Below are 55631 nucleotides of genomic sequence, written 5' to 3' on the forward strand. Positions count from 1 at the left end.
AATTGCGCCCGAACAGCGGCAGCGCGGTATGCGTGAAGCCCTTGAATGGCGGGGAGTTCATGAATCGTGAGATCGGTCTGGGATTGCTCAGGTCCGATATGTCCATGATGAATGCGCCGCCATCCAGGTAACCCAGGTAGCAGCGGTCGGGCCGTTGCGGGTAGACGTTGGTGTTGTGGGCGCGGAAGCCCGAATCGAATTCCGGAGCAAGGCGCTCGGGGGGCGGAGCATCGTCGCCTTGCATGGTTCCCGGCAGGTGCCAGCGTCCTATGGCCTTGGGCGAAGTCGGATTGCTGACGTCGACTATGCGATAGACCTGGTCATCCTTGGGGTTGTGTGGAACCAATTCGGGATCGCCGCAAGCCATGTGGACTGTCGTGCCGTCCACGAACCAAAGGCAGTGCGCGCCACGGGAGTGGGGAGCGGAGGCGTCGAAGTGAGACAGCAACCGGGGCTTCTCGGGCTGGCTGATGTCGAAGAGATCGAATCCCGCGGGCTTGAGACCTGGCTGGCTGACCTGGTAGGCCACCGCCATGAGATTGCCGCTGATTTCCAGCGAGTTCGAACGTACATTGGCGTGCGGAAGATCGGTTTGGACCAGTACGCGCGGATGACGGGGGTCGGAGACGTCGACGGCGGTGAAATTCTTGGGTGCGCCTTCGTGCGCCAGCCACAGGACACGCCGCCCATCCGGCAGGCACTGCATGGCAATGCCTTCGCCTACGCCGCCGAAACCGCCCAGGGTGTCTTGCGATAGCAGGCGCATGTTGCGCTGCTGAGGATAAAAGGTTTTTTGCATACCTTGGGTTTCCTTAAGATTGAGCGGTTGCCGAGCCGGATTCGACGGGACTGGCCTTGTCGTACCATTCCAGTATCTGTTTGCCGGTCATGAAGCGGACGCCTTCATGTCCAGCTATGTATGTCAGAGCGTTCTCCAGGTGCTTGATGCGATGGGGGACGCCGCTGAGGAAAGGGTGGACGGCAATCGCCATCACGCGGACACGTTCTTCGCCTTCCATGTACAGGCGATCGAAGCTGTCTCGTACGCGCGTATAGAACTCTTCGGAGCGATGGTGCTGAACCGCCATCATGGGAACATCGTTGAGTTCCACGGAGTAGGGCATGGCGACCATCGGGCCGGTGGCCGTCTTCAGGCGGCACGGTTCGTCGTCCAGGACCCAGTCGCCGATATACCGTATGCCGGCCGCATGAAGCAGATCGACGCTGTCCAGGGTTTCGGTCAGTCCGGGGCCTAGCCAGCCAACGGGAGCATTGCCCGTGAAACCGCGTATGGCGTCCACCGTCTTGGCGATCATTTCAGCCTGGTCGTCGACCGCGTGCGTCGGCATCTGGATATAGCCGTGCCCCATGAATTCCCAACCGGCGTCATGCGCCGCCTGAGCCACCCGCGGGTAGCTGGAGCACACCATGCCATTGATGGAAAGCGTCGGGACGACGCCCAGCTTATCGAACAAGGCCTTCATGCGCCAGAATCCCACCCGCATGCCATATTCATGCCAGGCCCAATTGGGCACGTCGGGAAAGGGCGTGACGCCGGTAGGCGCCGGCAATACCTGACGGGCCATGGGACGGGCAATGTCCCAGTGCTCCACATTGACGATAGGCCACACGATAATGCGGGCGTTTTCGGGGCGGCTTAAAGGCGGGCGATCGATGATGGCCGAATAAGGCAACCGTTCGGCAGGTGTTGTGGGGAAATTTTCATTCATAATATGGAAGTTTTCTAAGTGCGGTAATATGGATGGCAAGTATTTTTGAATCAATGCCATCAATCTAGATAGCTGCTACGGCAGTGTCAATGCCTATTCTTTGTAATTCCACTATATGGATAATTTGCTTGAAGCGGGACCCGCTGGCCGGGCGGCCGTGCCCGGGACCCAGGCCATCCGCCGCTTGGTCGATGTGCTGAAGGTGCTGGCGGAATACCAGGAAGCCGGTCTGCGATTTGTCGAAGTGGCCGAGCTTTGCGGCCTGCAGCAGCCGACGGCCCATCGCATGCTGAAAGCCTTGCAGGCGGAGCAGATGGTGGAGCGTGATGCCGCCACTCGCCGCTATCGGCTGGGCCCGCTGGCGTTCGAGCTGGGCATTGCGGCCGCGCCGCAGTTCAATTTGCTGGAGATGAGCGCGCCGTCACTGCGCAGGCTGGCCGAGGAAAGCGGCGACACCGCTTTCCTGTTCATCCGCCGAGGCAACGATGCCGTTTGCATTGATCGCGTCCTGGGTCACTACTCCATTCAGACTCCGGTTGTAACCATAGGCAGCAGGCAGCCGCTGGGCGTCAATGCGGGCGGACTGGCCATGTTGCTGGCCTTGTCTTCGTCCGAAGTCGATACGATTCTGGCTTCGGTGGCGATGCGGCTGGGCGTGTACGGCAACTGCGACGAAGCCGACATTCGCAGGCTGGTGGCGCGTGGGCGGGAGCTGGGCTACGCCAGCATCGGTGAAATGGCCGTTCCCGGCGTTACCGCCATGGGCTTGGCCGTTATAACGCAATTCGGATCCCCCGCAGCCGCCCTTACCATGGCCGCGACGACCAGCCGTATGACGCCGCAACGGCAGGCGGAGCTTCTTCCCGTGCTGCGGGCCGAGGTGGACCTGTTGGCCGGCCTGCTGTACCGGCGCTAGCTTGTCTGTAGCCAAGACGATCCGGCCGGAAAACGCTTGCGCTTTCCGACCGGATCATGCGGACCAGGAATCATTCGAGCGTTATGCCGGAATCCTTGACCACGCCTTTCCATAATTCAGCTTCATTGCCGATTTTCTCCGCAAACTGACCGATGGTGCCGCCGCCGGCTTCGGCTCCCTGATTTGCCAGTGCCTGTTTCACTTCGGCAAGCTCCAGGATCGCATTCACTTCTTTATTCAGTTTTTCGATAATTGCCGGCGGCGTGCCCTGCGGTGCCAGGATGCCCGTCCACAGGCTGATGTCGTAGCCGGCAACTCCCGCTTCGGCCATGCCAGGCAGCTCTGGCAAGAGGGCGCTGCGGTCCTTGGTGGACACCGCCAGCAGCGTGATGCGATCGTTGCCTCGATGCGGAAGCACGGCGGACAGCGTCGGCATGGCTGCGTGCAGCGTGCCTCCCATCAGGTCGGTCACCACGGCGGCGCTGCCTTTATACGGAACGTGGTTCATGCTGATGCCGGACTTGGACAAAAGCAGCGCCATGGCCAGGTGGGTGGATGAGCCCACGCCGGCCGATCCATAGTTCGCCGTGTCAGGATGGCTTTTGGCATACTCCACCAGTTCCGCCATCGTGTCGGCCTTCAACGAGGGGCTGGCGGCGACGACCAGCGGCACAGTGGCCACCTGGCTCACAGGGGAAAAATCCTTTAGCGCATCGTATGAAACCTTGGGATTGACGGCAGGGTACTGCACGATCTCCGAGCTGGATCCCAGCAGCAAGGTATAGCCGTCGGGCGCCGCGCGCGCCACTTGAGCCGCCCCGATGCTGCCGCCGGCGCCGGCGCGATTTTCCACCACGACCGACTGGCCCAGCCGGGTCGACAGGTGCTGGGCCAGAATTCGTCCGACCACGTCGGAACCGCCTCCGGGCCCGAATGGCACGATTAGGCGTATCGCCTGATTGGGCCATGATTGAACTTGGTTGGCTGCGTTGGCTGCCGCAGTGGGAATTACCGCCAAGGCCAGCGCGATAACGGCAATTTTTAAACCGGGGGGGCGGGTAAGCTTCATTGTCTTCTCCTTATGGGGCGGGGTGCCTATCTATGGGGCGTAAACCCAGATTTCTGTTTGTATTACGGCCTCGCTCACCGGAAGGCGAGGTGACTTCATGCCGGTGATGGGTAAGGCAATGCCCGGCAGTGCGCGCTGCCACGCACGGCAACTGGGCAGGAAATCACGCATGTCGGTGTGCATCTGGCTGATCCTGACGACATTGCGCAAGCTGGCGCCATGAGCCTCGCATAAAGCGGCAAACGACTCGATCAGCCATGCGGTCTGCTCTTCCGCCAGACTGCCGCGGTAGCCGGACTGGCGGACCTGGGCGGCGCCGACGGCTTGGCCGTCCTGAATCGCCATCGCACCTGAGAAAGCCAGAAAATCGCCGATGCGAACCACTGCGGGATAGTTGAAGCAGTAGGCTTCCACGCATGCGGCCGTCGGCCGCATGCCGATCTCCGGCGTACCTTCATAAGCAATCAGGTTGATTTCTATGCGGGCATCCGCAATGGCGAAGCCCGGGTCGGCCGTTGGAATAATCGTTGTGGCGGGCGGGCTGCCTTCGAATGCCTTGACCCATACCTGGTTCATGGCGGGCAAATCATCCAGATCCGACAACCCTATCGTCGCTTTCCTGACATGGCGTAGCGATAGCCCGGCGGCAGCGAGTGCGGGAACGAGCTTGTTCTGAATCAGGTATTCAGTTTCCAATTGAATACGGTTGCCTTTCCATAAATGCCCCGCGGGCACTTTCGCCGAATCCGCGATGCCATCCAGGTCGCCAGGCCCTTGCGCCGCCATGAAACCGGCCACGAACACCCATCCGTTTACTTTGATGATGGGCGCGAAAGCGGATGTGGCGGGGATGTCCAGCTTTTCGGGAAATAACGTTTCGATGGGACCGGCCCGATTGGAGGCCGCGATAAGGTCCATCGCCATCGTTGTTCCGGGCTGCGCCAGCCCCGGCACCAGCAAGGAAGTGCTGGGGGCGCTTACGGAACAACGCTGCTTGCGTAATTGATGGAAAAACGGAACCGCTCGCCAGTCCGAGAAAAACTGGTCGGCGCGCACGATACGGTCGACTCCCGAGCCACCGCTATCCAACAGTGCCGCTGCCTGGCTCCATATCGATGCCGCTTCTTCCGCCGCTCGGGGAGCGTTCAGCAGCACGCTGCCGGTAGGGGGCGCCAGATCGGGAAGCAGCCCATTCAGGAAGATGAAATCCCCGGCGCTTGTGCCTGGGGCAAATTCCACGGGATCCCGCCCTACGGTATAACGCCCGAGCGGTTCGGGGGCACGGAAGGCTTGGTTCATGCTTGACTCCGGTTTGCCTTGGATGGGCGGCGTTGCCGTCAGCGCCAGGCAGGTTGTGAATCAATAAAATCCATATAATGGATATTTATTCGAAGTAGGCTGGCGCAGCCTGCGTAGCCCATCCTTCTTTAATTCAATGTTATGAAGATAGGATTACAGGGACTGAGCAAGACAAGGTCAACACCTAGTCACAATATATCCACGTATTGGATATAAATTGGCATTGAAGGATGGCGCCGCGAGGAATCCAGCGGCAAACCTACCAGCGATCCCCGATGTATACGCTGCGTTGCCGCTGATCCGCAAACCAGTCGGCCAGTTGCCCGACCAAGGCGCGGGTGCGCGCCGATAGATTCTGGCGTGTCGGATAGACGGCAACGATATTGGCCGCCGGCAGAGTCCAGCCGGTCAATACCTGCCTGAGCCGGCCCGAGCGCAGATAAGCGGCGGCTTCCCATTCGGATCTGAGCAGAATCCCATGGCCATCCAAGGCCCATTCCAGCGCGGCCGCGCCATCGTTGGTGCTGACGCGTCCGCGCACTTTCAGGGTTTCCGTTCGCGCCCCCGCCGACAAGTGCCAGCTTCCGTAGGTTTCATCGCTTTCGCGTATCACTATGCAATCGTGCGATTGCAGGTCTGAGGGGCGCATGGGTTCGCCCGCCCTTTGAAGGTACTGCGGCGAGGCACATAGCAGCCGCCGGTTGAAGGCTATGGTGCGCGTGGTCAGGCGGGAGTCGGGGATATCGCCAAAACGAATAGCAAGGTCGAACCCGTCCTCGACCAGGTTCACGGGACGGTCGCTCAGGTGCAACTGGACTTCCACTTGTGGAAAATCGCGTATGAACCGGGACACCGCCGGAACGATATGGCGCCTGCCGAAACCCAAAGTCGCATGGACCCGCAACAAGCCGCGCGGGACGGCATGGCCGCCGGCAATGGTCTGCTCCAGCACGTTCAACTCGTCGATCAAGGTCGAGCCTTCGGCCAGATAAGCCTCGCCTTCGGCGGTCAGGCTGATGCGCCGTGTCGTGCGATTCATCAGCCGGACACCCAGTCGCTGTTCCAGCGCGGCCAGCCTTTTGCTGACGGTCGACGGCGTTACACCCAATTCCTGGGCGGCTCGGGCCAAGGTGGCGTATTTTGCCACCATCACGAAAAAGCCGAGATCGGAAATGGGATCCATAGGTGTAGGGCGTAAATTGATTATGTCGTGAAAGTAAATAATGTAATGGATTTTTTGACACTATGAACTTTAATTCTCATATTATCATTGCCCTATAGCGATGTTTCCATTGAATTTTAAGGTTATGTGATGCCAGCGCGCACCTTGTATCAGAAGCTTGTGGATGCGCATACGGTGGCCAGGCTGGACGATCAGAATGTGCTGCTGTATGCCGACCTTCATTTAATGAATGAATACACCAGTCCCCAGGCGTTTGCGGGGCTGCATGAACAGGGGCGCCCCGTGTACGCTCCGGAGCAGAATGTGGCGGTGGTCAGCCACATCATTCCGACGCATCCGGTCCGGCCCCGCGTCATCGCCGATCCGGCATCCGCCCTGCAAGCCAGCAACCTGAAGCGCAACTGCCATCGCCATGGCATACCCTTGTTCGACACGAACGATGTCTTGCAGGGCATCGAGCATGTCGTCGCGCCGGAGCACGGGATGATACGGCCGGGCATGGTCGTCATTTGCGGAGACAGCCATACCACCACCTACGGCGCCCTGGGCGCCCTGGGTTTCGGCATCGGCACCTCCGACGTCGAGCATGTGCTGGCTACGCAGACCCTGGTGTATCGTCCGGCGGAAAATATGCGCATATGCGTGGATGGCCTCTTGCCCCTGGGTACCACCGCCAAGGATCTTATATTGATGATCATCAGCCGCATCGGGGCGCAGGGCGCGCGCGGCTATGTCGTCGAATTTTGCGGCTCGGCCATCGATGCGCTCTCCGTCGAGGCGCGTTTCACCTTATGCAATATGACCGTGGAAGCAGGGGCCAGGGGGGCGCTGATCGCGCCGGATAAGCGGGCGGTCGACTATGTGCTGTCCAGAGCGCCGGATATTGCCGGCGATGTGCGTCGAAAGGCTGAAGAGCATTGGGCCACGCTGGCCAGCGACGCCGATGCCATTTTCGATTGCGAGTACCGATACGATGCGGACAAGGTGGCCCCTTATGTCACTTGGGGCACCAGCCCCGACCAGGCCATGCCAATAGATGGCGCCGTGCCCATAGTCGACGACTCGACCGATGACGTAGCCCGGGCATCGATGCAGCAGGCTTTGCGGTATGCGGGGCTGCGCGGCGGCGCATCCTTGCAGGGCATGCCGGTGCAGCATGTTTTCATTGGCTCGTGCACAAACGGCCGGATTGAAGACCTTCGCGCAGTGGCTCAGGTAGTCCGGGGCAAACGGGTGGCCGACGGGGTCAGGGCGATGGTCGTTCCGGGATCCGGCGCCGTCCGTGACCAGGCCGAACAGGAAGGCATAGCCGACGTGCTCATCCGGGCGGGGTTCGAATGGCGGCAGCCCGGCTGCTCAATGTGTTTGGCAATGAACGACGACGTACTGGCCTCGGGCCAGCGCTGCGCATCGACCACCAACCGGAATTTCGAGGGACGCCAGGGACGCGGCGCCATCACGCACCTGATGAGCCCCGCCATGGCCGCCGCGGCGGCCATAACCGGCGTGATTACCGACGTTCGCACTCTTTCCACGCAGGAAGCCGTATGAATGAAAATCATTTTATTAGCGGCGTGGCGGCCCCTTTGCCACTGGCCAACCTGGACACCGACCAGATCATGCCCAAGCAATTTTTGCGCGGCATCGATAAAAACGGCCTGGACATCGGTGTTTTTTACGATATGCGCTTCGATGAGCAAGGCCGCAAGCGCGATGATTTCGTCTTGAATCGGCCGGAATATGCGCAAACCCGCGTGCTGGTGGCGGGCTCGAATTTTGGTTGTGGTTCCAGCCGCGAGCACGCCGTATGGGGCTTGCAGCAATTCGGCATACAGGCGGTGATCGCGTCCAGCTTCGCCGAGATTTTTCATGCCAACGCCATTAATAATCGGCTGTTGCCGGTGGTGTTGAGCGAGCCTGAAGTCCAGGCCATCATGGCCGACGCCAGCCGGCCTTCAACTGCCGAGGTGTCTATAAATATACAGGCCATGACTGTGCGCAGCCACAGTTGTACAGCCCCTTTTACCTTGGCCGACCGGCATCGCCATATGTTTCTGGAAGGCCTGGACATGATAGGCGCCACGCTGGAATACAAGCCCGCCATCGACGCTTTTGCACTGGAGCATTGGCAGAGTTACCCTTGGCTGAAACACGTTGCGGGTCGAACTCGCGCGCGATTGAATCAGGATTAGACAGGGATAATCCAGCCAAAAAAAGCCAGGCTTGCGCCTGGCTTTTTTTTGCGTGCGAATCAGCTTTGGGGAGGCAGCGTTGCAATGAACGAAGGCCGCGTCTGCAGCTTTTCGTCAAGCCGTTGCAGGTTTCCGTACTTGGATCGCCAATTGAGCTCGGAGAAGCGCAAGTCCAGATAACCCAGCGCACACCCGACAGCCACGTCGGCCAAACTGAAATTGACACCCATGCAGAAAGGCTGGTCGTCCAGGCTTTTATCCATGGAATCAAGCGCTACGGTTATTTTGCCGTGCTGGCGGTCTATCCATTGCTGGCTGCGCAGCTCGGCCGGACGCTTGTTGATCTCAATATTGATGGCAACCGCGGCGTCGAGAACGCCATCGGCGATGGCTTCCCAGCATTTGGTTGCCGCCCGGTCCCGGCCTTGCTGGGGAATAAGGCGGCCAACCGGCGAGAGCGTATCCAGGTATTCAACAATGACCCGGGAATCGAACAGGCTGCCGTTATCGTCCATAAGCAGACAGGGCACTTTCCCCAGGGGATTGTGGACTTGTATTTGTGTATTTTCGGCCCACACATTCTCGAGTACGAATTCGTAATCGAGTTTTTTCTCGGCCATTACGACGCGCACTTTGCGAACGTAAGGACTAGTGAGCGAACCAATAAGTTTCATGGCAAAGTTCGGAAGTTACAGGCAAAAAAAGTATAGCAGGATACCGTCGCGTATTCGGCGCGAATGAACGGACAAAACCGCCACCTAAGGGTATACCTATGCAATGTGTCGTTTATATGCTTATTCCGCCCCAAGGGTGTGACATTTCGGCCGAAGTCGAGTAAAGGGGACGTACCCATGCCGCGTCAAAGCTGTTCAGCTTTTATTCAGAATGAAAGCGGGGCGGGCCATGGATGTTAGAATCCGGGCTGGATTTTATTTATATATATCGCAATGCAAATAGCCCCGCAATTAAGCCATCTTAATGCCTTGTCGCCTCTGGATGGCCGTTACGCCGCCAAAGGACAGGTACTACGCCATACCTTGTCCGAAGCGGCTTTCATGGCCCATCGAGTCGAAGTCGAGGTTGCCTGGCTGGTGGGCCTATCGGAAGCCGGCCTGCCCGAGCTGCGGCCTTTCTCCGCCGAATCCAAAGCTTTGCTGAAAACGCTGGTCGACGATTTCTCGGAAGACGATGCGGCGCGCATCAAGGAAATTGAAAAGACCACCAATCATGATGTCAAGGCGGTCGAGTACTGGCTGAAAGACCGCGTGGCGGGTAACGCGCAACTGGCCGCCGCGGCCGAGTTCATTCATTTCGCCTGCACGTCCGAAGACATCAACAATACGTCCCATGCCCTGATGCTGACGCGCGCGCGTTCCGAGTTCATCGTGCCGCGCCTGACCGAGCTGTGCGAGCACCTGAAGACGCTGGCGCGCCAGTTCGCCGACCAGCCCATGCTGTCGCGCACGCATGGCCAGCCGGCCAGCCCCACCACCCTGGGCAAGGAATTCGCCAATGTGGCGGCCCGCCTCGACCGCGCCATTGCCGCCGTCAAGGCCGTGCAACCCCTGGCCAAGATGAATGGCGCCACGGGCAACTACAACGCCCACATGTCGGCGTATCCGGAAATCGACTGGCCGGCTTTCAGCGCCGGCGTGCTTGCCAGTCTGGGGCTGGAACAAAACCCGTATTCCATACAGATCGAACCGCATGACTGGATGGCCGCCCTGTTCGATGCCGTGGCGCGTGCCAATACCATCATTCTGGACCTGAATCGAGACATCTGGGGCTATATAGCGCTGGGCTACTTCAAGCAGCGCCTGAAAGACGGCGAGGTCGGCTCATCGACCATGCCGCACAAGGTCAATCCCATCGATTTCGAGAACTCCGAAGGCAACCTGGGACTGGCCAACGCCGTGCTGCGGCACCTGTCCGAAAAACTGCCCGTATCGCGCTGGCAGCGCGACCTGACCGACTCCACCGTATTGCGCAATCTGGGCGTGGCCTTCGGCTACTGCGCCGTATCCTACGATGCCTGCCTGCGCGGCCTGCATAAGCTGGAGTTGAATGCGGCGGCCATCAACGAGGACATCGACAACTGCTGGGAAGTCCTGGCCGAACCCGTCCAGACGGTCATGCGACGCTATGGCCTGCCTCAGCCGTATGAGCAACTGAAGGCGCTGACGCGCGGCAAAGGCATCAACCGCGAAGGGCTGACCGAGTTCATTGGCGGCCTCGATCTGCCCGCGGAACCCAAGGCCCGCCTGCTGGCCATGACCCCGCGCAGCTACGTCGGCCTGGCCGCCGAATTGGCCAGGAAAATTTAATCGTATTTGCGTCGGACTGCGCGCAGCCGGCGCTTCCGATTATTGCGTTTTTTGTATTTTTTTCTTGTCGCGAAGGTCTTTTTCGAGTTAGAATCTTTTTCTTTGCAGCGATGGGCTGTTAGCTCAGTTGGTAGAGCAGCGGACTCTTAATCCGTAGGTCGACAGTTCGAGCCTGTCACAGCCCACCAGTAATATCAAGCACTTAGGCCAATTCTTCGGAGTTGGCCTTTTTGTTTTTAGGGTCTTTCCGGCATGCTGCCCGGCAGCCCAGGTCTATTCAGCTATTTGATCGAAGCTTACCGAGGCAGGATCAATGCCACCGTTGCGAAGACGAACATCGATATCCTCTTGGGCACCCTGCGGGGTATTCACGGCCGGCAAACCGAGCTTACCGGCCAGCGCTATCTTGGCCTGTTCCAAGCTTGTAATAGAGCCATCCAGAAGCGCGACTCCTTCATCACTATCGGTCTGCCGAAACTGAACTTGCGTTTTCATCGCGTCTCCTTGTGTTGATCTCTGCATGGTAGGCAACCCCCAGCAAGTTCAATGCCGGTTAATTTTCGTAGACGCGATAGAGAGATGCAATACGGTGCTACGCAGGCACGCCAAATGCTTGATCCAGAACTCCTCGGAGTCAGCCATGACGGATATAAATGACTTGCAAGAGGCCATGCGCGCTTGGCGAATGGCGTTCACGGCGATGTCGGACTATTTCAAAAACAACGACATCCTCGACCCGGCTTGCCTGAAGCGTTGGGCGGAACTGGAAGCAGCGCAGAATGAAGCCCACGCCGAGGTGGAGTGTTTGGTGCAGTCCTGTCGTAGCCAAGGTCGAAATGGAGCGGCAAAGGCGAAGAATGCGTTTGAGTATAAAGGACGTACCGTAGAGATTGTTTCCACGGACCTGGCCGGTGGAGGCCATGGCTTTGGCCTGAAGATTGATGGCGCTGCCATAAATCGAGGTGGCTATGACCCATCTAAATCGGCGGACGAGGCGGTTGAAGAAGGCGTGCACTGGGCGAAGGAATACATCGACTCGTTGCCTTGACTTATGGAACGCGCGCTAGCCGCTTATTTGGGCTGGGCAACAGACGACCTGGCCGATCATGCGAAGGCAGTAGCCGCGTTTGTGTACTACATCAAGACGGCGATTGGGCATGTTGGCCCAACCGACCATTTGGAGCATTGAAACCTTAGGGCGACGATGGCGTACTGTCGTCTTGCCATTTGATTTTCATGTCCCTGACCAGATCCTGAGCGATGCGCAATACTTCTTGCTTGGGCGGGTCGTTCTCGTTCTCCATCAGCGCGAAAAGCGAATCCACAGCCTGCAATATGGCTCTGACGTTGCCCCAATGCGCTTTTTGGATCTGGCTATATTCGAATAGTTCTTTATCGGTCACGGGGTTGAATCTCCTTAGGTTCTTCTAGCAGATATCAGTGTTCCGATTCTGTAAAGGCGCTTCTCGCGCATGCCGCGTTATTCGCTATGGCTCTTTAGCACCGGCCACGCCGCAAAGGCGAATACCCATAAGGCGATCAGATTCACCATCGGGATAAAAGCCAGGATCACCCAGGCCCGGTTGTAGCCCGCTTTTCCTAGAATCACCGCGGCGGGTATGCCAATAAGCACAAGATAACCCGCCAGTGAAAAGAGCATGCCGGAGCCGTTCATCATTCCCATTGCTTACCCCTTTAGGTCCAATTCAATGACCATGTCATTAAAGCATTAGTGTGCCTGCTTTTAATAGACAGCTGCGGGAAAACGCCGGGAGCCAATGGCGATTTGGCCGAAGACAGGCACATTCTTTGCTATGCGAGGAAGCGCTCTATCTTGGATTTTCCCGGAACGAGTACTTCTCAAGGAGGGTCACATATGTTTGCTCATAACAAGCGTTTGCAGTACACCGTCAGGGTGGAGAAGACGAACCCGGGCTTGGCTAATTTGCTGCTGGAGCAGTTCGGCGGTCCTCAAGGCGAACTAGCCGCCGCCTGTCGCTATTTCACCCAATATATCGGGGAAGACGACCCCGGGCGCAAGGATATGCTCATTGATATCGCCACCGAGGAACTCAGCCATCTGGAAATCATTGGGCATCTGGTGGCCATGCTCAATAAGGGGGCCAAGGGAGAACTGGCCGAGGCGGTCGATAACGAGGCGGAGCTCTACCAAAAATTGCACGGCGCCGGCAATGATTCGCACGTCACTCAAGTTTTGTATGGCGGTGGACCCGCTTTGACCAATTCCGGCGGCCAGCTGTGGACGGCGGGTTATATCGACTCCATCGGCGAACCTACCGCTGATCTGCGTTCGAACATCGCTGCGGAAGCAAGGGCGAAAATTATCTACGAGCGTCTCATCAATGTCACGGACGACCCCGGAGTAAAAGATGCTCTGATTTTTTTGATGACTCGGGAAGCGGCACACCTGAAGTCGTTTGAAAAGGCCTTGTATTCGATTTCGCCGAACTTTCCTCCCGGAAAGCTGCCGCCCGACCCGGAATTTTCCGATACTTATTTCAATCTATCCCAAGGGGAAGGCGAAACGGAAGGGCCATGGAATAGCGAGGCCAATTTCAGACGAATCGACAAATGGGATGAGATGTCGGCGGTGGATGGGGGCGACGGGTCTGCTTCGGTGAATTTAGGCGAGAAGGAGGCGCAAATGGTAAAGGCCATGGCCGTCAGAACAGCCTCGGATCCGATGTCCGATCCCGTAACAGGAGCTGAACTTGGCAGCGGTGAAGATATTGATGACGACGCGCTGCTTTAACTCCCCCCGTCAATCGCCCAGCTCTATTCCCCGATCCAGCGGTCCGGCCTTGGTCTGGCCGCTTTTCTTTTTGGCGGTTGATGCCTCTTCCCGTTCGGGATGCAAATGGTTCTTGGCGGCGCTATCTCGTGCGTCGTTATGCGGCTTCTGCCTGCCTGCAAGCGAAATTTCCGTTTCGCCCGGCTCGATTTTGGCTTGAGTCATGTGTGCTCCTTCATTGGGTTCAATTGCGGCGGAAGGAGCAATTTCCATGCCTGAGGCTGGCACATGCGGCCGCCAGCCAACACGCTTTCAGAGGGTGTGGCGAGCAAGCCTATGAGGTGGATTAGTCGAGGAATTACCGTGACCTATTCTGTTACGTCCGCTCATACGGACGCTGCATGGGCACCCTACAATCGGTTCGTTAATCACTTTCTCGTTGAACCATGAAAATTTTGATAACGATGGTAGGCATTGCGCTGCTTGCTGGTTGCTCGGTCCGCACACCTGGCGCTTCAGTGTCCATCGGCACTGGCTGGGGCTATGATGATGGCTACTATCGCAGCGGCTATTATCATGACCATCGCGGCGATGGGTATTTCTGCCCTCCGGGGCAGGCAAAGAAGGGCAGATGCTAGCAGGGCGCCTGCCCGCCGCTTGGCTTCCAAAGCAGGCAAGCGTACATTAGCCGCATGCTTGCCGGTGTTGTCACTATCGCCGTCAGTCCCAGGAGATCGTATGTCCGCACGTTTCAACGTACTTAGCCTTTTAGCGCCGGCAATGCTAGCCGGTGCTCTTGCCTTGCCCGCGTATGCGCAATATTCGGGACCCTCGACCATTAAAGAGGGGACGGTCGCAGGGATACTCGCGAATCCTGTGGATGATCAGGCCGTGCAGTTGCAGGGCCATTTGCTGCGGCGAACCGCCAACGACAAATACATCTTTTCGGACGGCACAGGCGAGATTGTCGCGGAGATCAAGGATAAGCGCTTTCCCGCCCAACCCGTGGATGAAAAAACAAAAGTCGAACTTGTTGGCGAGGTGGATACCGGCTTGACCCGGCCGCCCGAAATCGAAGTGGATTCCATGCGGGTGGTCCAGTAGCACGATGCGGCTTTGCATGGCCTAAACTTAATTTGCAGCCAAGCTGGATTTTTTCGGGACGTGTACCGGGTATTTTCCTATTGGCGGTTTCTATGCTGCATAAGCTTACGCTCTCGCCATTGCAGGCAAGCGGAAATGCCGATTACGAGGGTGCCAAGTGCGCACAGAAGCAGGGGGATGCTGCCTGGGCTCATACATGCTCCATCCAAGGTAGGGTTGCTGTTAAGGTTTGAGACCTTTGGTAGCAAGAAATGTTCCCGCCAGCCTGGATAAACTCCTTGACCGCCTGCTTTCCGCACGATTAATATGATTACCATCATATTTTAAATCAGTCGCCGTGGAAGCCAAATACAGCCGTAAAGAAGCCACCCATAAACGTATTGTCGAAGTGGCCGCCCGGGCCATACGGCGGGGCGGCTATGGTGGCGTCGGCGTGGCCGACATCATGAAAGAGGCCGGCCTGACGCATGGCGGCTTCTATGCGCACTTCCCGTCGCGCGATGCCATGCTGGCCGAGGCGGTTGAATATGCCGGGGAACAGGTTTTGCAGCTATATGCGGAGCGAACCCGGGAATTGCGCAAGAAAGGTGCAAGCCCGTTTCGCGCTTTGGTCGAGAGCTATTTGTCCGAACGGCATCTCGACGCCCTGGAAAATGGCTGTCCGATCGCGGCCCTGGCGTCCGACATGCCGCGGCAGGCGCCGCAGGTCCAGGCCGCTTCGCGGGAACGCGTGCACATCATGTTCAATGTGGTCAGGCGGGTATTGCCAGATCATGTCGACCCTGATCAGTCCGCGGTGATTGCCAGCACCCTGGTGGGGACTTTGTCTCTGGCCCGCGCTTTGGGCGGCGGGCCGGAAAGCAAAGCACTGCTGGCTGGCAGTCGCGATGCCTTGTTGGCGCGATACGACAAATCCGACGACTCAATCGCTGGGGACAGCGGATCGGGCAATTAAAAAGGCGGTTCGTTGACGCGGTGCCAAGGATTTCCTTCACCCTTGAATATGATGATCGTCATATACAAGGGCGATTTTCAGATTACCCGCGCCTATCCGGCGTATTGTGTTCAAGGAGAAATCATCATGGATATCAAAAATTCCGTAGTACTGATCACGGGCGCCAACCGAGGCCTGGGCCTGGCTTTTGCCAAGGAAGCGCTGGCTCGGGGAGCCCGCCGGGTCTATGCGGCCGCGCGCGACCCGTCCACGGTAACGCAGCAAGGCGTTGTCCCTTTACGCCTGGATGTGACCGACGCGGCCCAGGTCAGCGCCGCCGCCGATCTTTGCGGCGACGTAAGCCTGCTCATCAACAATGCCGGCATAGCCAGCCTGGGCGGATTTCTGGCGGAAGACAGCATCGAGTCGACACGCCGACATATGGAAACCAATTTTTTCGGCATGCTGGCAATGGCCCGGGCTTTTGCTCCCATTCTGGCCCGCAATGGCGGCGGGGCGATGCTGAATGTATTGTCGGCCTCTAGCTGGACAAACCTGCCCAGTCTTGCTACGTATGGCGCTTCCAAGTCGGCGGCCTGGTCGTTGACCAATGGCTTGCGCCATGAGCTGCACGAGCAGGGCACTCAGGTGCTGGGCCTGCATGTGTCGTTCGTGGATACCGACCTGACGCGTGGCTTGGACGTGCCCAAGGTAGCGCCCGCGGCTGTCGCCAGCCTGGCGCTGGACGGTATTGCCGCGGGTGCGCAGGAAATATTGGCGGACGATCGCACGCGGCAGGTGAAGCGCGGCCTTTCGGCGGAGCCGGCCATTTATCTAAGCTATCCACACAGGGCGGTTGCCTAGCGTCTGCCGATAAAGGCCTGTGTGCTGTAGTGCTCTGTCGGCAGTCGCTTTAACTGTTTTCCCATTGCCGTGAAATGCTGCAAATACTCCAGCAGCGCTTCCGCCTGGTCCAGCTCCACATCCAGGCGATGTTCGTGTTTGATGCGCTTGAAGGCGGTGTAATGATCCTGTCCGTCGGCAAGGAAATTGGTCGTGGCGACGTTATAGATCTTGTTCATGTCGAAAGGGATATAGCGGCCGTGGGCTGTTCTGACTTCCATGTTCAGGAAGCGCTGGCCTTTGGGACGGCGCGCATCCAACGTCCAACGCAAGCCCGCAGCATAGGGATAGGCGCCTGTCGCGGGCCTGAGGCTAAGGACGGCGGCCATTGCGTCCTCCAGCGCCGCCTTGATTTGCGCACCGGTGGCCCTTAGCAACACCAGCGTGTTGCTGAACGGCATTATCGAGTACACGTCCTTGACTGTGATCGGGCCTTCAGGCACGTCTATACGCACGCCGCCGCCGTTCTGTATGGAAAGATCGGCATCGAAGAAGGCTTTCCCTTGCCGCAGGAGAGATTCGGCGACGATTTGCTGAATATCCCCGCCATGCGAGGCAGTGTGCGCATCATCATTGCATTGAGCCCCCTGGGGCGATTGGCTATTGCCGTATTCAGTCCCCGGTATGCGGCGCGAGCATAGAACGGATGCGGAAGTGGCGACAATCGAAGAGCCGAAAGCGTCTTTCGCCGCCTTGTGGGGCGCCAGCACGGCTGCGGCGGCATCGTCGGGCCTGGTCGGGCGAAACACGCCGGCACGGCCGATGTCGGTCCGGATCGCGTCATATTCGGCCTCGGTCAGGGGTAGTGTCTTGGGATCGTTGCGTGACAGGGTATTGCCCAGCAAAATATGGGGCATGCCGGAGCAGCGGGCAAGGTCTCCGGCTTCGTCGAATTCCAGCCGAAGTTCGCCTACAACATGGGAATAGTGCCCCGCCTGGGCGATACAGACGGGTTTGCCGTCCGCGCTCTTGCCCAGGGTGGGGTAGGGGCCTTCGGGAGTCAGGCCGTAGCGTGCCAGGCTTGCAGGTCCCAGCAAGGAATGCGAGTCTCCGCCCACGATCGCATCGACGCCGCTCAGGCGGCTGGCCAGCCGCAGGTCGGCCTGGTAGCCCTGATGGGTTTGGAGTACGATTTTATTGATGCCTTGCGCAATCAACTTGTCGATTTCCGCTTGGGCCGTGATCGCTTCGTCCAGGAACTCGGTGTCGGCGTCCGGGCGCGACGAGCGCTTGGTTTTATCGGCAATGGTAATGCCGATAAAGCCTATCTTCCGTCCCTCGCGTTCGACTATGGCCGATGGCGCAACATAGGCTGGCGCGATGGCCGGATTCAATGGGGAATTTGCGCCGAACCGGACGTTGGCGCCAAGGACGGCGGTACGGCAATCTCCGGCGCTCAGGAAGTCCAGAAATTTTTTCAGGCCGGCATCCCCGGCGTCGAACTCATGGTTGCCCAAGGTAAGCGTGTCGAAGCAAACGGTGTTCATCATGTCGGCGTCCGCTTTGCCGCCCGTCAATGAAAAATAGAGATCGCCGGTCAGGGCATCGCCCGCGTGTATCTTGATGGCATTGGGCTTGCTGAGACCCAGTTCTCGCATTGCCGCCGACACACGTGCGAATCCGCCTAAGGGAACACGGATTTTTTCCCGTGTATCGGCTGCGGTTTTCAAGGACAGGGTAATGGATTCTTCATCCAGATGGGAATGATGGTCGTTGATGTGCAGCAGGGTGATCGACAGGTTTTTCCGGTCATGGGACTGCGTTATCGGATCGGGCTGCGCATGGCCGCAGGCCGCAAGCATGGCAGTGACGGACAATGTCCCAGCCATGTATGCGGATCGGTATTTTCCGGGCCTTGTCAGGTGGCGGAAACATGAATGAGGCAGGTGCATGAAGGCAGCCATATCTTCTTAATGGATATCAAGGGTGGACGAGGCTCGATATGATATCTTGCTGACGCAACATCGTTATTTCCGCAACTGGCGCTCATCTGCGGCGCGTTGCGGGCACCAAGGAATTTATCATGCAACACATGGAAAGCACTGCCATCGCCCTGGCGGAACCACAAGCCATTTCCACCGAGGTTCTTCTCGAAAAATACGCCAAGGGAAACGAAGCCGGTATTACCGAGGTTCGCGCGCGGGTGGCCACCGCTCTTGCGCAGGTCGAAGAGCCCAAGCAGCGCAAAAAATACGCAGAGGAATTTTTATGGGCCATGCAGCATGGCTTCATTCCGGCGGGGCGGGTAAACAGCGCCGCCGGCACCGAGTTGCAAAGCACGTTGATCAATTGCTTTGTTCAACCCGTGGGCGACTCCATTACCGAGGATGTCGACGGCAAACCGGGCATCTACACGGCGTTGGCGCAAGCCGCGGAGACCATGCGGCGCGGGGGCGGGGTGGGGTATAACTTTTCCGCCATCCGCCCCCGGGGGGCACGGGTCAAGGGAACCGGCAGCAGCGCCTCGGGACCCATCTCGTACATGCGAGTGTTCGACCGTTCATGCGAGACCGTTGAATCGGCGGGCGCCCGGCGCGGCGCGCAGATGGCGGTCCTTAACGTCACCCATCCCGATGTCATGGAATTCATCACGGCCAAGCAGGAGCGCGGCCAGTTGAACAACTTCAACGTTTCCGTCGGCGTCAGCGACGAGTTCATGAGGGCGGTCGAATCCGACGGCCCCTTTGAGCTGGCGCATACCGCGGAGCCCAGCCTCGAACTGAAGGACAAGGGCGCTTATCTGCGCGGGGACGGCTTGTGGGTATACAGAACGGTGCAGGCACGCGAAGTCTGGGATCTGATCATGCAAAGCACCTACGCGGCGGCCGAGCCTGGCGTGCTGTATCTGGACCGCATCAACGCCGAGAACAACCTGGCATACTGCGAAACCATCGAAGCCACCAACCCTTGCGGCGAACAGCCCCTGCCCGATTATGGCTGCTGCTGCCTGGGCAGCCTGAACTTGACCGCGTATGTCACTTCGCCATTCACCGACAAGGCGGGGTTCGATTTCCCGAAAATGAAGAAGGCGGCCCGCCTGGCCGTGCGCATGCTGGACAATGTGCTGATTGCCACCAAGTGGCCTCTGGAAGAACAGCAGCTCGAAGCCGACGCCAAGCGCCGCCTGGGCCTGGGGTTTACGGGCTTGGGCGATACGCTGATCATGATGGGCCTGCGCTACGATTCCGAACAGGGCCGGCGGATGGCGGCCGATATGGCCCGCGAAATGCGCGATGCGGCTTACGAGGCATCGATTGAACTGGCCCGAGAGCGCGGCGCCTTCCCCTTGCTGGACGCCGAACAGTATCTGCAAGGCGGTTTCGCCGCGCGCCTGCCCGATGCTCTGAAGAAAGCCATTCGCGAGCATGGCATACGCAACTCGCACCTGACATCGATTGCCCCTACCGGGACGATATCGCTGGCTTTCGCCGACAATGCCTCCAATGGCATAGAGCCGGCCTTCTCCTGGTACTACACCCGAAGCAAGCGCATGTCCGATGGAGGCAAGAAAGACTATACGGTGGAAGACCACGCCTATCGGGTGTACCGCGCCATGGGTGGAAACACCGACAGCCTGCCCGATGCCTTCGTGTCGGCGCTGGATATTTCGGCCATCGACCATATGCTGATGGTGGCGGCTGTGGCGCCGTACGTCGATGCGGCAATTTCAAAAACCGTCAATGTTCCGGCCGATTATCCTTACGACGATTTCAAGAATCTGTACTTGCAGGCTTGGCACAAGGGCCTGAAGGGCATCACCACATACCGTCCCAACGCCATACTGGGCGCCGTCCTGTCCGTGCCCGCGGACGCCCAGGCCGGCGCGCCCGCGCCCATCACGCTGTCGGAGCAGGATAAGCGCCTGGTGCTGACCGAGGTGGCCATGTCGCCGCCGCTTGCATCCTTGCGCTGGCCATCGCGGCCCGCCCTGCCGGCCGGGGCGGCGGGTTGGATCAGTGAAACCATACATACTCCCCAGGGCGAATTCGCCGTCGCGGTGGCGGACCATGACAGCGTCCCGTTCGAAGTCTGGGTGCTGGGTGGGCAGCCGCCGCGGGGGCTGGATGCCATCGCGAAAACCTTGTCGACCGACATGCGGGCCAACGATCGCGGATGGCTGCGCAAGAAGCTGTCGGTGCTGACGCATGCCTACGGAGACGGATTTCAGATGCCCATGCCGCCGGGCGGCAAACAGGTCCAGGTGCCCAGCGCGACCGCGGCACTGGCCAAGCTGGTCGAATGGCGCTACAACGACCTGGACGCGCTGAGCGCGCGGGAAGGCGATCCTTCGCCCGTGCTGAACGCCTTGTTTGCGCCGCACGAACCGAAAACCGGCACGGACGGCACGCTGGCCTGGGTGGCCGATGTCCGTAACCCATCCACCGACGACGATTTCGTCCTGATGCTGAAGGAGCTGCAGATGCCCGATGGCAGCCGCCGCCCCTACAGCATGTGGTTGACCGGTGCGCATCCGCGCGCGCTTGATGGGCTGTGCAAGCTGCTGAGCCTGGACATGCGTGTGGTGGACCCCGCCTGGATAGGCATGAAGCTGCGCAAACTGCTGAATTATGCCGAGCCGCGCGGCGATTTTCTGGCCCGGGTCCCCGGCAGCGAAAGGCAGGCCAACTATCCTTCCACCGTGGCCTATGTGGCGCAACTGGTCATACATCGTTATGCCATGCTGGGCATCTTGACCGAAGAGGGCATGCCGATCAACGCCATGGGTGTGGTGGCCGACGAGCCGCGGCATAGGACGGCCATGGCCCCCGCCATGGTGGGCAAGCGCTGCGCCGAATGCGGCAACCATGCCGTCATCAAGAAGGACGGCTGCGAGTTCTGCACGGTGTGCGGGGCGATAGGGGCCTGCGGCTAAGCCGGCTTGCCATCCGTGTGGCCCGATGCCGGCGCGGCGGCGCCGGCATCGGGCTCGTCCAACATCGACTGGATGTCGGCGGCCAGCAGCTCGTTCATGCGATCGCTGGTTTCCTTGCTGGCAATCACGAAGCGCTCTTCATCGCTCCAGACCTCCGCCAATGCCTTGAACATTTTTTCGTCATGGTGGCGGAACAATCGCGCGGCGCGCGTTGCTTGCGGTTTGCGCATGCCCAGCGCCTCCAGCGCCTGGGCGCCCAGGGTAAGTCCGGCTTCGAATGTTTCTCTTTCCACCGCATGAGCTCCCTTGTCCAGCAGGCGGTAGGCATGCCGCCTGTCGTAGGCGCGCGCCAGTATCTTCAGGTTCGGAAAATGGCGGGCGGCCAGCTCGACCAGCTTTTCCGCCTGGTCGCGGTCGTCGATGGCGACAATCAGCAGCTTGGCTTCGGCGGCGCCCGAGGCGCGCAACAGATCCAGCCGCGTCGCGTCGCCGTAATACACCCGGCGCCCGAACCGGCGCACCAGCTCGACCTGTTCGGCGCTGGAATCCAGTGTCGAAGTCTTGAAACCATTGACGATCAACAGGCGCGCGGCAATCTGGCCGAAACGCCCGAATCCGGCAACGACGACATCGGGACGCTCATCGAAGGATTCGTTTTCAGGCTGTTCGGAGCTTGAGGAAAGGCTTAGCGAACACCAGCGCTTGTAGGCTAACAGGGTTATCGGCGTCAGAGCCATGGAAAGCGCCACGGCGGCCACGGTCAGGGCAGAGAGTTCGGCGGCGATGAGACCCGAGGCCACGGCGATTCCAAGCAATACGAACGCAAATTCGCCGCCCTGGGCCAGCGCGACCGCGGTGAGCGAGGCTGCCCGGCCTTGCATTCCGAATAGGCGCGCGACGATGTAGACGACCAAGGCCTTGATGACCATGAGGCCGGCCACGAATAGCGCCAATCGCATGGGCTGCTCCCAAACCAGTTGCAGGTTGATGCCGGCGCCCACGGAAATGAAGAACAGCCCCAGCAGCAGCCCGCGGAATGGCTCTATGTCGCCCTCGAGTTCGCGCCGGAACTCGCTGTCGGCCAGCACCACGCCTGCCAGGAAGGCGCCCAGCGCCGGCGACAGGCCTACGGCTTCCATCAGCAGGGCGACGGCAATGACCAGGAGCAGCGCCGAGGCGGTGAATATTTCACGCGATCGGGTCTGGGCGATAAAGCGAAAAGCGGGGCGGGTCAGATAGCGGCCCGCGCCGATTATCAACAGCACTGCCGCAAGAACCGCAAGCGCCTGAATCCAGGCGGGATAGGCATCGAGCAAGCCGTGTCCCGGCATGTCCTGGCCCATGCTTCCCACGGCCAATAAAGGCAAGGCGGCAAAAATGGGAATCGTGGCGACATCTTGAAATAGAAGGATGCCGAAGGCGGCGGTGCCCGCGGATGTGTGCTGCAGCCCTTTTTCCTGAAAGGTCTGCAGCACGATAGCCGTGGACGAAAGCGATAGGCAAAGGCCCAGCGCCAATGCCGGCCGCCAGTCCAGACCCGCCGCCATGCCCGCCGCCGCGAGCGCTGCGCTGGTGGCGATTACCTGTGCGCCTCCCAGGCCGAAAAACACGCCGCGCATATTCCAGAGCACGGCGGGGCGTACTTCCAGGCCGATCAGAAACAGCATGATGACCACGCCGAATTCCGCAAAATGCATGATATCGGTTTGGTCGCCCACAAGGTGGAGGACGAAAGGCCCGATCAGCAGGCCGGCGATCAGATAGGCCAGGACCGATCCCAGCCCCAATCGTTGAGCGATCGGAACCGAAATCACGCCGGCCGTCAGGTAGACGAAGGCCAGCCACAACAAGCTTGTGCTTTCCATATTGGTGATTCCGTGGCTGGCGTGGCGCCGTGCTTCCCCGTCAGTGCCGGGTAGTCTGATTCGTTTGGTTCAACAGCCTGACCAACTGGGTTTTTAGCCCAGCGGAAAAAATGGGTACGAACTGCTGCTTGTCCTGCCCATCGACTATGCACTTGATTTCGATGAACTGATGAGTGAATGCATCGGTCTTGCGGGCGTTTTTCTCGTAGGCTTGCAAGAGTTTGTTTGCAGCGGCCTGCGCCCGGAAGAGCCGCGCTTCCAGTTGTTCGCCGGTCTGGGCCGAATAGTGATCGACCAGATGCTCGATGTCGTCCAGAAACAGGCTGAGCGCAAAGTCTCCGCGGCAGTCGGCGCGTTCGTAGCCCCAAGGGCGTGCTGTCATGTCAGCCTCGAAGAATGAGGCCTTGCGGGGTGGACCACGCAAGGCCTAGTTAATGCTGCGGGACGCTTTTTCTTGAGCCTGCATTTCAAGGATGAGCTCTTCCAGGCGCGGAGAGGTTTGCAACGCAAGCACCGGTGTATCGGGACTGCTATCGTCGCGCTCCAGCTTGAGCTTGATGCTTTGGCTTTCGAAGGCGCCGGGATTGGCCTGTATCTGTACGTACTGATTCAATAGCCGGTCGACTGCCTTTTGCGCTTCATGCAGCTGTGTCGCGAGCGTGGATTCGGCATGCAGCTTGAACTGCTGCTCGATCGTCTTGGCCAGATCCCAACTGAAAAACAACAGTGCATTATGGCCGTGGCATTCGGGGTGCAGGAATCCCCATGATTCTTTACTCGGTGTAGTCAAATTCGTATCTTCGCAATTAAGGCGTGGTGCGTTGTTTAAGCGTTTTGCCGTCGTAGGTGTATACGTCGATTTTATCCGGCTTTTGCGTATTTGGCGTTTGCAATGTCAACACGCGCCCCTTGGCCGTTACCTTGATCTGGTCAGTGCATGATCCGAACTCCGGTGACACTGTGTATCCGGACTTTTGCAGTATCACCCATCGATAGACGATGGGGCACTGATTGTTGCCATTGTTGATGGACACCAGCGCGATCTGCGCCTTGGGCATGTTGAAAGCATAGGTGATGTTCAGAATGCCGCGTATGGCCGGGTATACATCGACGTTGTCGATGCGCAATTGCGATTCGTAAACGTATTCGCTGGTGGCGACATTCAGGGTGCCGTAAGGCGTCGAAAGGTGCAGGCGCGAAGGGCTGACGGGCCATGTGGCGGGCGAGGAGGCCGATGCCAGCAGGCTTGTGGCCATCAGCAGCGCGCCAGCCGCCCAGCGAGCAGGAAAAGCAGCCATGATGGAGGTCCTGTTCATAAGCGAGACGACAATGAAAGGTAGATGTACTCGTTACAAATCATGCACGAAGTGCGTACATTGTAAGGACTATTACATTTCATTTTTGCGCGCCGCGCAAGTGGACACCGCATGAGGACGGCAAGAGGCTTTTTCCAGCCCTCTAGCCAGTGGTGGCCATCAGGTAAAGCAGGGCGATCGACATCAGCGCGAAATAAACGAATACACCCGCAAGCAGGCTTCTGGATAGCAGCCTGATGCGTTGGCCGAACGATGCGCGCGCCTGCGGATTACGGTGATTTCCCCAGAACCACGTGCCGGCCACGGCCAGCAGGCTGAGCAGAATGAGCCAGATTTTCATGTGGGTTCGCGTTGTTGCCTTAACTGTTATGTAAGTTTTACGTAAGTTTCAAATTGTATTTCTAATACTGAGCGCGAAAGGCAATTTATTCTTCGCGCCGGAATTCTAATTATTCAAGCCGCCAGTCCACGGCTGTCGGCGCGAGACAAAGCCATACCGTTTTTCATTGCAGCAGTAGAAATCTTTTTGATTCTATCGGAATAGTGTCTGTTTATGCTCGTCGCATAAATATATCGCTTAGGGATATCGTTGAACGATACATTTTTGGGGGAATCACGAAGTCGCGTAGTCGTTTTGAAGCTTCCAAGCCGGCGCAGACCGGTACGAGGCACATCAAGCAGTTTTTTTGCAATTCACAAAGGAGATTCAGGATGGATGACAACAAATCAGGCAAGAGTGGCGCAACAGGCATTGACCGCCGGTCCATGCTCAAGATGGGCGTCGCTGGCGCGGCGGGAAGCATGCTGCTTCCCGGAGCGGCCATGGCGGCCGAGGAAAAGAAGCCGATCGGCAACTATCCGAAAGGCGTCGAGGGCGATTCGGTCTTTATCGGCCTGACTCTTGATATCACCGGCCCGTATTCGGCACAAGGCGCCGATCAGCAGAAAGGGTACGAGCTGGCGGTTGAGCAGTTGAATGCGGGCGCAGCTGAAATGAAGAAGATTTCGCCGCTGACCAAGAAAGGCGTGCTGGGCAAAACCGTGAAGTTCGGCGTGGCCGATGCGGAAACCAAGCCCAATACCGCCGTTCAGGCAGCCAGCCGCTTCATTCACGACAACAAGGCAATGATGATTTCGGGCAGCACCAGCAGCGCTGTGGCGATTGCATTGCAGAAAGTCTGCGACCGTGAACGCACCATCTATCTGCCCGCCATCAGCGGTTCCAACGAAACCACCGGCGTTGATTGCCAGCGCTATGGATTCCGCCTTTGCTACTTTGCCTATCCGGCTTGCAAGGCCATTGCGCCGGTGCTGGCCAAGGCATTGGGCAAGGATCGCAAGGCTATCTACCTGGTACCCGACTATACGTACGGCCACACCACCTACGACTCGATGAAGGAATTCACCGAGAAACAGGGCTGGAAGACGGTGGGTGCGCAGATTCACCCCCTGGGCGCCAAGGACTACAGTTCCTTCCTGATCAACATCGCCAATAGCGGGGCCGACACGCTGGTCGTCATCGCTTACGGCGCCGACGCCGCGAACTCCATCAAGCAAGCCAAGCAATTCGGCCTGCTTGAAAAAATGAAGATCGTGGTGCCGTACATGTCGGCGTTCCTGGAAAAGGAAATCGGAGCCGAGATCATGGAAGGCGTGCACGGCGCCACCGGTTTCTGGTGGACCCTGGAAGACAAATACCCGATCGCCAAGGATTTCGTCGCCGCCTTCGAGAAAAAATTCAAGGCCAAGCCGCGTGATTCGGCGTATATCGCCTATCTGCAAACCGCCTTGTGGGCCGATGCATGCGAGCGTGCCGGTTCCTTCTACCCGCCCGATGTCATCAAGGCCTATGAAGCCGGCGAAGTTCGCCAGGGCCCGGTGGGCGATGTCACGTTCCGGGCGGGCGACCACCAGGGCGTGATCAACTTCCCCATCGTGCGCGGCAAAAAGCCTTCCGACATGAAGAACCCCGACGATTATTTCGATATCGTCGAAGTGGTCGATGGCAAGTCCGCATTGCCTGAACTGGGCGTACTCGGCTGCAAGCTGGGAGCCTACGTCTAAGTTCATCGAACGTGTTGACGGGCATATAAACGAAAGGAGGAGCTTGAATGCCGAGCATGTCGTTGTTCTTATCGCAGCTATTCAACGGGCTTGCTACAGGCCTGTTGCTGGCACTTATCAGTACAGGCTTGACCATTATCTACGGCACGCTCGGCGTTGTTAACTTTGCGCATGGGGCCCTGTTTGTCGTCGGGTCCTATGCTGGCTTTACCGCGTATGGCATGACGGATTCGTTCGTCATTGCCATTATTGCGGGCGCCCTGGTTGCATTGTTTGTGGGGCTTATCGTCGAGCGCGGCCTGATGCGGATGTATTACGGCCGACCGCCCGAGGACCAGATTCTGGTCACGTTCGGAATAGGCATCATCCTGGTGGAGCTTGTACGGTCCATCTACGGCGGCATCAGCCTGTCGGTGCCGACCCCCGAGTGGGGACAGGGGGTGGCCCATATAGGGTCGCTGATCTACCCGCTGTATCGCCTGCAGGCGCTGGCCATAGCGGCCGGTACGCTGGCCGTGCTGTATTACGTTCTTTATCGCACCAGCCTGGGCTTGATCGTGCGCGCGGGCATTGAAGACGCGCAGATGGTCAATGTATTGGGCATCAACGTCAAGCGGACCTTCCTGCTGGTATTCGGCATCGGGGCCATGGCGGCGGGTTATGCCGGCGTCATCGATTCCCCGATCGTCACCCTGTCGCCGGACATGGGCCACCGGATACTGGTCGACTCCTTTGTCGTGGTCGTGATCGGCGGCGTGGGTTCATTCCCTGGCGCCATCATCGGCGGCATCATCGCGGGTGAAATTCTTAGTCTTACCTCTATGTTCAATCCTGCATATTCTCACGTCATGCTGTTTGTCGTCATGGCCCTGGTCCTTATCTTCCGGCCTCAAGGCTTGATGGGACAGGAGGGTCGCGAATGAGCACGCATAATCAAACATTCGCGCGCCGGCAAATGGGCGAGATCGTGGTGGGCATCTGTTTGCTGGCCGCGCCCTTCGTCCTGCCCCATCTGGGCATGAGCGCCGACCTGTTGACGCGCATCCTGATCTGGGGCCTGTTCGGCCTGGGTTTCGACCTGCTGTTCGGCTACACCGGCTTGCTGTCCTTCGGGCAGTCGGCGTTTTATGGCACCGGCGGTTTCGTGGCGGCTTATCTGCTGACCTCGGGCATCGTCCCTCATATGCTGGGGGCCCTGCTGGTGGGGGTGATCGTCGCCGCCTTGGCCGGCCTGGCCATCGGCTACCTGACCTTGCGGCGAACGGGCATTTATTTCGCAATGAGCACCCTGGCCTTCGGCGAGATGTTCTACTTCCTGGAAAACTCCCTGTTCAAGGAGTACACGGGCGGTGAGAACGGCATCGCCGGCGTGCCGCCTCCGGAAATAGCGCTGGGTTTCACGACCATCAATATTTCCAGCGGTTGGCCGATGTACTGGTTCGTGGCCATCTTCTTCTTCATCGGCTACCTGATCGCCCGCCGCATCGTGCGCTCGCCCTTTGGCGCCGTGCTCAAGGCCATACGCGGCAATCCCAAGCGGGCCATGGCGCTGGGCCATGCCATACAGGGCTACAAGCTGACCGTGTTCGTGATCGCGGCGGCCTACGGCGGCCTGGCGGGTGGCTTGCTGGGCGTGTTCCAGTCGTACATGCCGCCCGACGCCTTCTCGCTCGACACGTCGGCGCAGTTGGTCATACAGACCGTCATGGGCGGCGCCGGCACCTTGCTGGGTCCTCTGTTCGGCGCGACCATCTGGCTGTACCTGTATGAAGGGCTGCAGCAATTGTCCAATATCGGCGCATACTGGAAGCTGATACTTGGCATTGTGTTCGTGGTGCTGGTCACGGTGTTCCGCCATGGCGTTGCGGGCGGGGTGCTCGACTACATGAAGCGCCGCCGCAAGACGACCAAGGTCGTCGATCCCGAAGCGAATGTGGAAGCCATGGCGCAGCTGGATATCGTGGCGCCCATTTCTGGCGGCCGCCCCGGCGCGCCGGTGCTGGAAGCGCGCGGCATCACCAAGCAGTATGGCGGCTTGACCGCTGTCAGCGATGTCACGTTTTCCCTGTCGGAAGGTGAGATGCGCGGCGTCATCGGCCCTAACGGCGCCGGGAAGTCGACCTTCTTCGCCATGCTGGCGGGCGAACTTGCCACCACGAAAGGGCAGGTGTTCTTCCGCGGTCAGGAAATCACAGGCATTGGCGTCACGGCGGTTTGCCAACTGGGCATGAGCAAGAGCTACCAGATCAACCAGTTGTTCGAAGGGCTCACGGTCAGGCAGAACGCAATGATCCCCGTGCTGGCTCGAAGCCGAGGCAAATTCCGCATCGACTTGCTGCGCGGCCTGCATCACTCCAAGGTTCTGGATGAGCAGGTCAATGCGGCCATCGAGTTGGTGGCGCTGACGCATCAGGCCGATACGCTGGTGTCCGAGCTTTCCTACGGCGAAAAACGCCGCCTGGAAATCGGCCTGGCCTTGGCCACCGGCGCCAACGTGCTGCTGTTCGACGAGCCGCTTGCCGGCCTGGGGCCAGAGGAACGCGTGCACGTCGTGGCGTTACTTAAATCGATTCGCAAGGGCCGCAGCATGGTCATCGTCGAGCACGACATGGACGCCATGTTCGAGCTGGCCGAACGAATCACCGTACTTTATGAAGGCCGCAAACTGGCGGAAGGCACCCCCGACGAAATTCGGGTGAATCCGGCAGTCCAGGCAGCATATCTCGGAGGGATGGACGAGCATGAGTCTGCTTGAGGTCGAAAACATCAATAGCTACTACGGGGATTCCCATATCCTGTTCGACGTGTCTATGCGCGTGGAAGAAAACGAAGTGGTGGCCTTGCTGGGCCGTAATGGCGCCGGCAAGAGCACTACGCTGAAGTCCTTGATGGGCATGGTGCAGCCGAAAAGCGGCATCATCCGCCACAACGGGACCGAGGTGCAGAATCTTCCGCCGTACGAGCTCGCCAAACGGGGAATCCAACTGGTGCCTGAAGAGCGGCGCATCTTCGGGCAGATAACCGTGCAGGAAAATCTGCAGTTGGCCGCCATGACCGCCGAGAAATCGCGGACGCTGGACGAGATCTACGAAACGTTCCCGCGTCTGGCCGAGCGCAAGCGCAATCGCGGCAAGCAACTTTCGGGCGGTGAGCAGCAAATGCTGGCCATCGCGCGGGCGATGATACGCAATGCCAATCTCATCATGCTGGACGAGCCCTTTGAAGGCCTGGCCCCGCTTATTGTGCGCGATCTGATCCAGGTGTGCCGCAATCTGGCTGAAAGCGGAAACACCATCATCATCGTCGAGCAGAACGTGCACGCGGCCCTGTCGCTGGCCGATCGCTGCTACCTGCTCAATAACGGCCACATGGTCTTCGAGGGCACGCCCACCCAGTTGCATGAAGACACGTCCGTTATCCAGAAGTACCTGGGGGTCAAGGTTTAGGGACCCGCGGCGGCAATGAAGGGGGCGGCTTCGGCCGCCCTTTTTGTCGCCGGGCAAGGGCCCGCGCAGTGTGGGCGGTTTTCCCGATCGATGGATTGCTTCGCCTGCTGCAACACTGAAAGCCATTTATTGCGGCTACTGCCAGGTTCTGCGCAGAGGTATCATATTGGTACTATGCGCAGCGTGTACGATCGGCTGCGGACGCAGGAGGGATCAATGTTAACCTCCGGTACTTTCATGTCTAGAGGTTATTTTATGCGGCCTATCGATGGCGCTGAATCGGACGTGTCCGAAATCGACCCCACCGGCGCCCATGCCGTTCGGCCGGGCAATTACCAGCTTGACTACATTACGTCCAGCAAGCTTCCCACTCCGTGGGCAACGTTTTCCATTCATGTGTTCGTCGATCCGGCGACCGCCAAAGAGCACATCATGCTTACGCTGGGCGATGTGGCGGACGGTGCGCCGGTGCTGGCGCGGGTTCACTCCGAGTGCTTGACGGGCGATGGCCTGTTCAGCCAGCGTTGCGATTGCGGCGCGCAATTGCAGACCGCCATGCAGACCATCGCCGCCGAAGGGCGCGGGGCCTTGTTGTATTTGCGTCAGGAAGGGCGCGGTATCGGACTGGTCAACAAGATACGGGCTTATAAGCTGCAGGACGAGGGCGCGGACACCGTCGAGGCCAACGAGCAACTGGGTTTTCCCGCCGATATGCGCCGCTACGACCTCTGCAAGCCCATGCTCGACCGCTTCGGCATCGCTTCCCTTAAGTTGATGACCAACAATCCGCGCAAAGTGGATGCAATGCAGAAACTGGGCATCCAGGTGGCCGAGCGCATTCCCCTGCAGGTGAATCGCAATCCCTTCAATGAAAGCTACCTGAGCACCAAGGCCGCCAAGCTGGGCCATTGGCTGAAAGAGCGCATCTAGGGAAAAAGGCCAGCCTTAGCAGCCTGGGCGTTTACCGCCTTCGCTGTGAAGTCAGACCTCGGCCATGAAGCGCATCTTGAAGCGTCGGCCCTTGATGTTGCCGGCGCTCAAGCGGGCAAAGGCCTGTTTCGCGATGGAGCGCTCCAGCGCCACGAAACTGACGAATTCCAGAATATTGATCTTGCCGATCTGATCGCCGGCGAAGCCGGCGTCTTTGGTCAGCGCGCCCAGGATGTCCCCCGGGCGCAGCTTGTCTTTTTTCCCGCCCTGTATGCAAAGCGTAACCATGGGGGCGCGCAAGCGGCCTTCGGGCGCGGGCTTGAGGGCCTTGGGATTGGCCCAGGTAATGGGCTGGCCCTGGTATTGCTCGATCTGGTTGGCCCAGCGCATCTCGTGCGGCGCGCACAGGCTTAGCGCAAGCCCTTTCTTTTCCCCGCGCCCGGTGCGTCCGATGCGATGAATATGCACCTCGGGGTCCGGCGTGATTTCAACGTTGATCACGGCGTCCAATCCGTCGATGTCCAGACCGCGGGCCGCCACATCCGTTGCGACCAGCACCGAGCAGCTGCGGTTGGCGAACTGTACGAGCACATCTTCGCGTTCGCGCTGCTCCAGGTCGCCGTGCAGCGCCAAGGCGCTGAATCCCCGGGCATCCAGGTATTCAGACAGCTCGCGGCATTGCGCCTTGGTATTGCAGAAGGCCAAGGTCGATTCGGGACGGAAGTGCTCCAGCAATTGAGCCGTCAGCGCATGGCGGCGATCCGCGTCGATCTCGTAGAAGCGCTGTTCGATCTGGCTGGCGTCATGCACCGATTCCAGCTTGATCTCGGCGGGCCTGTTCAGGAACCGGGCGCTGGCCTTGCGGATATCATCCGCATAGGTTGCGGAAAACAGCAGGGTCTGCCGCTTGGCGGGACATGCCTTGACGATTTTCGCCACATCATCAAAGAAGCCCATGTCGAGCATGCGGTCGGCTTCGTCCAGCACCAGGGTATGGACGGCGGTCAGGTCGACGGTATTGCGCTCGATGTGATCCATCAGCCTGCCGGGTGTGCCGACCACGATATGCGCGCCGAACTTCAGCGATTCAACCTGAGGCCGGATGGGCGATCCGCCGCATAGGGTAATGACCTTGATGTTGCCCAACGCCCGGGCGAGCCGGCGCAGCTCCTTGGCCACTTGCTCCGCCAGTTCGCGTGTGGGGCACAGCACCAATGCCTGGATGGCAAACAGCGCGGGATCCAGGCGATGGACGATGCCCAGGCCGAAGGCGGCGGTTTTGCCGCTTCCGGTCTTGGCCTGCACAATCAGATCGCGTCCGTCCAGCACCTGCGGCAGGGCTTGGGCCTGGACAGGCGTCATGGACTGGTAGCCCAGGGTGTCCAGGTTGTCGAGGACGGCGCGCGGAAGGGGCAGCGTGGAGAACGAAAGAGGGTTCACAATAGGCCTGGCGTATAACAGATATCCGGCCCCGCTCCAGGATGGACGCGAGGTCGGACGGCAGGCCCGATTGTAGCGCGCCTGTCAGGCGGCCTGAGCCGTTTCGGGGTTGAAGGATCGGGAGGCCAGCGTCTTGATGCATTCGTCCGCGGTCTGGAAAGCTTGTGCGCGGCTATCGGCGCCAAGATCGGTGCCTTCGGCGCGCACGATCCGAATATCGGTGATGCCGAAAAAGCCGAATACGGTCTTCAAATAGGTTTCCTGATGCTCCATGGCGCGTCCCGCTTCGCTGCTGGAGTAGACGCCGCCACGGCTCAGTGCCGCAATGACGGTTTTTCCGGCGGCCAGGCCGACAGGCCCGTTTTCGGTGTACTTGAAGGTGCGTCCGGCCTGGGCCAGGCGATCGATCCAGGATTTGAGCTGAGAGGGAATCGAAAAGTTGTACAAGGGCGCCCCGACGACGATGACGTCGGCGGCCATGAACTGCGAGACCAGCGCTTCAGACAGTGCGTTTTCGCGGCGCTGCGCTTCAGTCAGCGTTTCGTTCGAGGGCGGCAGGCGAAAACCCATCGCATCGCGCGAAAAGTGGCTGGGGGTCTCCTCGGCCAGGTCCAGGTAATCGACCTGGGTGTCGGGATTGTCGTTCAGCCATTGAGCGACGGTGTCTTTGGTCAGTTTGCGCGAAACGGAATTCGAGCCGTTGATGCTTGAGTCGACGTGCAGCAATTTCATAAATACTCCGGGTTCTTGGAAAAGGTTCTGGGAATGGAGTGATTATGCATTGGTGCTTAATTGTTGATAAGCTAGGAAAATTGCGATAGATTGTCCTATTTTTAAAATCAATTCAAAGGCGCCGGCATGCAGGACCTGAACGATATGCTCTACTTCGCCGAAGTCGTCGGCCAGGGCAGTTTCGCCGCCGCGGGGCGTGCGCTGGGCCTGCCCAAATCGCGCCTGTCGCGCCGCGTCGCGCGGCTCGAGGATGAACTGGGCGTGCGGCTGCTGCAACGTACGACGCGCAAGCTTTCGCTGACCACCGTGGGCGAGCTGTATTACCGGCATTGCGTCGCCCTGCGTGAAGAAGCCGAGGCCGCCGCCGCCGCGGTGGCGCAAGTCCAGACCGAGCCGCGCGGCATCATCCGCGTCGTCTGCCCCGTTACGCTGGTGCAGACCGTAATAGGCCCCATGCTTCCGGACTTCCAGGAGCGCCATCCGCAGGTCCAGGTGCATATGCAGGCCAGCAATCGCGTGGTCGATCTGGTCGAAGAAGGAGTGGACGTGGCCTTGCGCGTACGCGGATCGCTGGCCGACAGCGGCAGCCTGGTCGTCAAGCAGCTGGGCCAGTCGCTGGGCGTGCTGGTGGCCAGTCCGGCGCAGCTGGAGCGGCAGGGGGCGCCGCAATTGCCAAGCGACCTGACGCTGCTGGATTCGGTGGCGATGTCGGCCAGCGACGGCCGGGCGTTCTGGAAATTGTTCGGCCCCAATGGAGCGCAATACACGGTCACGCATAAGCCGCGTTTTCTGGTTGACGACCTGCTGGCTCTGAAGTTCGCCATCGAGGGCGGCATAGGCCTGGGCGTCCTGCCGGACTATATGTGCCGCGATGAAATCGCCGATGGCAGGCTGGTGCCGGTATTGCCTGGCTGGGCGCCCCAGCCAGGCATCATTCATGCCGTGTTCGGTTCGCGCCGCGGGATGGTCCCGGCGGTCCGCGCGTTCCTGGATTTCCTGGGCGAACGCATGCTGCCCGAGACCTAGGCCCAGCGCGGGTGATGCGTCCCGGCTACGACCGGCCGGCTCATGGGCGGGAACATTTTTCCGTGGGCGGGATGATGCCCCAGTTCAGATCGATCATCGGGCTTTTCTCCGAGGACCAGGGCGTGTCGATCATGCCTTGCCAGCGCGCGAGTTCGAACAGGCGCAGCAATTGTGCATCGGGTTCGTCGCGAGTACGCCGGCTGTAGACCAGCAGGACTCCGCAGTCCAGCGCCGTGGCGGGATCGAGCCAGGGGGATTCCTCGTAGCGTCCATTGATGAAGACCTGGGCGTCAGGCCCGCGATGAATGGCGATATTGCCGCCAAGCCACGTATCCGATGCGATCAGCGTCAATGGAATCTCAGGCACATGCTGTCGCCAGATTGCATCCATTTGCTGTGAAATGATGGCGCCGGGAAACATTGAGCGGGTATCGCGGCCCGAGTACCAGGCCAGCGGTCCGCGCCCGATGGCGTAGCCGACAGCCATCAGTATATGTATGGCGACGACCACGATGGCGATACGGCGCAGGGCAGTGCGCTCATCGCCGGAAATCCGCCATAGCGCATAGAAGCCGAAAAGGATGAAGAACGTGGTGCCCCATGAGGCCACCAGGCGGGTGCCCAGCAGAGCCGAAATCAGCACCGTCGAGACAAAAGGCGTCAAGCCGACCCAGAGCAGGAAGGACCTGTCCCAGGCGGACAGTTCGGATGCATAGTATTTTTTACGCTCCACCTGCGCGTCAACGGCATAGACGGCGCGTGGAGCGGTCCTGCGGTTCCACCACGCCCAGGCCAGCCACACCGCCAGCATGGGGCTAAGCCGGGCCAACTGGTCCAGGGTGAAATCCAGGATGTGCTTGAAGGCGTCCAGGTAGCCGCTGGTATCCAGCGAGCTGTCGGCATAGCGCAAAGGCTGGAATGAATGGATGGCCAGCCAATAGACATGGGGCGAGATCACGACCACGAAGGCGGCCAGCGCCCAGGCCAGTCCCTTCAGGTTGCGCGGATCCTTGAAACTGCCTTGCCGCAGCATGAAGCACAGGAAGGCGGTGAACTGTATGACCGCGCTGTACTTGGTCATGGTGGCGATGGCGCATACCGCGCCCAGCCATAGCCAATTGCTTGCACCTTGATACCGCAAGGCGCGGTAGAACAGCCAGGTCGCGGCGGCAATCGACCAAAGCTGCACGGTGTTGTGGTTGTATATGGTTCCGCGCAAGGAGAAATAAATGCTGGTCGATACGATCAGCATGGCTATCAGCGCCTTGCGGGGCGTGGTGAATTCCCGCCCCAGCAACCAGACAAACCACAGGGCCAGGGCCGAAAAAAGCTGGCCCGCGAAAAACGTCAGCCACACCGGGCGGCCGATTATCTGGGTAAGCACATGCATGAACCACGAGGGCACCGGAGGATGCTTGTAGTAGCCCAGCTCAAGGCTGGACGCCCAGACCAGCTCTTCCATCCCATCCAGGTCGGGCGCGCGGTGGCTGATGCCGCAAAGTATCGTCCAAAGCGCAACCATGCCCAGAAGGAGCAGCAATACCGACAGATTCAATCTGGCCGTGTCCCTGGCGCTTGCGGCTTTCTGTGCGGGTCCGATGGTGCTGGTACTCATGTCTTGCGTGGTTATCCTGTGGTGTTGCGGGACGGGCCGCCGTGTCAATCAATCGCGCTTCAGCGCGCGTCGCGCAAACAGCACGCACATGCCGATAAAGCCGGCAAGTCCGATCAGCGTGGCCGCGTCGGCAAAGCCCGGGCCCGCCAGCGCAAGCGGGGTGTCGCTGCCGCCCGAGCCCACCGAGACCACGATAATCATGGCCAGCACGACCCCTACCAGGCTTTCCCCGACGATAAGGCCGGATGCGAACAGAGTGCCGCTGCGTTCGGCATGCTCCAGCCTTGGGGCGGCGTCTGTTTTCGCCGCGATTGCCTGGACTGTAATGCGGCGCCTTACGTACCATGAGATCAGGGCCCCCACGAACAGGGCGACGACAATGGAGGGCGGAAGGTACAAGCCCATCGCGACGGCAAGCGAAGGCAGGCGGCAGTGCCTGGTGCAGCGCCCCAGCACGATGTCGATGACGATGACGGCGATGCCCGAGCCGATGCCGATAAGAATGTAGGTCCAGTCCAGCGTGTGCGCAAACAGGCCGGTCGCGATGGTGATCATCAGGGTGGCTTGCGGCGCTGCCAGGGCTTGCGAGGCATCCATGTCGGCGCGCGGCAGGGCGCCCAGAAACCCGTAGGCGTTGTACAACAGTTCCAGCACCGGCGGGATCGCCATGGCGCCGACCACGCAGCCGATGATCAGCGCGGCCTGCTGCTTCCAGGGCGTGGCATGGACCAGCCAGCCTGTTTTCAGGTCTTGCAGATTATCGTTTGAAATGGCGGCCACGGCGATGACGACCGAGGTGCAGAAAATGGCCAGCGCGGTGAAGAACTTGACGCTGCCGGGGTCGCCCAGCATACCTTGCGATTGGCCTATGGCGATGAAGATCAGCGATACCGCCAGGATGGAAATAATGGCGATGCCCGAGATTGGGCTGGCCGACGAGCCGACCAGGCCGGCCATATAGCCGCAGGCCGCGGCTACCAGGAAGCCGAACAGAAAGGCCAGCAATGTGCCCACCAGCACCAGCGTCCAGGCCATTCCGGCCGGCAGGCCCGCCTCGGATATGAAGGAATAGAAGGTGGCGGCCAAAAGGACGAGCATCAGCAAGGTAATGCGAAGCAGGGTTTTGGGTGAAAGGTCGGTGTCGGTGCGGGCAAGGCTGGCGGCGGCGCCCGATCCGCCTTTAAGCACGGAGAGCGATATTTTCATTCCTTCGTACATGGGCTTGATCAGCGTGATCAGAGTCCACAAGGCGGCGATGGCGATCATGCCCGCGCCGATCAGCCTGACCTTGGAAACCCAGACTTCGGTGGCGTACGAGGCCACGGATGCGCCGTCCGGCATCGGCGCGGCGGCGGTCAGCCAGGGCACGGCCACGCCCCAGGACAGGAAGACGCCGAACAGCATGGCCAGGCCGCCCACGATTCCCACCAGATAACCCGCGCCAACCAGGGCGAATGAGAAGCCCATGGGGATCTGGAATATCGCGCGTCCGGCGGTAAACCAATAGCTGGCGCTGTCGGCGGCGAGCTTGAAGCCGTTGGTCAGCAAACTGAAGCCGCCCGCAATGGCGGTGCCGGCAAGAATATGCCCAAGGCCGTTGCCGCCGCGAGCTTGTTGCGCCTTATCCTCGTCTTGCGGGTTCCCGGCGCGCAGTATTTCAGCGGCGGCAACGCCCTCGGGGTAGGGCAGGTCGCTTTTCACGACCAGGGCGTGGCGCAGCGGCACGGTGAACACGACGCCGAGTATGCCGCCGCAGGCGCAGATCATGGCGGTCTGCAGCATGGGGAAGCCCTGCCAGTAGCCCAGCATGAGCAGGGCGGGCAACACAAAGATGATCGATGACAAGGTCCCCGCGGCGGAGGCCTGGGTCTGTACGATATTGTTTTCCAGGATATTGGAATCGGCGAAGGCGCGCAGCAAGGCCATGGATATCACCGCGGCCGGTATGGACGAGGCAAATGTCAGGCCCACCTTAAGGCCCAGGTATACATTCGACGCGGTGAAGATCAAGGTGATGATCGCACCCAATACGACGCCGCGCAGGGTAAGTTCTTTCAAGGACGAATCGGAAAAGGACATGAGCGGAGCGCGGTAAGGAGTTGTAGGCGGTGTGAAAGCGTCAATATTTGATGTGAATCAAAGACGGCCATTCAGAATCAGGGCAAATTGTAAGCTCAGTTGTCATGGAAGCGACAAAGTTTTTAAACGTGGCCGCGGTGCTTCACAAGCGGTCCGATACGGTGACGGGACGCCAGGCGGTCCGTCCGAAAATGGGGGTATCAATGAAAGCGGTGTTAATGTTTTTTGCTCTAGCCTTTTCGCTGGGGATAGGAGGGCCATCGTTCGCGGCCCATGAGGCTCCGGGCCAGGGCACGGTCACCTATACGCCCGATATCACCTTTACGCTGCGCACCAATATTGCCGATGGCAAGCTGGTGTTCGTTGGCGACGCGGGCGCCATCTCGGGCAAGGTCAATCCCGACCTGCAAGTGCCTTCGGATGCGGTTGTGCAGATCAACGTCATCAATGGCGATGGCGCCATCCACGATATTGCGGTGCCTGAATTCGGCGCCAAGTCCGATCACATCACGGGCAAAGGCTCCGCCACGGCGATTGTGTTCCGCGCCAACAAGGACGGCACCTTCGAATACCTGTGTACTCTGCCGGGCCACAAGGCGGCCGGCATGTTCGGCAAGCTGATCGTTGGCGAGCCGCAGAAAGCGGCCGAAAGCGATGCGCTGGATATTGCCCAGGATCCCACCGCGGTCGGCAAGCCGGTGGGCAAGCGCGGCCCCCAGACGCTGACGGTGGACCTTGAAACGACCGAAGTCGTCGGCCAGCTTGCCAGCGGCAGCACCTACAAATATTGGACTTTCAACAATAAAGTGCCTGGCCCCTTCATTCGAGTGCGGGTCGGCGATACAGTGAAGGTCAATCTTTCCAACGCCAAGGACGCATCGCATATCCACTCGGTGGACTTCCATGCCGTGACGGGTCCCGGCGGCGGCGCGGCGGTTACCCAGGTTGCGCCGGGGCAGACCAAGAGCTTCACCTTCAAGGCGCTGCATCCCGGCCTGTACGTGTACCACTGCGCAACGCCCATGGTGGCTCAGCATATTACCAACGGCATGTACGGCATGATCCTGGTCGAGCCCGAAGGCGGCCTGTCCAAGGTCGATCGCGAGTTCTATGTCATGCAAGGCGAACTCTATACCGCCCAGAAGCACGGCGCCCAGGGCTTGCAGGAATTTTCGCTGGAAAAACTGCTGGACGAGAATCCCGAACACATGATGTTCAACGGCACCATGAACGCACTGACCGATAAGTACAAGCTGCAAGCCACGGTCGGCGAAACCGTACGCATCTTCTTTGGCGTGGGCGGCCCCAACCTGACCTCCAGTTTCCATGTCATCGGTGAAGTGTTCGACAAGGTCTACAACCTGGCGTCCTTCACCAGTCCGCCCCTGACGGACGTGCAGACGACGCTGGTCCCTCCAGGCGGCGCCACCATGGTCGAGTTCAAAGTCGACGTTCCGGGCAACTATGTTCTTGTCGACCATGCTTTGTCGCGGATGGAGAAGGGCTTGTCGGGCATCCTGACGGTTACCGGAAAAGAAGACCACTCCATCTTCCATTCCGCCGAGAAAATCGATCCTTCGTCAGGTCATTAAGCCGTAGCGCGTCGGCTTGCGCCGACGCATGGCCAGCGGGGAAAAGCGGCGGGCTTCCAGGCCTGGCCGCTTTTTTATATTTGCACGGTTTTCGTATAATCGTATACAATTCTACGAAAATTGAGGGAGGCATTATGGAATGGCTTTTCAATGAAGTCGGCGAAAGCGAATTCGCCGAAATAAAAAACACGTCATTGGGCAAACTGGTGCGCGATCAACTGCTCAGCCAAATCCTGGCGGGTGTTTTCGTGCCGGGCCAAGCCTTAAGGGAATCGGATCTCGTCGATCAATTGAAGGTCTCGCGCGTTCCGGTTCGGGAAGCCTTGCGCGAACTGGAAAGTTCCGGCCTGGTGGTCTCGCGCAAGCACTCCGGCGTGTATGTTCGCGAACTGAGCGACACCGAGGTGCGCGACCTGTACGATTTCCGGGCTCTGCTGGACAGCCATGCCGGGCGCATCGCGTCGCAGTTGCCGACCGATCGCCGCCATGAATTGGTTGCCGACCTGGAGGCCAGCACCGCAGCCATGGACGCCGCGAACGAAGCTCAGAATTCGCAAGCGTATTACCGTGAAAACCTGCGTTTCCATTGGCTGTTCATTGAATATGCCGGCAACAAGGAAATTGCCAAGGCCTACCGCGAAGTCATACAAAAGCTGCATCTATCGCGCTTGAAAAACCTTTCCACGGCAGCGTATCGCGAACGCTCCAACACCGAGCACAAGCAGATCGTCAAGGCGCTTTACGACTCCAAGACCCTTGCTCATGCCAATTATTGCGCCGAGCTGCTCGATCATCACGTGATCAATGCCCACGACCGCCTGCACGGACTGGAATAACACAGCCCAGCGGCCACAGAATTTCATTCAGCTACACCAATGAGGAGACAAACCATGAACCGTCGTTCATTTCTGATCAGCAGCGCGGCAGCAATGAGCCTGCCATATGCTTCGTTTGCGCAGTCCGCCTATCCGTCGCGCGCCATCACCTATATCGTGCCGGTCTCGCCTGGCGGCGGCAGCGATTTCGTTGGCCGCGCGGTGACCGCCGCCTGGGGCAAGGAGCTGGGACAGACTTTCGTCGTAGAGAACCAGGGCGGCGCGGGCGGCATCATCGCCTGCCAGAAGACAGAACGCTCCGCTCCCAATGGCTACACCCTGATGCAAGGCTATGTGGCCACCCTGGCGACCAGTCCCGCAACGCGCAAGGTGCCTTACGATCCCATCAAGAGCTTCACCCCTGTGGGCATGATAGGCGGCACGCCCAATGTGCTCGTTGTCAATGCCAAGCTGCCCATCAAGGACTTCAAGCAATTCGCGGTCTATGCCAAAGAGCAGGGCGGTACCGTCAATTACGGATCGGCGGGCGCGGGATCGTTGACCCACCTGCTGATGGAACTGCTGAAACAGCATCTGGATTCCAAGATGCTGCACGTCGCCTACAAGGGTGTATCGCCCGCCTTCACCGACCTGGTCGCCGGACAAACGCAAGCCATGTTCCCGGGGTTGGCCGCCGCCGTGCCTCATCTGAAGAACGGCACGGTCAGGGCAATAGCCGTCACCGGCAAGACGCGCAACCCGCGCTTTCCCGATGTGCCTACACTTGAAGAACTGGGCGTGGGCGGATTCGACGATGTCCTGCAATGGTATGGTGTGTCCGGCCCCGCGGGAATGGATGCGGCCGTGGTCAAGACCCTGAACGACAGCCTGAACAAGGTGTTGACTCAGCCGGAACTGGCCAAGCAGCTTGAAATCGAAGCGATAGAGCCCATGCCCATGTCTCCTGGGGAATTTGCCGATTACGCCAAGCGCGACTTCGAACGCTGGGTCAAGCTTGCCAAAGAGCAGAACATTAGTTTGACTGCCTGATTGTTTAATTTTTTTTAAGTGAAGTGATATTCCATGGCTCGTAACACACAGGTCGAGGCCGACCGCAATGCACCGCCCATTACCCGCATCTTGGCGGAATACATCGTCAACCATCCTTCCCGGGGCTGGAGCGACGAAGTCGAGCATGAGGCCCATCGCACTTTCATGAACTGGCTCGGCTGCGCCGTCGGCGCATCGCGCCACGAAGCGGCGCAGGCGGCGCTGGACGCCGTCAGCGTGCTGCAGCCCTCGGCCCAGGCCACCGTGTTGGGCCGCAACGAGAAGGTCGACATTGGCAGCGCGGCGCTGATCAATGGCATCACTTCGCACACCTTCGATTTCGACGACACGCACCTGAAGACCATCATTCATCCGGCTGGGCCCGTGTGTTCCGCCTTGCTGGCATTGGCCGAGCATACCGGCGCCAGCGGCCGGCAGTTGATCGATGCCCTGATTATCGGCATCGATGTATCGTGCCGCGCCGGCAACATGATCTATCCCGACCACTACGATAGGGGATGGCATATTACGGGTACGACAGGCGTGCTGGGCTCCGCCGCCGCCTGCGCCCGCCTGCTGGGCATGAATGTCGAGCAAACGATCATGGCCCTGGGCATCGCCGCGTCGCAGCCCATCGGCTTGCGCGAGCAGTTCGGCACCATGACCAAGCCCTTTCATCCGGGCGCGGCCGCCCAGGCCGGCCTGATGTCGGCTTTGCTGGCCAAATCGGGATTCACATCCAGCAGCCGTGCCATCGAGGCGCCTCGTGGCTTTGCGCAGGTTGTTTCGGTCAAGTACGACTGGAACGAAATCACCGATGAATTGGGTGAGCGCTTCGAGATTTCCTTCAACTCCTACAAGCCTTTTGCTTGCGGCATCGTTATCCATCCCAGTATCGATGCATGCGTGCAATTGCGTGAAAAAGGCGTGACTCCGGAAAACCTGGTGCGCATCGACCTGAAGGTCCATCCGCTGGTGCTCGAATTGACAGGCAAGAAAGAGCCCACCGATGGCTTGCAGGGCAAGTTCAGCGTCTATCATGGTTGCGCGGCCGGTCTGATTTTTGGCCGGGCATCCGAAGACGAGTACGCCGACGACATCGTGAATCGCGCCGACATGGTCGACGTGCGCCGCAAGGTCAACGCCATCGTCGACCGGGGCATGGATGAGGCCAGCGTGGATGCGGTGGCTACGCTGACCGACGGAAGCACGGTGCACGTCTATGTCGAGCATGCCATCGGCTCTTTGCAGCGCCCCATGACCGATAACGACCTTGAAAACAAGTTCCACGGCATGGCCGACGGCTTGCTTGGCCGCGACCGGACTTCGCAATTGATTTCCGAGTGCTGGAAATTGGCCGATGCGCCCGACGTCAGCCTGGTGACCAGTCTTTCAAGAAAATGAGACCCATGAGCAAGCCGTTGATCGTCGTCCTGGACGATTGGGAGGACGGCTTGCGCCGTCTGGTCGATTGGCCCGCCATTGAGCGGTGGGCCAATGTGGTCATTCACAAGAAACCGTTAACCGGTCCGGCTTTGCTCGACGCATTGCGGCCCGCCCAGTGCGTGGTGCTGATGCGCGACCGCACGCCATTTGATCGCGCCCTCATTGAACAGCTGCCGGGATTACGCTACATCGCGTTTACCGGCACACGCAACAAGAAGCTGGATCTCGATGCCGCCCGCGAGGCGGGCATCCGCGTCGGCCATACGGACTGGGGGCCTTCCAAGGCCAGTACCTGCGAAATGACCTGGTCCCTGATACTGGCCGCCAGCAAGCACTTGGCCGGCATCGCGCTGTCGCCTTCAAGCCCGGAATGGCGCAGGGCGCACGCCGCGGCGCTCTTGCCCAGCGTGCTGGAGGGGCAGCGCTTGGGCCTGGTGGGCCTGGGCCAGATCGGCCAGCGGGTCGCCGCGGTCGGCAGGGCCTTGGGCATGGAGATCGCGACCTGGAGTCCGAACATGACGGCGGAGCGGGCGCAGGCGCATGGCGCGAAGTCAGTGGAACTGAACGAATTGCTTTCCACGTCGGCCGTCGTCAGCCTGCACCTGGTGCCCTCGGCGCAAACACGCCACCTGCTGAATCGCGATCGCTTGCGCTTGATGCAGCCGGCAAGCATGCTGGTCAATACCTCTCGTGCCGATCTGGTCGATACCGGCGCCCTGGTTGAAGCCCTGAAAGAAGGGCGGCCGGGTTTTGCCGCCCTGGATGTTTATGATGCCGAGCCTTTGGACCCAGACCATGGCCTGCTGGCCTTGCCCAATGTGTTGCTGACCCCGCACTACGGTTTCGTCAGCGAACCCGTATACCGGAAGTTTGCCGAAGGCCTGCAGGAAAACCTGTTGGCCTGGCTTGACGACGGCACGGTCATCCGCGAGGCGGTGGCCGGCTGAACTCAGGCCTCGGCGGTGGCCGCGTCGGCGATCTGGGAATACGTGCCGGCAGCGGTAAACAATACGTCGGTGGACGAGTTCAAGGCGGTTTCAGTGGAGTCCTGCAGCACACCGATGATGAAGCCCACCCCGACGACTTGCATGGCCAGGTCGTTCGAAATACCGAACAAGCTGCAGGCCAGCGGAATAAGCAGCAGCGAACCGCCCGCCACGCCCGAGGCGCCGCAAGCGCATATGGCCGCCACGATGCTCAGCAGGAGCGCCGTCGGCAGATCAACCGAGATGCCCAGCGTATTCACGGCCGCCAGGGTCAGCACGGTAATCGTCACGGCCGCCCCGGCCATATTGATGGTGGCCCCCAGCGGTATGGACACCGAATACGTGTCTTCAGGCAGGCCCAGGCGCTTGCATAGGGCCAGGTTGACCGGAATATTGGCTGCGGAACTGCGTGTGAAGAAGGCCGTTATGCCGCTCTCGCGCAGGCAGGTAAAGACCAGCGGATAGGGGTTCCGGCGGTTCTTGGCAAAAACGATAATCGGGTTCACCACCAGCGCGACGAACAGCATGCAGCCGATCAGCACCGTCAATAGGCGGGCATAGCCCAGCAGCGCGTCCAGTCCGGCTTCGGCGATCGTCGAGGCGACCAGGCCGAAGATGCCGATAGGCGCAAAGCGTATGACGACCTTGACGATGAAGGACAGGGCCAGGGACAGGTCGGCGATAACGTTCTTGGTGGCGCCGTGGGCGTGCCGCATGGCAATGCCTATGGCGATCGCCCAGGCAAGAATGCCGATATAGTTGGCATTGGCCAGCGCGCTGATGGGATTGTCCACGACGCTCATGACCAGGTTGGACAGCACTTCGGCGATGCCGCCGGGTGCGCTTAGGGCTTGGGCATCCACTTTCAGCTGGATAGTCAGCGGGAACATGAAACTGGCCGTTACAGCGACCAGGGCCGCGGCGAAGGTGCCGGCCAGGTACAAGACCAGGATAGCCCCCATCTTGGTCTGCTGGCCCTTCTTGTGATTGGCAATGGAGGCAGCCACAAGCACGAAGACCAGGATAGGCGCAACCGATTTCAGGGCATTGACGAACAAATCGCCGACGATGTCCACCCAGCCGGCGGCGGCGGGCGACACCAGCCCCAGCACGATGCCGGCAGCCAGGCCTATCAATATCTGGACGACCAGGCTGCCATTGCTGACGAATTGCAATAGCGGATTCTGCTTTACTGCGGCACTAGGCATACGGACTCCAAAGCCAAGCCTGTCGGCTTGTATAGACAAATTCGCTCCACCGTTCCGTGCCCATTTCGAGCCGCGCATCTTGACGTCCTTGTCGCCTTGAGGCCGCGATGCATCTTATTGTTGGGTACCGAAGTACTTGATAAAACAGGCTGGCGAAGATTTTACCATCATGAAATGCTGTCTAAAAAACCAGGAATAGGCTATAATTTCTTTTCTGGGGTCGATCCGGCTTCGACGTGGGTCGCAAAACAGAGCAGGGCATGTCGAGCACCAGTAAGCTCGTAAATCCACTGGAACACTACAAACGCCAACGACGAGCGTTTCGCTTTAGCCGCTTAATGCGGTAAGCCGCTGCACTAATTTGTCTTTGGGTTAGGTAGGGTAAAACCTACAGCAGCGTCATTTACAAAGAATCGGGTCTTGTTGGGTCACTCAGCATGGTCTTAAATTAATGTGAATCGCCAAGGAAGGGCCTGTCGGTTGGCATGATCCAAGGTTAAAACTTAAAGTGAACCGAATAAACATGTAGAACTGCCTGCAGAGGGCTTGCGGACGCGGGTTCAATTCCCGCCGACTCCACCAGACAAACCCACGCTGCACTATGTAGCACTAGACGGGGCCGATAGAAATATCGGCCCTTTTTAGTGTGCTGTGGGGTATCGATTCACACCGATTTCACACGCGATTCACACGGGGACGCTGCCGCCCTGGACTTCTGATAGTTCACGTCGATCCATTTCCCGTAAATTTTGAATACCATTTCGGCATCCTCGTGGCCCATTTGTACGGCAAGCCAGAATGGATTGGCGCCATTGGTGAGCCATGTACTGGCATAGGTATGACGTATTTGGTACGGATTGCGGTATCTGACGCCGGCACGTCGGCATAATGGCTCCCAGAGCGTTTTGCGGACTTGAGAATCCATTGCCCACGGCCCTCCGGTTCGGGGGTTAAGCCAGACGCGATGGCCGGCCATAAACGAGGCCGCCTTCTGGGTGGTGAGAGCCGCGCGCGCGACGGACGACATTTCAATATCACGGATGCCGGCCGCCGTTTTCGGTCCTTTTTCGATTTGAGTCTGTTTGCCATCGACAATACCGGTCACTATATTGGTGTCGATACGAATCCGCCCATGCACCCAGTCAATATTCGGCCAGGGCAGGGCAATAATCTCCCCCGGCCGGAGTCCGGTTTGAAACCAAAACTCAATGAATAGACGCTCGTCCGGCCTGGCGTGCCTCAAGAGCGCGCCGATTTCGTCGATGTCGAACGGGTCTACGTCGTATTCGGACTTTTTGGCTGTTTGTCGAATGATCTTGGAAAGCGCTACGCGATCCAGGGGGTTGTATTTAAGCAACTCGTCATTGACTGCATCATCCAGCACGGACCGCAAGGGGGAGAGGACATTTCGTATAGTCTTAGCCGTCAAGCCCATTTGGCCGATCCACTCTCTGAGCATGGATCGCGACAGATCATTCAGGGCCACATCGCCCCATTTCGGTATGAGAATCCCTTCTATAATCTTGGTATAGCCTAAGAGCGTTGATGGATGCGTAGGAGAGCCTGTCACGCCACCAATGACCTTTAAAGAATACATCGCCCATCGCGCAGAGGCGTACATGAGCGAAGACGTGGACTACAACGGCAAGTCGAAAGAAGAAGGCGACTCGTACAACTGGAAGGTTAGCGGGCCCCGCTTGACTGTACTCATGCAGATGTAGTACATACGGCGAACCCTTGAAGAGCATGCCAAGGCTGCAATCACCGACGTGAACAAGGTCATTGCCAAAAACATCGAGCAAGCCGCCAAGGATGCCATCGCAGCGGCAGCTTCGGCAATTAAGGTCGAAGTGAAAGCCTAACCCCCCCAACCCAACCACCCAATCGCCACTTTTGCAGTGCTGCGATCTTTATGTGAGGACGTATGACCACTGACACAGTGCTGACGGACGTCGAAAAGCGACGGATGGCGCGGGAGCAGTACAACGGTGATCCAGTCGATTTCGCCCGCGCCATCGAGCAAGCCGTCCTGCAATCGCCCGAGGTGCAGAGGCTGCGGGAGGATGAAAAAAGACTGCAATATTTATTGCATAGGGTTTGTATGTATCAGGTTGCGTCCTATGGGTGCAAATTTGAAATCATAAATCTGCCTCCGCACTTTGGGGATTGCGAGCCTGATGCGGTACCGCCTTTTGTCGCGGCAATCAACGCCGCAATGGAGAAACAGCCGTGAGCCGCCACCTGCGCGACTTGCTCACGCTGGTGGCGAACTGACCCCAGAGATTAACCCTAGCCGTGGCGCTTGCCGGGATTTTTCTTGTGGTGGGTATGCGCGCCACGCTCCTGGCTCATACGTTGGCCGCCGCCTTGACGGGTAAAGGTCACGCCTTTTGGGGCGGCGGGACGAGGGGTGCGCTTGCGGTCGGCTTCAGTAACGATTTTGTTGCCCATGGAAATCTCTCTCAAGTTTAGATAAAGCTTGCCATTGTTACACATTCGCTCGGTTTATTCTTGGCAGAAAAGAACGGGCTGAGGATATGAGTGCTGGCAGGGCCATCAAGCGAGCGTCCTGCTTCCCTGCATAGTCAGGGCGTTCACTTGATGGTGCAGCACAGTGCTGTCGTGCCGAGCGCATTGGCGATGCGATATTCCAAACTGAGGACTGGACGTCATTGGGGCGTTTTGAGAATGCCAGTCAGCCGGGATAGCCTCCGGCCACCATCACGCCAGCGCGCACCGCTCTGGTGATTCGGGCCTTCGGGCCGTGAGCAGTATCGCCACTCCGGGCCGCCCCTGAATACGGAGCTTGATTAGCATCAGGGGATTTCGAAGCGGATTCCGGTATGCCGGAGCAGCTATTGCGCACCCGGGCGTAGGCTGAACAACTCCGGCCACTACGGTGCAGCTTCGCAAGCAAGACGGCGGTGTAAGCCCGCGCGGGAGACGTAACCCGCACCCCATTTCTTACGCCACCGGATGCGTGTTCCGGGCATTGCGGAGCGGTCGCGTAGCAGCACACCTACCCGATGGGCGCCCTTCGGTATGGGCCAACTTAACTACGGGGCCGCTTCGGCGATTCAACGAGTCGCCTTCCCGGTGTGGTGTTAAAGGGAGATGCAAATGATTTGGAAATTTTATGGCGCAATGCTTCATTGGCTGATTCGGCCTGCGCTGGACCATCATGACAGGAAGATGGAAGGGCCGCGACAGAGCGAAATCAAGGATGTCGTTCAAACGGATGCAATCGTTGGCGGCCCGGTCTTTCATGGGATTAAAGAGGCTATCGTGATCATGCGCCAGAAAAACCAGCTTCCGTTTAGGCTTCCGTAGAGGCGCTTTTTATGAAGGATGCCATCGGAGAGCGATCGAAATTTGTTTTACCCAATCCCTCGAAATGCTCGCCTGCTGTCTCCGGTTTATCGAGGTATGCAAGATACTGTTTTTTGAAGGCCGCTTTATTTGGGTGCGTATCAATTAACGCCTTGATTGTAAGAGCAAGCAGCTTTAAATCTGCCGATGAATCGAAATCAGACATGATTTTCTCCGGTAAGTTACAGGTGTAGGAACTCGTAACATACCACTGCCCGCCATCGCTCACCAGCTTTGGCGGGTTTCTTATTTCTGGCTCTGCTTAATCGCAGGGCCTTTTTTATGGGCGCTCGAAATGAGTCATTGGAGTCAGAAGTACATCGGCCAGCCCTACGTCTCCGGCACTGCCGATTGCGCTGCGCTGGCAGGGCAGGTCGCCAAAGATGTGCTGGGCATTGACCCGAAGCTTCCCACGCTGGGACAAGTCCAATGGCGAAGTGCTGCTGGGCCTGCGCCGCCGGCGCGCGGCTGACCGGGCGCTGTTCCTGGGGGCCACTGGGGCCGACGCCATCAAGATTGGGGCGGCCGTCACATGATTCTTCTGAAAGCGCTCTGGGGCCGCATCTGGCCCTACATTGCCGCCGTCGGCGTCGTGCTGGCCGGGCTGCTTGCGGTGCGCCAGTCTGGTAAGTCCGCGGCACGCACCGAAGCAGCCGCCAAGATCAACGAACAAGCGGCTCAGGCCCGTAAGGAGCAGCGTGATGTCGAAAATGAAATTGCTTCGCTGGATGATGATGCTGTCGACCGTCGCCTTGATGAGTGGGTGCGGCGTAAATAGGGTAGGGGTGGAGTACTGCTCTCACGCCAAGCCGATCTGGTTCAACGATCAAATCGAGAAGGCCATGACGCCGGCTCCGATCAAGCGCCAGGCGCTGGAGAATAATGAGACGGTGCGGCGACTGTGTGGTTGACTCTCATCGAGTGCCGCCGAATCGGCGTAGATATCACGGTGCACGGAGGACACTACCCCGACTGCTTGGGAACGAGGGGTGTTAGCATGACAGGCTCGACATTTGGTTACAATATGCGATCTGGTTCATGCGCTTACAGCACCACTAGGCCGAGGGGCGGATTCAAATCTTTGCGGCTTGCTGTATGATTTGTTAACATTACTTCGTGATCGAGTAGCACATTGACTAGGCTTATTTATTGTGTCACGCACATTTAGCAACTCTCCGTTGGTAGAAATTATTGCGGAGCTGCGTTGGGGGTCGCCGACCATTCAGGTCCCCGGCTTATCGGCAGTTCCGGCTAATGCCCATGGAATGGCGCCCAGACCATTGGATGAGGAGTTGTACCTCCAGTTTGGCTCTTTGGCATCTGGCGAAGGTTTCAGCCAATTTGAGCGGGTCATACCGGCGGGCTTTCCAGTGGCGCCGCACCAAGTCGTATATCGCTATAGGAATGCCAACCCTGCCAAAACAATGTTGTATCAGCTAGGGAACGGCGTTTTCTCCATAAACGCAACTCCTCCCTATCGAAGCTGGCATGAGTTCGGCCCTTGTGTTAGATCGGGACTTGATCTGTTTCAGCAGGCCAATATAAATCTCGGCCGCGAAGTATCAGAATTCTCATTGGTATCGGTTCGATATATTAATTCGTTCACATCGGAAATGACACGGGGAGCCAGTGCTCTCGATTTTATCAACGACGTGTTGGGCTTCCAATTTGGCTTGCCCGAGATTCTTACTAGGTCCTGCGCAAATACAAGTGAAATATTGCCCACTCTCCAACTACAACTGCCTGTTGATGCTGGGAGCCTATCAATGCGAGTCGGGCAAGGGCAGGTGAACGGAGAGCGCGCCGTCATTATGGATACGACTGTTTCGGCCCAGGGGCCTATGATTGCCGACCCTGAATCCGCGATGGAAGCTCTGTCCAAGGCGCGGTTAGTGATTCACAATTTGTTTATCGGAATGACGGGCAAACTTACCGACATAATGAAGCCGGAGAAATAATGGATTACGTCATACCTAATGCGACAAGCGACATTCAAGTGTCCTCATGGACTGATGCCGCTCGTTCGATGGATGTGATTGATTCTTATAGAGCTGCGGAAATTTACAGATATTTTTCGTCTGTTTGCGCGAACTTATACTCGGATAGCCACTTCTATCCATCGTTACAAGAAGCGGAGCGTCGTAGGGCCTTGCGTTTCCTGCAGGAGCTCGGAGATTTGCCGGACAACTGGGACGGGGAAGGGGCGGCCGACATTGCTGACGATATATTGTCACGGTCCGCGAAGATTCTAATGGAGATCAACCAGCTTCCCACTGATATCGTTCCGCACCCTGCGGGCACTGTGATGTTAGAGTGGGAGACTTGGCTCGGGCGCGCCTATATCGAAATTGGTAGTAGTCGCTACAATATTTATGTTAAGCCTCGCTATGCGCGTCCGAGGGCCCTAGTAGGCGATGTGACTCAGTTAGACGGCCCGAGCGCCCTCGTAGATTTCCTTGAGGCAGTTTCTTCGGCTACAGAGTTTCCATCAGCTCCGCCCGAGCTGACCCGCTTGACATATGGCGTATGAGCGGTCAGCCTGATACTCTAGCGTTCGTCCCTGTTGAAGATTGTGAGATGATCGTGAGAGCAGCTGTCTCTCCGTATCATTTCAGTCACAACAAGCCTTTTAAGGGGGCGTTTCATCTACGAGCGGGCAGCCGCTCAATATCAGCTATTAGAGGAAGTTACGTATCTGCTGATGATTGCAAGGAGATTGGCATTAGGCATGTTCAGGATTTGAACGCGCAGCCTAAGCCAAGAGTCTACGCCGGGTTGTGGACTGTTCACGCAGCCTGCATTCGTCAAGCAGGAGCCGAGGTGAGTGAAACCGTTGGCGATTATGAGCGCCACGTTAGCATCGATTACGGTGTAGTCCGGCAGCGAGGTGACGCCCTAGCGGATCCGCGGGATGTTGAGAGATACAACGCTGTTTTAGACGCTTTATGGGGTTGCGTCAAATATTTCCAAGATGCTGCCCCGCAAGCTCCTGGTTGGGGTGGACCTCCTCTAACTATGCACATTTGTGCGGCGCAACGTGTGGACGAAACGGGCACAGGCTAGCGCCGAAAAATCGCCTCTTCCGGCATCACATCAATGCTTCGAATTCGTCTCCTCAATCATGTCGCTAATGATCTGCTCCAAGCCCGCGCGGTCGGCTTCGGGTTGTGGCCAGAATAGCTCGGGCAGGGTGCGCGGTCTATGCAACCCAAGTAGCCGGCGCTATCGTTCAGGCACAATATCGGGTAGCTCTGGCCGACACACCGTGAATCCGTTGGACCCGCCGTCAATTCGGTATCCAACCGCCGCAATTTCAGATATCGAATACCCCGTCATCCTCGCGAATTCAGCCCAGTCGTAGACGCCATATCGATTCTCTTGCTTTGCCACCACTTTGTTAATCGCCTCCTCCAGATCTTGGGCGATTTGATGCTGCCGTTTGAGCTTGCGCAGCTTTGCAGCATCGCGTCCTCGGTAAATGTCTCGTGGGACGTGTATTGGGAAACGAACCATGGTGTTTCCATTATCGCCATTGGCGTGTTAACGATACCCATATTGTGCCGTCACGACCTGCTGGAGTCCTCTTGTGGGGTTTCCGCGCCAATCTCTCGCATGCGCGCATAGATGCGCTCCAGCTCCGCCGGCGTCAGTGTGAGCTGCGCCGCAAGATGGAACAAATTCGGATAGGGCATGGCCTTAGGATCGGCCCCGCCGGTGTACTTGCGCCAATGCTGCTCGCCCACGCATGCCAACTCGGCCATTTGCTTGCCAGTGCGTCCAAGATCATTTTTTAATTGCTGTAGATCGTCGGGGGTAGGGGGTGTGTAGTTCATGATGTACAAAGCCCCGCGCTAGGCGGGGCGATCTGGTTAGAGGAACAGCTTAGTCATTGTGATCAGGGCGGTAGCCAGTGCGGCTCCTACTACCAGGGGATACCAGCGCGCCTCGGCTTGAATCTTGACGGTTTCGGCCATGATCTTGGCGATCTCGGCTTGCGTCTTTGCCAGTTGGGCGTTGGTCATGTGTTGGTCCATTTCGTCATCCTTTCGGGTTGTCGGACTGCGCGATGCGCGCTGTCCATGTAAAGAAGAATAGCGCATTATGCGCTATTCGGTCAAGCGAAAAGCACTCGGTATTTACCCTATCGGGTCGCTCGGTCCATATCACCTTCTCGGTCTGGCATTGCGCCCCTGGGAAATTTCATCCCGCCCAGCCTGTAGCCGATCAAACTCCGCCTCGGTTACGCAAGGTTCGGCGTCCAGGATGTTTGATAGGCCCTCTACCATCTCCACCGTCTCGTCGTCCGCCATACCCCAGCGCGGCATAACCCGGGCGGCCGTAACGACGATGGCGCGCAGCCGCTTGACCTCTCGCAGCAGCGTCATGGCGTCGTGATACTTTAGATTGCGCTCTTCGATAGTGCGGAGCTGGTCAAGGGTGAGGGGTTGCTTCATGATGCTAAACACTGATGTTATATACAGTATTTTTAGCACAAAAAATCCCGCACGGTGGCGGGCAATGAATTCACACCGATTTCACACCGGGCAAATTGGCGGAAGGGCGGTAGGAGCCTCAAATAATTGATTCGGCGGGACATTTTCCTGCCACCAAGGAAATTAGCACGCGGGTTCAATTCCCGCCGACTCCACCAGCTACAAGGGCCCGGATGACCTCCGGGCCTTTTTTTTGGGTTTTTCCCCATTAATATCCGCTACTTATCCAGCAAGCCCCTGTCTTCGAGCAGTTGCAGGCAATCTTGGCCTTCGTCCTCGTCGCCGTCGAAAATATCGGTGCCATCCAGCATGTAGGCGCGCAGCAACTCGTCGATGGCGGTTTCGTCATCCAGACGGACCAGGGTCTTGCCCAGCATATAGTGGATAAAAGGGTTCATCTGCCCATCGGGGCAGTTGAGCGCGGTGAACAAGGCGTCCTTGGCCATGCCGTAGTCGGCGGATTGATAATAGGCATCGCCCAGGGAAGCATACAACCAGGTTGCCGCTTCCCAATCCTGTTGGGGTTCGGGCAACAAGGCCAGTGCCTGGCGCCAATTTTCAATGGCGCCTTCAAAATCGTCCTCATCGCTGCATTCGTTGCCAGCTTCTGACAGGTTTTCGATTTGCTCGTAGATGTCGTCAGGAAGTTCCATGGATTCCTCATGCTCCGAAGAGAGCTGCTTTTCTGTTAGTGATGGCAGGGACACGATATCTTGCGGCATTGATGCGTGTCTCCAAATCTGTTCGGTACTACTATTCGACCCGGACCGGCGTCAACCTGCGGTCAATGGCAACACGGGAAGGATCGGCAGGGTCGTACAACACGTGCACTGTCCTGCCCGTGGCAAAGTGGGGCATCAACACATCCTCAACCAACACGTTCACCGACACCCTGCGGTCAGTACCATCGAGATCGTTCAACGCAAGCTCCAGGCCCAGTTTCGTTTCACGTATGGTATTGCTTTCATGTGTGCCACGACGGCGCATTTTCATAACACGGCCGGTTGTATGGGATACCTGGCTGCTGCGGCTGAGCCTGCCGGCCAGTTTCAATTCGCGGCTGGGCAGAAAGGCGACAGTCAGGATAATGAATATCAGCATCGAAAAAGCCAGCATTATCCAGAACCATGCCGGATGCGAATTCTCTTCCAGTAGCGCATACATCATCGAACCGCCAAACAGCGTAGAGAATGCCGCCGCTCCCAATACAACCGCCCAATCGCTTGGTATGTCCGATTCCGGCTTCTCGATTTCTAGCTGTTCTTTTAGCTGGGTTTTCATGGCGGTGTCATGTCAAGAAGCCGAAGCGGCACCAATGGGGCCGTTATCGCGTCGAGCTGAATTGAATCAGAAAAAATTTTAGGCAAATTGCAGGTCATCAATATGACATGTTCTATTTATTACAGTCTTTAATCTCTTGTACCCAAGCATCGGCCGTAGCGGCTTGTCTTTCGATGAGTAAACTGAAATTTCCACTTGCACATTGCTACCGGCGGCAGCCATATAGAGCGTGCTATAAAAATGCCTATAGCAATTTGTAGGGTCAGGGATAATGTCCATTCGAACGTTGAGCCGATGCGCTGCAGTGATGTTTCTTGCCGCGCTTGCCTCCGGGTGCTCCATACACGACCTCGGGTTCGGCTCTGGCCCAGGTGCCGGCTCCGCATCCTCGGGCGACGGCGCATGCAGATGGAACCGTAGCAGTTGCATGCACGAGGGGCGGTATGAGCCGGGGGAACGAGACTATGCGGAAGAAGAAGCGAAGCGCCTGAATCAGGCTCAATCCGCCAGGCTGCGCCGCAGCTCCAGCAACTGATTACCCGCCCTACGCGCCAAGATCCGGAGCAATGCGGCTGCCTGGGCCTCGCAACGCGCGTGCGCAGCAGGCAATACCCCTTGAAGGCATCAGGGATTCTTTTAATATCCCAGTCATCGGGCTGGCGTATTATGTGTCCTACGCATCCGGCCGGCATCGCGCCCGCCGAGGATCAGGGACACCGATTTGAGCAAAGCGCATTATTGGCTGCTTCTGAAAATCGCAGAGAAGCCCAAGGCCTTCACATATGGGGTCGGGATACTGACTGCCCTGTTGCTTATCCTGGCTACGGCGGCAACCGCGGTATGGGTGGACGAAAACCGTATTGCCGATCGGCATGACAATGCGCTGCAACTGGCCCGGGCGGCCGTTGTCGAAAGCGCCACCATTCTTGACCATCTTATCGAACATGACTACGTAGGCTGCGACGACAACGATCTCATGCATCTGAATGGGCATTTGCTGCAATCCCGCTTCATACGCGAGATCGGCGTGCTGGATGCCGACAACCGGCTTGTTTGCTCCACGGCGCTGGGGCGGCTGTCCCGGCCCGTCAAGGGAAATTATCCTGTCGTCACTTTGCGCTCGGGGCGCAAGCTGCTTAAAGACGTGCCTTTGCAGATGGTGAACGAGAAGGTTAAAGCCACCATTCTCCAGCGCGATAACTTCAACGTTGTCCTTAGTCCTTATTTGACCGAGGATATATACCGAAGCGCCGATGCGGTCTGGCTGCGCACGATCGACGGCCTGGTACCGCTTCGGTCGACTGTGGCGCCCCAAGAGCTCCCCCGGTGGCGTGAACGAGCCGGGAGGTTCGAGAAAACCGCATTCACGTTGCACGACCTGGGGTATGAACTGGTCTCTCAGCAGACCGGAACCGACGTGGTATTGCAATCGCGGCGCAGCCTGGCTGCAATCGCGCGGGACAGCGGTGCGCTGCCGCCCGCCATGCTGGCCGGCTCGCTGCTGATTGCCGTACTGACCGTCGGCACGCTGGCGCCTTATGTGATGGGACTGCGTGATGTGCGGAACCGCATTCATTTTTTGTGCGACGACGCGCATAT

General features: G+C 58.7%; 59 protein-coding genes, 1 tRNA gene and 1 other RNA gene (2 of these 61 running past the window's edge). 31 read left to right on the forward strand and 30 right to left on the reverse strand.

Features of this window, described 5'->3' with window-relative positions; genetic code table 11:
- Together V0R37_RS18445 and V0R37_RS18450 are read right to left on the reverse strand one after the other, a co-directional pair.
- Window positions 1-799 carry the 5' portion of an LVIVD repeat-containing protein gene (locus tag V0R37_RS18445; protein WP_420375931.1) on the reverse strand. 428 nt of this gene lie to the left of the window's left edge, so only the first 799 of its 1227 coding nucleotides appear in the window; its start codon is at window positions 797-799; its stop codon lies off the left edge, out of view.
- Between the two features lie 13 nt (window positions 800-812).
- Window positions 813-1730, reverse strand: a complete 918-nt coding sequence (locus V0R37_RS18450; protein WP_420375932.1) for a polysaccharide deacetylase family protein — start codon at window positions 1728-1730, stop codon at window positions 813-815.
- Between the two features lie 115 nt (window positions 1731-1845).
- Here V0R37_RS18450 and V0R37_RS18455 point away from each other — a divergent pair, with 115 nt between their 5' ends.
- A complete protein-coding gene (locus tag V0R37_RS18455) occupies window positions 1846-2646 on the forward strand; it encodes an IclR family transcriptional regulator (RefSeq protein WP_420375933.1) in 801 nt (266 codons plus the stop codon).
- 70 nt (window positions 2647-2716) lie between these two features.
- On the opposite strand, the gene V0R37_RS18460 is transcribed toward V0R37_RS18455, so the two are convergent.
- From V0R37_RS18460 to V0R37_RS18470, 3 genes are all read right to left on the reverse strand, one after another.
- Window positions 2717-3715, reverse strand: a complete 999-nt coding sequence (locus V0R37_RS18460) for a Bug family tripartite tricarboxylate transporter substrate binding protein (protein WP_420375934.1) — start codon at window positions 3713-3715, stop codon at window positions 2717-2719.
- A 30-nt stretch (window positions 3716-3745) separates the two neighbouring features.
- The gene (locus V0R37_RS18465) at window positions 3746-5014 is read right to left on the reverse strand and encodes a Rid family hydrolase (protein WP_420375935.1); all 1269 of its coding nucleotides are present in this window, start codon (window positions 5012-5014) and stop codon (window positions 3746-3748) included.
- A 259-nt stretch (window positions 5015-5273) separates the two neighbouring features.
- Window positions 5274-6197, reverse strand: coding sequence for a LysR family transcriptional regulator (locus V0R37_RS18470; RefSeq protein WP_420375936.1), 924 nt, complete (start codon window positions 6195-6197; stop codon window positions 5274-5276).
- Window positions 6198-6326: 129 nt separating this feature from the next.
- On the opposite strand from V0R37_RS18470, the gene leuC reads away from it, so the two are divergent.
- Both leuC and leuD read left to right on the forward strand, forming a co-directional pair.
- Window positions 6327-7748: a 3-isopropylmalate dehydratase large subunit gene (leuC, locus tag V0R37_RS18475; protein ID WP_420375937.1), complete on the forward strand. Its 1422-nt coding sequence runs from the start codon at window positions 6327-6329 to the stop codon at window positions 7746-7748.
- Window positions 7745-8389: a 3-isopropylmalate dehydratase small subunit gene (gene leuD / locus V0R37_RS18480; RefSeq protein WP_420375938.1), complete on the forward strand. Its 645-nt coding sequence runs from the start codon at window positions 7745-7747 to the stop codon at window positions 8387-8389. The genes leuC and leuD overlap by 4 nt, the downstream gene beginning before the upstream one ends.
- A 59-nt stretch (window positions 8390-8448) precedes the next feature.
- Here leuD and V0R37_RS18485 read toward each other — a convergent pair whose 3' ends face one another.
- Window positions 8449-9063: a glutathione S-transferase N-terminal domain-containing protein gene (locus tag V0R37_RS18485; RefSeq protein ID WP_420375939.1), complete on the reverse strand. Its 615-nt coding sequence runs from the start codon at window positions 9061-9063 to the stop codon at window positions 8449-8451.
- A 273-nt stretch (window positions 9064-9336) separates the two neighbouring features.
- On the opposite strand from V0R37_RS18485, the gene purB reads away from it, so the two are divergent.
- Together purB and V0R37_RS18495 are read left to right on the forward strand one after the other, a co-directional pair.
- Entirely contained in the window at window positions 9337-10713 is a 1377-nt protein-coding gene (gene purB, locus V0R37_RS18490; RefSeq protein ID WP_420375940.1) for an adenylosuccinate lyase, read from the forward strand.
- A gap of 112 nt (window positions 10714-10825) precedes the next feature.
- A tRNA-Lys gene (locus V0R37_RS18495) sits at window positions 10826-10901 on the forward strand.
- 85 nt (window positions 10902-10986) lie between these two features.
- Here V0R37_RS18495 and V0R37_RS18500 read toward each other — a convergent pair.
- Window positions 10987-11208: a hypothetical protein gene (locus V0R37_RS18500; RefSeq protein WP_420375941.1), complete on the reverse strand. Its 222-nt coding sequence runs from the start codon at window positions 11206-11208 to the stop codon at window positions 10987-10989.
- 145 nt (window positions 11209-11353) lie between these two features.
- On the opposite strand from V0R37_RS18500, the gene V0R37_RS18505 reads away from it, so the two are divergent.
- Window positions 11354-11761 (forward strand): hypothetical protein, encoded by a 408-nt coding sequence (locus tag V0R37_RS18505; protein ID WP_420375942.1) that lies wholly within the window; start codon window positions 11354-11356, stop codon window positions 11759-11761.
- A gap of 145 nt (window positions 11762-11906) precedes the next feature.
- Here the strand turns inward: V0R37_RS18505 and V0R37_RS18510 are convergent, their stop codons facing one another.
- Together V0R37_RS18510 and V0R37_RS18515 are read right to left on the reverse strand one after the other, a co-directional pair.
- Window positions 11907-12116 (reverse strand): hypothetical protein, encoded by a 210-nt coding sequence (locus V0R37_RS18510; protein ID WP_420375943.1) that lies wholly within the window; start codon window positions 12114-12116, stop codon window positions 11907-11909.
- A gap of 77 nt (window positions 12117-12193) precedes the next feature.
- Window positions 12194-12391, reverse strand: coding sequence for a hypothetical protein (locus V0R37_RS18515; protein WP_420375944.1), 198 nt, complete (start codon window positions 12389-12391; stop codon window positions 12194-12196).
- Between the two features lie 198 nt (window positions 12392-12589).
- Between V0R37_RS18515 and V0R37_RS18520 the strand changes: the two genes are divergently transcribed.
- Window positions 12590-13486 carry a manganese catalase family protein gene (locus V0R37_RS18520; RefSeq protein ID WP_420375945.1) on the forward strand — a complete coding sequence of 299 codons (897 nt, stop codon included), beginning with the start codon at window positions 12590-12592 and terminating at the stop codon, window positions 13484-13486.
- Between the two features lie 9 nt (window positions 13487-13495).
- Here the strand turns inward: V0R37_RS18520 and V0R37_RS18525 are convergent, their stop codons facing one another.
- Complete coding sequence (locus tag V0R37_RS18525) at window positions 13496-13690, reverse strand: hypothetical protein (RefSeq protein WP_420375946.1); 195 nt, start codon at window positions 13688-13690, stop codon at window positions 13496-13498.
- A gap of 513 nt (window positions 13691-14203) precedes the next feature.
- Here V0R37_RS18525 and V0R37_RS18530 point away from each other — a divergent pair.
- The 3 genes from V0R37_RS18530 (at window position 14204) to V0R37_RS18540 (ending at window position 16367) form a co-directional block, all read left to right on the forward strand.
- Window positions 14204-14569: a YgiW/YdeI family stress tolerance OB fold protein gene (locus V0R37_RS18530; protein WP_420375947.1), complete on the forward strand. Its 366-nt coding sequence runs from the start codon at window positions 14204-14206 to the stop codon at window positions 14567-14569.
- A gap of 337 nt (window positions 14570-14906) precedes the next feature.
- Window positions 14907-15524: a TetR/AcrR family transcriptional regulator gene (locus V0R37_RS18535; protein ID WP_420375948.1), complete on the forward strand. Its 618-nt coding sequence runs from the start codon at window positions 14907-14909 to the stop codon at window positions 15522-15524.
- Window positions 15525-15650: 126 nt separating this feature from the next.
- On the forward strand, window positions 15651-16367 hold the full coding sequence (locus V0R37_RS18540) for an SDR family oxidoreductase (protein ID WP_420375949.1): 717 nt from the start codon (window positions 15651-15653) through the stop codon (window positions 16365-16367).
- On the opposite strand, the gene V0R37_RS18545 is transcribed toward V0R37_RS18540, so the two are convergent.
- Window positions 16364-18235: a bifunctional metallophosphatase/5'-nucleotidase gene (locus V0R37_RS18545; RefSeq protein WP_420375950.1), complete on the reverse strand. Its 1872-nt coding sequence runs from the start codon at window positions 18233-18235 to the stop codon at window positions 16364-16366. The genes V0R37_RS18540 and V0R37_RS18545 overlap by 4 nt on opposite strands.
- A 194-nt stretch (window positions 18236-18429) precedes the next feature.
- Between V0R37_RS18545 and V0R37_RS18550 the strand changes: the two genes are divergently transcribed.
- Window positions 18430-21279, forward strand: a complete 2850-nt coding sequence (locus V0R37_RS18550; RefSeq protein WP_420375951.1) for an adenosylcobalamin-dependent ribonucleoside-diphosphate reductase — start codon at window positions 18430-18432, stop codon at window positions 21277-21279.
- On the opposite strand, the gene V0R37_RS18555 is transcribed toward V0R37_RS18550, so the two are convergent.
- From V0R37_RS18555 to V0R37_RS18575, 5 genes are all read right to left on the reverse strand, one after another.
- Window positions 21276-23144 carry a monovalent cation:proton antiporter-2 (CPA2) family protein gene (locus tag V0R37_RS18555; protein ID WP_420375952.1) on the reverse strand — a complete coding sequence of 623 codons (1869 nt, stop codon included), beginning with the start codon at window positions 23142-23144 and terminating at the stop codon, window positions 21276-21278. The genes V0R37_RS18550 and V0R37_RS18555 overlap by 4 nt on opposite strands.
- A 40-nt stretch (window positions 23145-23184) precedes the next feature.
- Window positions 23185-23526, reverse strand: coding sequence for a hypothetical protein (locus V0R37_RS18560; protein ID WP_420375953.1), 342 nt, complete (start codon window positions 23524-23526; stop codon window positions 23185-23187).
- Between the two features lie 45 nt (window positions 23527-23571).
- A complete protein-coding gene (locus tag V0R37_RS18565) occupies window positions 23572-23934 on the reverse strand; it encodes a hypothetical protein (RefSeq protein ID WP_420375954.1) in 363 nt (120 codons plus the stop codon).
- Between the two features lie 16 nt (window positions 23935-23950).
- A complete protein-coding gene (locus tag V0R37_RS18570; RefSeq protein ID WP_420375955.1) occupies window positions 23951-24442 on the reverse strand; it encodes a hypothetical protein in 492 nt (163 codons plus the stop codon).
- Between the two features lie 160 nt (window positions 24443-24602).
- Window positions 24603-24800 carry a hypothetical protein gene (locus V0R37_RS18575; RefSeq protein ID WP_420375956.1) on the reverse strand — a complete coding sequence of 66 codons (198 nt, stop codon included), beginning with the start codon at window positions 24798-24800 and terminating at the stop codon, window positions 24603-24605.
- A gap of 371 nt (window positions 24801-25171) precedes the next feature.
- On the opposite strand from V0R37_RS18575, the gene V0R37_RS18580 reads away from it, so the two are divergent.
- The 5 genes from V0R37_RS18580 (at window position 25172) to ribA (ending at window position 30900) form a co-directional block, all read left to right on the forward strand.
- A complete protein-coding gene (locus tag V0R37_RS18580; protein ID WP_420375957.1) occupies window positions 25172-26524 on the forward strand; it encodes a substrate-binding protein in 1353 nt (450 codons plus the stop codon).
- Window positions 26525-26580: 56 nt separating this feature from the next.
- Complete coding sequence (locus V0R37_RS18585; RefSeq protein ID WP_420375958.1) at window positions 26581-27447, forward strand: branched-chain amino acid ABC transporter permease; 867 nt, start codon at window positions 26581-26583, stop codon at window positions 27445-27447.
- Window positions 27444-29279 carry a branched-chain amino acid ABC transporter ATP-binding protein/permease gene (locus tag V0R37_RS18590; RefSeq protein WP_420375959.1) on the forward strand — a complete coding sequence of 612 codons (1836 nt, stop codon included), beginning with the start codon at window positions 27444-27446 and terminating at the stop codon, window positions 29277-29279. The genes V0R37_RS18585 and V0R37_RS18590 overlap by 4 nt, the downstream gene beginning before the upstream one ends.
- Window positions 29266-29970, forward strand: a complete 705-nt coding sequence (locus V0R37_RS18595; RefSeq protein WP_420375960.1) for an ABC transporter ATP-binding protein — start codon at window positions 29266-29268, stop codon at window positions 29968-29970. The genes V0R37_RS18590 and V0R37_RS18595 overlap by 14 nt, the downstream gene beginning before the upstream one ends.
- 255 nt (window positions 29971-30225) lie before the next feature.
- Window positions 30226-30900 carry a GTP cyclohydrolase II gene (ribA, locus tag V0R37_RS18600; protein WP_420375961.1) on the forward strand — a complete coding sequence of 225 codons (675 nt, stop codon included), beginning with the start codon at window positions 30226-30228 and terminating at the stop codon, window positions 30898-30900.
- A 51-nt stretch (window positions 30901-30951) separates the two neighbouring features.
- On the opposite strand, the gene dbpA is transcribed toward ribA, so the two are convergent.
- Together dbpA and V0R37_RS18610 are read right to left on the reverse strand one after the other, a co-directional pair.
- Window positions 30952-32340, reverse strand: a complete 1389-nt coding sequence (gene dbpA, locus V0R37_RS18605; protein ID WP_420375962.1) for an ATP-dependent RNA helicase DbpA — start codon at window positions 32338-32340, stop codon at window positions 30952-30954.
- A gap of 84 nt (window positions 32341-32424) precedes the next feature.
- Window positions 32425-33072: an FMN-dependent NADH-azoreductase gene (locus V0R37_RS18610; protein ID WP_420375963.1), complete on the reverse strand. Its 648-nt coding sequence runs from the start codon at window positions 33070-33072 to the stop codon at window positions 32425-32427.
- A 126-nt stretch (window positions 33073-33198) separates the two neighbouring features.
- Here V0R37_RS18610 and V0R37_RS18615 point away from each other — a divergent pair, with 126 nt between their 5' ends.
- Entirely contained in the window at window positions 33199-34098 is a 900-nt protein-coding gene (locus V0R37_RS18615) for a LysR substrate-binding domain-containing protein (protein ID WP_420375964.1), read from the forward strand.
- Window positions 34099-34138: 40 nt separating this feature from the next.
- On the opposite strand, the gene V0R37_RS18620 is transcribed toward V0R37_RS18615, so the two are convergent.
- Both V0R37_RS18620 and V0R37_RS18625 read right to left on the reverse strand, forming a co-directional pair.
- On the reverse strand, window positions 34139-35713 hold the full coding sequence (locus tag V0R37_RS18620) for a glycosyltransferase family 39 protein (RefSeq protein WP_420375965.1): 1575 nt from the start codon (window positions 35711-35713) through the stop codon (window positions 34139-34141).
- A gap of 48 nt (window positions 35714-35761) precedes the next feature.
- Window positions 35762-37792, reverse strand: coding sequence for an OPT family oligopeptide transporter (locus tag V0R37_RS18625; RefSeq protein ID WP_420375966.1), 2031 nt, complete (start codon window positions 37790-37792; stop codon window positions 35762-35764).
- Window positions 37793-38010: 218 nt separating this feature from the next.
- Here V0R37_RS18625 and nirK point away from each other — a divergent pair, with 218 nt between their 5' ends.
- The 5 genes from nirK to V0R37_RS18650 all read left to right on the forward strand — a co-directional run bounded on the left by nirK (window position 38011) and on the right by V0R37_RS18650 (window position 43642).
- A complete protein-coding gene (gene nirK / locus V0R37_RS18630; RefSeq protein ID WP_420375967.1) occupies window positions 38011-39384 on the forward strand; it encodes a copper-containing nitrite reductase in 1374 nt (457 codons plus the stop codon).
- A gap of 134 nt (window positions 39385-39518) precedes the next feature.
- Entirely contained in the window at window positions 39519-40220 is a 702-nt protein-coding gene (locus V0R37_RS18635; protein ID WP_420375968.1) for a GntR family transcriptional regulator, read from the forward strand.
- Between the two features lie 54 nt (window positions 40221-40274).
- Window positions 40275-41249, forward strand: a complete 975-nt coding sequence (locus tag V0R37_RS18640) for a Bug family tripartite tricarboxylate transporter substrate binding protein (protein WP_420375969.1) — start codon at window positions 40275-40277, stop codon at window positions 41247-41249.
- A 33-nt stretch (window positions 41250-41282) separates the two neighbouring features.
- Window positions 41283-42653, forward strand: coding sequence for an MmgE/PrpD family protein (locus V0R37_RS18645; protein WP_420375970.1), 1371 nt, complete (start codon window positions 41283-41285; stop codon window positions 42651-42653).
- A 5-nt stretch (window positions 42654-42658) separates the two neighbouring features.
- Window positions 42659-43642 carry a D-2-hydroxyacid dehydrogenase family protein gene (locus V0R37_RS18650; RefSeq protein ID WP_420375971.1) on the forward strand — a complete coding sequence of 328 codons (984 nt, stop codon included), beginning with the start codon at window positions 42659-42661 and terminating at the stop codon, window positions 43640-43642.
- A 2-nt stretch (window positions 43643-43644) separates the two neighbouring features.
- Here the strand turns inward: V0R37_RS18650 and sstT are convergent, their stop codons facing one another.
- Entirely contained in the window at window positions 43645-44889 is a 1245-nt protein-coding gene (gene sstT, locus V0R37_RS18655) for a serine/threonine transporter SstT (protein ID WP_420375972.1), read from the reverse strand.
- Window positions 44890-45105: 216 nt separating this feature from the next.
- Here sstT and ssrA point away from each other — a divergent pair.
- Window positions 45106-45471: a transfer-messenger RNA gene (ssrA, locus tag V0R37_RS18660) on the forward strand.
- A gap of 82 nt (window positions 45472-45553) precedes the next feature.
- Here ssrA and V0R37_RS18665 read toward each other — a convergent pair.
- The gene (locus tag V0R37_RS18665; RefSeq protein WP_420375973.1) at window positions 45554-46510 is read right to left on the reverse strand and encodes a site-specific integrase; all 957 of its coding nucleotides are present in this window, start codon (window positions 46508-46510) and stop codon (window positions 45554-45556) included.
- Between the two features lie 303 nt (window positions 46511-46813).
- On the opposite strand from V0R37_RS18665, the gene V0R37_RS18670 reads away from it, so the two are divergent.
- Window positions 46814-47122, forward strand: coding sequence for a hypothetical protein (locus V0R37_RS18670; RefSeq protein WP_420375974.1), 309 nt, complete (start codon window positions 46814-46816; stop codon window positions 47120-47122).
- Between the two features lie 56 nt (window positions 47123-47178).
- On the opposite strand, the gene V0R37_RS18675 is transcribed toward V0R37_RS18670, so the two are convergent.
- On the reverse strand, window positions 47179-47340 hold the full coding sequence (locus V0R37_RS18675; protein WP_420375975.1) for a hypothetical protein: 162 nt from the start codon (window positions 47338-47340) through the stop codon (window positions 47179-47181).
- Window positions 47341-48009: 669 nt separating this feature from the next.
- Between V0R37_RS18675 and V0R37_RS18680 the strand changes: the two genes are divergently transcribed.
- Window positions 48010-48219 (forward strand): hypothetical protein, encoded by a 210-nt coding sequence (locus V0R37_RS18680; protein WP_420375976.1) that lies wholly within the window; start codon window positions 48010-48012, stop codon window positions 48217-48219.
- Here the strand turns inward: V0R37_RS18680 and V0R37_RS18685 are convergent.
- Complete coding sequence (locus tag V0R37_RS18685; RefSeq protein WP_420375977.1) at window positions 48206-48424, reverse strand: hypothetical protein; 219 nt, start codon at window positions 48422-48424, stop codon at window positions 48206-48208. The two genes, V0R37_RS18680 and V0R37_RS18685, sit on opposite strands and share 14 nt — an antisense overlap.
- Before the next feature lie 229 nt (window positions 48425-48653).
- On the opposite strand from V0R37_RS18685, the gene V0R37_RS18690 reads away from it, so the two are divergent.
- The 4 genes from V0R37_RS18690 to V0R37_RS18705 all read left to right on the forward strand — a co-directional run bounded on the left by V0R37_RS18690 (window position 48654) and on the right by V0R37_RS18705 (window position 50788).
- Complete coding sequence (locus V0R37_RS18690) at window positions 48654-48794, forward strand: hypothetical protein (protein WP_420375978.1); 141 nt, start codon at window positions 48654-48656, stop codon at window positions 48792-48794.
- The gene (locus V0R37_RS18695; protein WP_420375979.1) at window positions 48791-49036 is read left to right on the forward strand and encodes a hypothetical protein; all 246 of its coding nucleotides are present in this window, start codon (window positions 48791-48793) and stop codon (window positions 49034-49036) included. The genes V0R37_RS18690 and V0R37_RS18695 overlap by 4 nt, the downstream gene beginning before the upstream one ends.
- A 373-nt stretch (window positions 49037-49409) precedes the next feature.
- Window positions 49410-50216 (forward strand): TIGR04255 family protein, encoded by an 807-nt coding sequence (locus tag V0R37_RS18700; RefSeq protein WP_420375980.1) that lies wholly within the window; start codon window positions 49410-49412, stop codon window positions 50214-50216.
- Window positions 50216-50788 (forward strand): hypothetical protein, encoded by a 573-nt coding sequence (locus V0R37_RS18705; protein WP_420375981.1) that lies wholly within the window; start codon window positions 50216-50218, stop codon window positions 50786-50788. Before V0R37_RS18700 ends, V0R37_RS18705 begins: the two co-directional genes overlap by 1 nt.
- 692 nt (window positions 50789-51480) lie before the next feature.
- On the opposite strand, the gene V0R37_RS18710 is transcribed toward V0R37_RS18705, so the two are convergent.
- From V0R37_RS18710 to V0R37_RS18735, 6 genes are all read right to left on the reverse strand, one after another.
- Entirely contained in the window at window positions 51481-51771 is a 291-nt protein-coding gene (locus tag V0R37_RS18710) for a hypothetical protein (RefSeq protein ID WP_420375982.1), read from the reverse strand.
- 50 nt (window positions 51772-51821) lie between these two features.
- A complete protein-coding gene (locus V0R37_RS18715) occupies window positions 51822-52091 on the reverse strand; it encodes an XRE family transcriptional regulator (RefSeq protein WP_420375983.1) in 270 nt (89 codons plus the stop codon).
- A 36-nt stretch (window positions 52092-52127) separates the two neighbouring features.
- Window positions 52128-52292, reverse strand: coding sequence for a hypothetical protein (locus V0R37_RS18720; RefSeq protein WP_420375984.1), 165 nt, complete (start codon window positions 52290-52292; stop codon window positions 52128-52130).
- Between the two features lie 129 nt (window positions 52293-52421).
- A complete protein-coding gene (locus V0R37_RS18725) occupies window positions 52422-52712 on the reverse strand; it encodes a hypothetical protein (RefSeq protein ID WP_420375985.1) in 291 nt (96 codons plus the stop codon).
- 257 nt (window positions 52713-52969) lie between these two features.
- A complete protein-coding gene (locus V0R37_RS18730) occupies window positions 52970-53473 on the reverse strand; it encodes a hypothetical protein (RefSeq protein ID WP_420375986.1) in 504 nt (167 codons plus the stop codon).
- Window positions 53474-53504: 31 nt separating this feature from the next.
- Complete coding sequence (locus V0R37_RS18735; protein WP_420375987.1) at window positions 53505-54032, reverse strand: hypothetical protein; 528 nt, start codon at window positions 54030-54032, stop codon at window positions 53505-53507.
- Window positions 54033-54303: 271 nt separating this feature from the next.
- Here V0R37_RS18735 and V0R37_RS18740 point away from each other — a divergent pair, with 271 nt between their 5' ends.
- Both V0R37_RS18740 and V0R37_RS18745 read left to right on the forward strand, forming a co-directional pair.
- A complete protein-coding gene (locus V0R37_RS18740; RefSeq protein ID WP_420375988.1) occupies window positions 54304-54567 on the forward strand; it encodes a hypothetical protein in 264 nt (87 codons plus the stop codon).
- Window positions 54568-54753: 186 nt separating this feature from the next.
- Window positions 54754-55631, forward strand: the 5' portion of a protein-coding gene (locus V0R37_RS18745; RefSeq protein WP_420375989.1) for an EAL domain-containing protein. 706 nt of this gene lie beyond the right edge of the window; only the first 878 of its 1584 coding nucleotides appear in the window; it begins with the start codon at window positions 54754-54756; its stop codon lies beyond the right edge, outside the window.

The sequence above is a fragment of the Pollutimonas rozaliensis genome, from assembly GCF_048751585.1.
GTDB lineage: Bacteria > Pseudomonadota > Gammaproteobacteria > Burkholderiales > Burkholderiaceae_B.

Coding starts and splice junctions, on each gene's coding strand:
- V0R37_RS18450 (WP_420375932.1), bottom strand. CDS start 1,730: ATGAATGAAAATTTCCCCACAACACCTGCCGAACGGTTGCCTTATTCG.
- V0R37_RS18455 (WP_420375933.1), top strand. CDS start 1,846: ATGGATAATTTGCTTGAAGCGGGACCCGCTGGCCGGGCGGCCGTGCCC.
- V0R37_RS18460 (WP_420375934.1), bottom strand. CDS start 3,715: ATGAAGCTTACCCGCCCCCCCGGTTTAAAAATTGCCGTTATCGCGCTG.
- V0R37_RS18465 (WP_420375935.1), bottom strand. CDS start 5,014: ATGAACCAAGCCTTCCGTGCCCCCGAACCGCTCGGGCGTTATACCGTA.
- V0R37_RS18470 (WP_420375936.1), bottom strand. CDS start 6,197: ATGGATCCCATTTCCGATCTCGGCTTTTTCGTGATGGTGGCAAAATAC.
- leuC (WP_420375937.1), top strand. CDS start 6,327: ATGCCAGCGCGCACCTTGTATCAGAAGCTTGTGGATGCGCATACGGTG.
- leuD (WP_420375938.1), top strand. CDS start 7,745: ATGAATGAAAATCATTTTATTAGCGGCGTGGCGGCCCCTTTGCCACTG.
- V0R37_RS18485 (WP_420375939.1), bottom strand. CDS start 9,063: ATGAAACTTATTGGTTCGCTCACTAGTCCTTACGTTCGCAAAGTGCGC.
- purB (WP_420375940.1), top strand. CDS start 9,337: ATGCAAATAGCCCCGCAATTAAGCCATCTTAATGCCTTGTCGCCTCTG.
- V0R37_RS18500 (WP_420375941.1), bottom strand. CDS start 11,208: ATGAAAACGCAAGTTCAGTTTCGGCAGACCGATAGTGATGAAGGAGTC.
- V0R37_RS18505 (WP_420375942.1), top strand. CDS start 11,354: ATGACGGATATAAATGACTTGCAAGAGGCCATGCGCGCTTGGCGAATG.
- V0R37_RS18515 (WP_420375944.1), bottom strand. CDS start 12,391: ATGATGAACGGCTCCGGCATGCTCTTTTCACTGGCGGGTTATCTTGTG.
- V0R37_RS18520 (WP_420375945.1), top strand. CDS start 12,590: ATGTTTGCTCATAACAAGCGTTTGCAGTACACCGTCAGGGTGGAGAAG.
- V0R37_RS18525 (WP_420375946.1), bottom strand. CDS start 13,690: ATGACTCAAGCCAAAATCGAGCCGGGCGAAACGGAAATTTCGCTTGCA.
- V0R37_RS18530 (WP_420375947.1), top strand. CDS start 14,204: ATGTCCGCACGTTTCAACGTACTTAGCCTTTTAGCGCCGGCAATGCTA.
- V0R37_RS18540 (WP_420375949.1), top strand. CDS start 15,651: ATGGATATCAAAAATTCCGTAGTACTGATCACGGGCGCCAACCGAGGC.
- V0R37_RS18545 (WP_420375950.1), bottom strand. CDS start 18,235: ATGGCTGGGACATTGTCCGTCACTGCCATGCTTGCGGCCTGCGGCCAT.
- V0R37_RS18550 (WP_420375951.1), top strand. CDS start 18,430: ATGCAACACATGGAAAGCACTGCCATCGCCCTGGCGGAACCACAAGCC.
- V0R37_RS18555 (WP_420375952.1), bottom strand. CDS start 23,144: ATGGAAAGCACAAGCTTGTTGTGGCTGGCCTTCGTCTACCTGACGGCC.
- V0R37_RS18560 (WP_420375953.1), bottom strand. CDS start 23,526: ATGACAGCACGCCCTTGGGGCTACGAACGCGCCGACTGCCGCGGAGAC.
- V0R37_RS18570 (WP_420375955.1), bottom strand. CDS start 24,442: ATGGCTGCTTTTCCTGCTCGCTGGGCGGCTGGCGCGCTGCTGATGGCC.
- V0R37_RS18575 (WP_420375956.1), bottom strand. CDS start 24,800: ATGAAAATCTGGCTCATTCTGCTCAGCCTGCTGGCCGTGGCCGGCACG.
- V0R37_RS18580 (WP_420375957.1), top strand. CDS start 25,172: ATGGATGACAACAAATCAGGCAAGAGTGGCGCAACAGGCATTGACCGC.
- V0R37_RS18585 (WP_420375958.1), top strand. CDS start 26,581: ATGTCGTTGTTCTTATCGCAGCTATTCAACGGGCTTGCTACAGGCCTG.
- V0R37_RS18590 (WP_420375959.1), top strand. CDS start 27,444: ATGAGCACGCATAATCAAACATTCGCGCGCCGGCAAATGGGCGAGATC.
- V0R37_RS18595 (WP_420375960.1), top strand. CDS start 29,266: ATGAGTCTGCTTGAGGTCGAAAACATCAATAGCTACTACGGGGATTCC.
- ribA (WP_420375961.1), top strand. CDS start 30,226: ATGCGGCCTATCGATGGCGCTGAATCGGACGTGTCCGAAATCGACCCC.
- V0R37_RS18610 (WP_420375963.1), bottom strand. CDS start 33,072: ATGAAATTGCTGCACGTCGACTCAAGCATCAACGGCTCGAATTCCGTT.
- V0R37_RS18615 (WP_420375964.1), top strand. CDS start 33,199: ATGCAGGACCTGAACGATATGCTCTACTTCGCCGAAGTCGTCGGCCAG.
- V0R37_RS18620 (WP_420375965.1), bottom strand. CDS start 35,713: ATGAGTACCAGCACCATCGGACCCGCACAGAAAGCCGCAAGCGCCAGG.
- V0R37_RS18625 (WP_420375966.1), bottom strand. CDS start 37,792: ATGTCCTTTTCCGATTCGTCCTTGAAAGAACTTACCCTGCGCGGCGTC.
- nirK (WP_420375967.1), top strand. CDS start 38,011: ATGTTTTTTGCTCTAGCCTTTTCGCTGGGGATAGGAGGGCCATCGTTC.
- V0R37_RS18635 (WP_420375968.1), top strand. CDS start 39,519: ATGGAATGGCTTTTCAATGAAGTCGGCGAAAGCGAATTCGCCGAAATA.
- V0R37_RS18640 (WP_420375969.1), top strand. CDS start 40,275: ATGAACCGTCGTTCATTTCTGATCAGCAGCGCGGCAGCAATGAGCCTG.
- V0R37_RS18645 (WP_420375970.1), top strand. CDS start 41,283: ATGGCTCGTAACACACAGGTCGAGGCCGACCGCAATGCACCGCCCATT.
- V0R37_RS18650 (WP_420375971.1), top strand. CDS start 42,659: ATGAGCAAGCCGTTGATCGTCGTCCTGGACGATTGGGAGGACGGCTTG.
- sstT (WP_420375972.1), bottom strand. CDS start 44,889: ATGCCTAGTGCCGCAGTAAAGCAGAATCCGCTATTGCAATTCGTCAGC.
- V0R37_RS18665 (WP_420375973.1), bottom strand. CDS start 46,510: ATGTACGCCTCTGCGCGATGGGCGATGTATTCTTTAAAGGTCATTGGT.
- V0R37_RS18670 (WP_420375974.1), top strand. CDS start 46,814: ATGACCACTGACACAGTGCTGACGGACGTCGAAAAGCGACGGATGGCG.
- V0R37_RS18675 (WP_420375975.1), bottom strand. CDS start 47,340: ATGGGCAACAAAATCGTTACTGAAGCCGACCGCAAGCGCACCCCTCGT.
- V0R37_RS18680 (WP_420375976.1), top strand. CDS start 48,010: ATGATTTGGAAATTTTATGGCGCAATGCTTCATTGGCTGATTCGGCCT.
- V0R37_RS18685 (WP_420375977.1), bottom strand. CDS start 48,424: ATGTCTGATTTCGATTCATCGGCAGATTTAAAGCTGCTTGCTCTTACA.
- V0R37_RS18695 (WP_420375979.1), top strand. CDS start 48,791: ATGATTCTTCTGAAAGCGCTCTGGGGCCGCATCTGGCCCTACATTGCC.
- V0R37_RS18705 (WP_420375981.1), top strand. CDS start 50,216: ATGGATTACGTCATACCTAATGCGACAAGCGACATTCAAGTGTCCTCA.
- V0R37_RS18710 (WP_420375982.1), bottom strand. CDS start 51,771: ATGGTTCGTTTCCCAATACACGTCCCACGAGACATTTACCGAGGACGC.
- V0R37_RS18715 (WP_420375983.1), bottom strand. CDS start 52,091: ATGAACTACACACCCCCTACCCCCGACGATCTACAGCAATTAAAAAAT.
- V0R37_RS18720 (WP_420375984.1), bottom strand. CDS start 52,292: ATGGACCAACACATGACCAACGCCCAACTGGCAAAGACGCAAGCCGAG.
- V0R37_RS18725 (WP_420375985.1), bottom strand. CDS start 52,712: ATGAAGCAACCCCTCACCCTTGACCAGCTCCGCACTATCGAAGAGCGC.
- V0R37_RS18730 (WP_420375986.1), bottom strand. CDS start 53,473: ATGCCGCAAGATATCGTGTCCCTGCCATCACTAACAGAAAAGCAGCTC.
- V0R37_RS18735 (WP_420375987.1), bottom strand. CDS start 54,032: ATGAAAACCCAGCTAAAAGAACAGCTAGAAATCGAGAAGCCGGAATCG.
- V0R37_RS18740 (WP_420375988.1), top strand. CDS start 54,304: ATGTCCATTCGAACGTTGAGCCGATGCGCTGCAGTGATGTTTCTTGCC.